This is a genomic window from Magnetofaba australis IT-1, from assembly GCF_002109495.1.
Taxonomy (GTDB): domain Bacteria; phylum Pseudomonadota; class Magnetococcia; order Magnetococcales; family Magnetococcaceae; genus Magnetofaba; species Magnetofaba australis.
In genome coordinates this window covers 57,672-114,394 of the sequence record NZ_LVJN01000021.1, presented here as the reverse complement: position 1 = coordinate 114,394, position 56,723 = coordinate 57,672, and the positions used below count along the sequence as shown (strand labels likewise).

The 56,723-nt window shown below is 61.2% G+C and carries 54 protein-coding genes (2 of these 54 cut by a window edge); 26 read left to right on the top strand and 28 right to left on the bottom strand.

Translation table 11 applies throughout. From position 1 onward, the window contains the following. Window positions 1-685 carry the 3' portion of a deoxyhypusine synthase family protein gene (locus tag MAIT1_RS19340; protein ID WP_085446476.1) on the top strand. The gene continues 380 nt to the left of window position 1, outside the view, so the window shows 685 of its 1,065 coding nt (coding positions 381-1,065); its start codon lies off the left edge, out of view; the stop codon is at window positions 683-685. A 34-nt stretch (window positions 686-719) separates the two neighbouring features. On the opposite strand, the gene MAIT1_RS19335 is transcribed toward MAIT1_RS19340, so the two are convergent. Both MAIT1_RS19335 and MAIT1_RS19330 read right to left on the bottom strand, forming a co-directional pair. Further along, the gene (locus MAIT1_RS19335; protein ID WP_085446474.1) at window positions 720-1,667 is read right to left on the bottom strand and encodes a sulfotransferase domain-containing protein; all 948 of its coding nucleotides are present in this window, start codon (window positions 1,665-1,667) and stop codon (window positions 720-722) included. Then, window positions 1,657-3,330, bottom strand: coding sequence for a hypothetical protein (locus MAIT1_RS19330; protein WP_085446472.1), 1,674 nt, complete (start codon window positions 3,328-3,330; stop codon window positions 1,657-1,659). Before MAIT1_RS19330 ends, MAIT1_RS19335 begins: the two co-directional genes overlap by 11 nt. Window positions 3,331-3,488: 158 nt before the next feature. Between MAIT1_RS19330 and prmC the strand changes: the two genes are divergently transcribed. From prmC to arsS, 4 genes are read left to right on the top strand one after another with little or no spacing between them, the layout of a single operon-like run. Then, window positions 3,489-4,367 (top strand): peptide chain release factor N(5)-glutamine methyltransferase, encoded by an 879-nt coding sequence (gene prmC / locus MAIT1_RS19325; RefSeq protein ID WP_085446470.1) that lies wholly within the window; start codon window positions 3,489-3,491, stop codon window positions 4,365-4,367. 43 nt (window positions 4,368-4,410) lie between these two features. Continuing rightward, window positions 4,411-5,247 (top strand): SDR family oxidoreductase, encoded by an 837-nt coding sequence (locus MAIT1_RS19320; RefSeq protein ID WP_085446468.1) that lies wholly within the window; start codon window positions 4,411-4,413, stop codon window positions 5,245-5,247. A gap of 17 nt (window positions 5,248-5,264) precedes the next feature. Beyond that, window positions 5,265-5,630 carry a nucleotide pyrophosphohydrolase gene (locus tag MAIT1_RS19315; RefSeq protein ID WP_085446466.1) on the top strand — a complete coding sequence of 122 codons (366 nt, stop codon included), beginning with the start codon at window positions 5,265-5,267 and terminating at the stop codon, window positions 5,628-5,630. After that, window positions 5,627-6,562: an arsenosugar biosynthesis radical SAM (seleno)protein ArsS gene (gene arsS / locus MAIT1_RS19310; protein WP_085446464.1), complete on the top strand. Its 936-nt coding sequence runs from the start codon at window positions 5,627-5,629 to the stop codon at window positions 6,560-6,562. The genes MAIT1_RS19315 and arsS overlap by 4 nt, the downstream gene beginning before the upstream one ends. 221 nt (window positions 6,563-6,783) lie before the next feature. Here the strand turns inward: arsS and MAIT1_RS19305 are convergent, their stop codons facing one another. Further along, on the bottom strand, window positions 6,784-7,656 hold the full coding sequence (locus tag MAIT1_RS19305) for a helix-turn-helix domain-containing protein (protein WP_158089630.1): 873 nt from the start codon (window positions 7,654-7,656) through the stop codon (window positions 6,784-6,786). A 239-nt stretch (window positions 7,657-7,895) separates the two neighbouring features. On the opposite strand from MAIT1_RS19305, the gene MAIT1_RS19300 reads away from it, so the two are divergent. The 10 genes from MAIT1_RS19300 to MAIT1_RS19265 all read left to right on the top strand — a co-directional run bounded on the left by MAIT1_RS19300 (window position 7,896) and on the right by MAIT1_RS19265 (window position 18,347). Continuing rightward, complete coding sequence (locus MAIT1_RS19300; RefSeq protein ID WP_085446460.1) at window positions 7,896-9,320, top strand: dihydrolipoyl dehydrogenase family protein; 1,425 nt, start codon at window positions 7,896-7,898, stop codon at window positions 9,318-9,320. Between the two features lie 253 nt (window positions 9,321-9,573). After that, entirely contained in the window at window positions 9,574-11,544 is a 1,971-nt protein-coding gene (gene tkt / locus MAIT1_RS19295; protein ID WP_085446458.1) for a transketolase, read from the top strand. A 370-nt stretch (window positions 11,545-11,914) separates the two neighbouring features. Next, entirely contained in the window at window positions 11,915-13,087 is a 1,173-nt protein-coding gene (locus MAIT1_RS19290; RefSeq protein WP_085446456.1) for an SGNH/GDSL hydrolase family protein, read from the top strand. Next, a complete protein-coding gene (locus MAIT1_RS19285) occupies window positions 13,084-13,485 on the top strand; it encodes a hypothetical protein (RefSeq protein WP_085446454.1) in 402 nt (133 codons plus the stop codon). Before MAIT1_RS19290 ends, MAIT1_RS19285 begins: the two co-directional genes overlap by 4 nt. Window positions 13,486-13,513: 28 nt before the next feature. Then, the gene (locus MAIT1_RS19280) at window positions 13,514-14,554 is read left to right on the top strand and encodes a class I SAM-dependent methyltransferase (RefSeq protein ID WP_085446452.1); all 1,041 of its coding nucleotides are present in this window, start codon (window positions 13,514-13,516) and stop codon (window positions 14,552-14,554) included. Window positions 14,555-14,609: 55 nt separating this feature from the next. Next, entirely contained in the window at window positions 14,610-14,759 is a 150-nt protein-coding gene (locus MAIT1_RS22125) for a DUF5989 family protein (RefSeq protein WP_198947965.1), read from the top strand. Window positions 14,760-14,820: 61 nt separating this feature from the next. Then, a complete protein-coding gene (locus tag MAIT1_RS22120) occupies window positions 14,821-14,970 on the top strand; it encodes a DUF5989 family protein (protein ID WP_198947964.1) in 150 nt (49 codons plus the stop codon). 37 nt (window positions 14,971-15,007) lie between these two features. Further along, complete coding sequence (locus tag MAIT1_RS19275; RefSeq protein ID WP_085446450.1) at window positions 15,008-16,855, top strand: carbamoyltransferase family protein; 1,848 nt, start codon at window positions 15,008-15,010, stop codon at window positions 16,853-16,855. A gap of 116 nt (window positions 16,856-16,971) precedes the next feature. Further along, entirely contained in the window at window positions 16,972-17,835 is an 864-nt protein-coding gene (locus MAIT1_RS19270) for a hypothetical protein (RefSeq protein WP_143814967.1), read from the top strand. 32 nt (window positions 17,836-17,867) lie between these two features. Beyond that, complete coding sequence (locus tag MAIT1_RS19265) at window positions 17,868-18,347, top strand: hypothetical protein (RefSeq protein ID WP_143814966.1); 480 nt, start codon at window positions 17,868-17,870, stop codon at window positions 18,345-18,347. 81 nt (window positions 18,348-18,428) lie between these two features. On the opposite strand, the gene MAIT1_RS19260 is transcribed toward MAIT1_RS19265, so the two are convergent. Beyond that, window positions 18,429-19,652 carry a hypothetical protein gene (locus MAIT1_RS19260; protein WP_085446379.1) on the bottom strand — a complete coding sequence of 408 codons (1,224 nt, stop codon included), beginning with the start codon at window positions 19,650-19,652 and terminating at the stop codon, window positions 18,429-18,431. Between the two features lie 319 nt (window positions 19,653-19,971). On the opposite strand from MAIT1_RS19260, the gene MAIT1_RS19255 reads away from it, so the two are divergent. The 5 genes from MAIT1_RS19255 (at window position 19,972) to MAIT1_RS19235 (ending at window position 23,715) form a co-directional block, all read left to right on the top strand. Further along, complete coding sequence (locus MAIT1_RS19255; protein ID WP_143815002.1) at window positions 19,972-20,580, top strand: ribonuclease D; 609 nt, start codon at window positions 19,972-19,974, stop codon at window positions 20,578-20,580. Between the two features lie 19 nt (window positions 20,581-20,599). After that, window positions 20,600-21,352, top strand: a complete 753-nt coding sequence (locus tag MAIT1_RS19250) for an SDR family oxidoreductase (RefSeq protein ID WP_085446286.1) — start codon at window positions 20,600-20,602, stop codon at window positions 21,350-21,352. Window positions 21,353-21,600: 248 nt separating this feature from the next. Beyond that, complete coding sequence (gene folB / locus MAIT1_RS19245) at window positions 21,601-21,969, top strand: dihydroneopterin aldolase (RefSeq protein ID WP_085446285.1); 369 nt, start codon at window positions 21,601-21,603, stop codon at window positions 21,967-21,969. A 301-nt stretch (window positions 21,970-22,270) separates the two neighbouring features. Next, complete coding sequence (locus tag MAIT1_RS19240) at window positions 22,271-22,561, top strand: c-type cytochrome (protein WP_085446284.1); 291 nt, start codon at window positions 22,271-22,273, stop codon at window positions 22,559-22,561. A gap of 236 nt (window positions 22,562-22,797) precedes the next feature. Beyond that, complete coding sequence (locus MAIT1_RS19235; RefSeq protein ID WP_085446283.1) at window positions 22,798-23,715, top strand: NAD-dependent epimerase/dehydratase family protein; 918 nt, start codon at window positions 22,798-22,800, stop codon at window positions 23,713-23,715. Window positions 23,716-23,972: 257 nt separating this feature from the next. Here the strand turns inward: MAIT1_RS19235 and MAIT1_RS19230 are convergent, their stop codons facing one another. The 11 genes from MAIT1_RS19230 to MAIT1_RS19185 all read right to left on the bottom strand — a co-directional run bounded on the left by MAIT1_RS19230 (window position 23,973) and on the right by MAIT1_RS19185 (window position 33,371). Further along, complete coding sequence (locus tag MAIT1_RS19230; RefSeq protein WP_143814964.1) at window positions 23,973-25,580, bottom strand: hypothetical protein; 1,608 nt, start codon at window positions 25,578-25,580, stop codon at window positions 23,973-23,975. Between the two features lie 233 nt (window positions 25,581-25,813). Then, window positions 25,814-26,512, bottom strand: coding sequence for a class I SAM-dependent methyltransferase (locus MAIT1_RS19225; RefSeq protein WP_085446281.1), 699 nt, complete (start codon window positions 26,510-26,512; stop codon window positions 25,814-25,816). A 246-nt stretch (window positions 26,513-26,758) separates the two neighbouring features. After that, window positions 26,759-27,985 carry an ABC transporter ATP-binding protein gene (locus MAIT1_RS19220; RefSeq protein ID WP_085446280.1) on the bottom strand — a complete coding sequence of 409 codons (1,227 nt, stop codon included), beginning with the start codon at window positions 27,983-27,985 and terminating at the stop codon, window positions 26,759-26,761. Continuing rightward, window positions 27,982-28,782, bottom strand: coding sequence for an ABC transporter permease (locus tag MAIT1_RS19215; RefSeq protein WP_085446279.1), 801 nt, complete (start codon window positions 28,780-28,782; stop codon window positions 27,982-27,984). The genes MAIT1_RS19220 and MAIT1_RS19215 overlap by 4 nt, the downstream gene beginning before the upstream one ends. After that, entirely contained in the window at window positions 28,779-29,969 is a 1,191-nt protein-coding gene (locus tag MAIT1_RS19210) for a glycosyltransferase family 4 protein (RefSeq protein WP_085446278.1), read from the bottom strand. The genes MAIT1_RS19215 and MAIT1_RS19210 overlap by 4 nt, the downstream gene beginning before the upstream one ends. 83 nt (window positions 29,970-30,052) lie before the next feature. Continuing rightward, window positions 30,053-30,313 (bottom strand): hypothetical protein, encoded by a 261-nt coding sequence (locus MAIT1_RS21670; protein ID WP_143814963.1) that lies wholly within the window; start codon window positions 30,311-30,313, stop codon window positions 30,053-30,055. Further along, on the bottom strand, window positions 30,310-30,990 hold the full coding sequence (locus MAIT1_RS19205) for a restriction endonuclease (RefSeq protein ID WP_198947963.1): 681 nt from the start codon (window positions 30,988-30,990) through the stop codon (window positions 30,310-30,312). Before MAIT1_RS19205 ends, MAIT1_RS21670 begins: the two co-directional genes overlap by 4 nt. Before the next feature lie 16 nt (window positions 30,991-31,006). Then, window positions 31,007-31,261 (bottom strand): Txe/YoeB family addiction module toxin, encoded by a 255-nt coding sequence (locus tag MAIT1_RS19200; protein ID WP_085446277.1) that lies wholly within the window; start codon window positions 31,259-31,261, stop codon window positions 31,007-31,009. After that, entirely contained in the window at window positions 31,258-31,509 is a 252-nt protein-coding gene (locus MAIT1_RS19195; RefSeq protein ID WP_085446276.1) for a type II toxin-antitoxin system Phd/YefM family antitoxin, read from the bottom strand. The genes MAIT1_RS19200 and MAIT1_RS19195 overlap by 4 nt, the downstream gene beginning before the upstream one ends. A 72-nt stretch (window positions 31,510-31,581) precedes the next feature. After that, on the bottom strand, window positions 31,582-32,535 hold the full coding sequence (locus tag MAIT1_RS19190) for a lysylphosphatidylglycerol synthase transmembrane domain-containing protein (RefSeq protein WP_158089629.1): 954 nt from the start codon (window positions 32,533-32,535) through the stop codon (window positions 31,582-31,584). A gap of 80 nt (window positions 32,536-32,615) precedes the next feature. Next, a complete protein-coding gene (locus MAIT1_RS19185; protein ID WP_085446274.1) occupies window positions 32,616-33,371 on the bottom strand; it encodes a sugar phosphate nucleotidyltransferase in 756 nt (251 codons plus the stop codon). Between the two features lie 166 nt (window positions 33,372-33,537). Here MAIT1_RS19185 and MAIT1_RS19180 point away from each other — a divergent pair, with 166 nt between their 5' ends. Both MAIT1_RS19180 and MAIT1_RS19175 read left to right on the top strand, forming a co-directional pair. Continuing rightward, window positions 33,538-34,554: a cytochrome-c peroxidase gene (locus MAIT1_RS19180; RefSeq protein ID WP_085446273.1), complete on the top strand. Its 1,017-nt coding sequence runs from the start codon at window positions 33,538-33,540 to the stop codon at window positions 34,552-34,554. After that, window positions 34,551-37,052, top strand: coding sequence for a DAHL domain-containing protein (locus tag MAIT1_RS19175; RefSeq protein ID WP_085446272.1), 2,502 nt, complete (start codon window positions 34,551-34,553; stop codon window positions 37,050-37,052). The genes MAIT1_RS19180 and MAIT1_RS19175 overlap by 4 nt, the downstream gene beginning before the upstream one ends. Window positions 37,053-37,084: 32 nt before the next feature. Here the strand turns inward: MAIT1_RS19175 and MAIT1_RS19170 are convergent, their stop codons facing one another. Further along, window positions 37,085-38,209, bottom strand: a complete 1,125-nt coding sequence (locus MAIT1_RS19170; RefSeq protein ID WP_085446271.1) for an SGNH/GDSL hydrolase family protein — start codon at window positions 38,207-38,209, stop codon at window positions 37,085-37,087. A 9-nt stretch (window positions 38,210-38,218) separates the two neighbouring features. Next, window positions 38,219-38,341, bottom strand: a complete 123-nt coding sequence (locus MAIT1_RS22520) for a hypothetical protein (RefSeq protein ID WP_275531652.1) — start codon at window positions 38,339-38,341, stop codon at window positions 38,219-38,221. A gap of 438 nt (window positions 38,342-38,779) precedes the next feature. On the opposite strand from MAIT1_RS22520, the gene MAIT1_RS19165 reads away from it, so the two are divergent. The 3 genes from MAIT1_RS19165 (at window position 38,780) to MAIT1_RS19155 (ending at window position 44,457) form a co-directional block, all read left to right on the top strand. Next, window positions 38,780-39,823, top strand: coding sequence for an IS110 family RNA-guided transposase (locus tag MAIT1_RS19165; RefSeq protein ID WP_085446270.1), 1,044 nt, complete (start codon window positions 38,780-38,782; stop codon window positions 39,821-39,823). A gap of 491 nt (window positions 39,824-40,314) precedes the next feature. Beyond that, window positions 40,315-41,589 carry a glycosyltransferase gene (locus MAIT1_RS19160; RefSeq protein ID WP_085446269.1) on the top strand — a complete coding sequence of 425 codons (1,275 nt, stop codon included), beginning with the start codon at window positions 40,315-40,317 and terminating at the stop codon, window positions 41,587-41,589. An 834-nt stretch (window positions 41,590-42,423) separates the two neighbouring features. Then, window positions 42,424-44,457 (top strand): methyl-accepting chemotaxis protein, encoded by a 2,034-nt coding sequence (locus MAIT1_RS19155; protein WP_158089628.1) that lies wholly within the window; start codon window positions 42,424-42,426, stop codon window positions 44,455-44,457. A gap of 304 nt (window positions 44,458-44,761) precedes the next feature. Here the strand turns inward: MAIT1_RS19155 and MAIT1_RS19150 are convergent, their stop codons facing one another. The 8 genes from MAIT1_RS19150 to MAIT1_RS19115 form a co-directional block, all read right to left on the bottom strand. Then, window positions 44,762-45,079, bottom strand: a complete 318-nt coding sequence (locus tag MAIT1_RS19150; RefSeq protein WP_085446267.1) for a hypothetical protein — start codon at window positions 45,077-45,079, stop codon at window positions 44,762-44,764. Between the two features lie 306 nt (window positions 45,080-45,385). Continuing rightward, window positions 45,386-46,447 (bottom strand): glycosyltransferase family 2 protein, encoded by a 1,062-nt coding sequence (locus MAIT1_RS19145; protein WP_085446266.1) that lies wholly within the window; start codon window positions 46,445-46,447, stop codon window positions 45,386-45,388. Continuing rightward, window positions 46,444-47,640 (bottom strand): glycosyltransferase family 4 protein, encoded by a 1,197-nt coding sequence (locus MAIT1_RS19140; protein ID WP_085446265.1) that lies wholly within the window; start codon window positions 47,638-47,640, stop codon window positions 46,444-46,446. Before MAIT1_RS19140 ends, MAIT1_RS19145 begins: the two co-directional genes overlap by 4 nt. A gap of 550 nt (window positions 47,641-48,190) precedes the next feature. Further along, window positions 48,191-48,652, bottom strand: coding sequence for an RNA polymerase-binding protein DksA (dksA, locus tag MAIT1_RS19135; RefSeq protein WP_085446264.1), 462 nt, complete (start codon window positions 48,650-48,652; stop codon window positions 48,191-48,193). Between the two features lie 172 nt (window positions 48,653-48,824). After that, window positions 48,825-50,240, bottom strand: coding sequence for an FAD-binding oxidoreductase (locus tag MAIT1_RS19130; RefSeq protein WP_241893520.1), 1,416 nt, complete (start codon window positions 50,238-50,240; stop codon window positions 48,825-48,827). Beyond that, a complete protein-coding gene (locus tag MAIT1_RS19125) occupies window positions 50,237-50,887 on the bottom strand; it encodes a BON domain-containing protein (RefSeq protein ID WP_158089627.1) in 651 nt (216 codons plus the stop codon). Before MAIT1_RS19125 ends, MAIT1_RS19130 begins: the two co-directional genes overlap by 4 nt. Window positions 50,888-50,916: 29 nt before the next feature. Then, a complete protein-coding gene (locus tag MAIT1_RS19120; RefSeq protein WP_085446262.1) occupies window positions 50,917-51,300 on the bottom strand; it encodes a YraN family protein in 384 nt (127 codons plus the stop codon). 385 nt (window positions 51,301-51,685) lie between these two features. Then, window positions 51,686-52,555 carry a hypothetical protein gene (locus MAIT1_RS19115; protein ID WP_143814962.1) on the bottom strand — a complete coding sequence of 290 codons (870 nt, stop codon included), beginning with the start codon at window positions 52,553-52,555 and terminating at the stop codon, window positions 51,686-51,688. Window positions 52,556-52,801: 246 nt separating this feature from the next. Here MAIT1_RS19115 and MAIT1_RS19110 point away from each other — a divergent pair, with 246 nt between their 5' ends. Next, window positions 52,802-54,031: a hypothetical protein gene (locus tag MAIT1_RS19110; RefSeq protein WP_085446260.1), complete on the top strand. Its 1,230-nt coding sequence runs from the start codon at window positions 52,802-52,804 to the stop codon at window positions 54,029-54,031. Window positions 54,032-54,057: 26 nt separating this feature from the next. Here MAIT1_RS19110 and MAIT1_RS19105 read toward each other — a convergent pair whose 3' ends face one another. The 3 genes from MAIT1_RS19105 to MAIT1_RS19095 form a co-directional block, all read right to left on the bottom strand. Next, the gene (locus tag MAIT1_RS19105) at window positions 54,058-54,807 is read right to left on the bottom strand and encodes an ankyrin repeat domain-containing protein (RefSeq protein ID WP_085446259.1); all 750 of its coding nucleotides are present in this window, start codon (window positions 54,805-54,807) and stop codon (window positions 54,058-54,060) included. An 18-nt stretch (window positions 54,808-54,825) separates the two neighbouring features. After that, entirely contained in the window at window positions 54,826-55,542 is a 717-nt protein-coding gene (locus tag MAIT1_RS19100) for an ankyrin repeat domain-containing protein (RefSeq protein ID WP_158089626.1), read from the bottom strand. A 585-nt stretch (window positions 55,543-56,127) separates the two neighbouring features. After that, window positions 56,128-56,723, bottom strand: partial view of a M24 family metallopeptidase gene (locus MAIT1_RS19095; protein ID WP_085446257.1) — the 3' portion only. It continues 538 nt past the right edge of the window; the window shows 596 of its 1,134 coding nt (coding positions 539-1,134); the start codon falls outside the window, past its right edge; the stop codon is at window positions 56,128-56,130.

Genomic DNA, 56,723 nt, shown 5'->3' with positions numbered 1-56,723 from the left:
CGAGCGCGGCTACAACCGGGTGTATGACACCCTGGAGCCGGAGAGCAATCTGGATGAGGCGGAGAAGCTGGTGTCGCGGGTGCTGCGTCGCAACGATCTGCCCGAAGTCCTCAGCAGCCGTAGCCTGACCCAACTGGTGGGGCGTGAATTGGCGGAGAGCCAACCCGGCGCGCGCGGACCGCTGCCCGCCGCCTACGCCCGCGACGTGCCGATTCTCATTCCCGCCTTTACCGACTCTGAGATGGGTCTGGATTTCTCGGTGAATAATCACCGTCGCCAGCGCAATGGCTTGGCGCCGCTGCCGTATGATCCGTTCCTGGATCTGGACTTCTATCTGGAGCAGATCAAACAGACCAAGCGTTTGGGCATCTTCACCATCGGCGGCGGGGTGCCGCGCAACTACGCCCAGCAGGTGGGGCCTTACGCGGAGATCATGGCCCACCGCTTGGGCGAAAAAGAGGTGGAGCCGATCCGCTTCCAATATGGCGTGCGCATCTGCCCGGATCCGTCGCACCTGGGTGGTCTGTCCGGCTGCACCTACTCGGAAGGGGTGAGCTGGGGCAAGTTTGTGCCGGAATCCGACGGCGGCCGTTACGCCGAGGTGCTCACCGACGCCACCATCGCCTGGCCGCTGGTGGTGAAAGCGGTGATGGAGCGCGCGCCGCGTAAAGCCGGAATGAAGTGATCGAGTGGGGCGCGCCGCCGGTGCTGCGGCGCGCTTATGCGTACCCCAGTTGCCGCAATTGCTCACCCGCCACCAGCTCAAACAGCCGGGTATTGCTGGGGGAGAAGTGGTTGCGCCAATCCCCGGCGCGCCCTTTGCGCTTAAAACTGGCAGGCAAGTTGTTGCGCGTCATGGTGGCCGAGGACTGCTCGAAAGCGGTTTGCGCCACAATGGTTTGCCGCTGTTCCGGGTTGAGCGCATAGCCTAAAAAATCCCCCAATTGCTGCAACGCTCCCGCTTTATCCGTAATCACATCCTCATAGCGCAGCGCCAGATAGGGCAATCCTGAGCCAATCCAATTGCGCACCCAATGCCATTGGCGCGAGGGCAGACCGGTCCAGGTCTCGCTGCGTTCTGCAGTCGGCGTGTATCCGGTGATCATCAGATTGAGCGCCTCGCTTTTGGGCAGCGAGGCGAGGAACCGCCCCAGCAAATTGCCCTGATCGCCCCAACAGTTCACATCGATATAGTGGTGATAGAACGACACCAGCGCGTCGCGGGGGTCGCGATAGAGCATCACCACACGAACATTGGCTGCAGTGAGGCGCGCTGTCCACTCCGGGTGCGCGGGGAAGTGGCCGATCAAAAAACTCCCCTCCGGGCGGGTGAAATAGGGATCGTTCTGTAGCGGTTGCAGCGTGGTGTCGTCGGGCCAGTGGAAGGCAAGACCCGTGAGCGCTTGGAGCATGTCTGAGAGCAGATGGCTGCCGCACTTTTCACACGATACCGCGATGAACGGCTGTGGGGTCCGTTGGTTGGCCTGATCGGCCGGATGCGCGCCGCGAAATTGTGCGCTTTGCAGAATTTGCGGCTGGGCGGTCAAGGCCTGCTCCAGGGCCAGATTGGCCTTCTCCGGCATCCAATGACGGCGCAGTTGACGGCTGGTGTTGAGCCACAATTCAGGCGTTGGGTGGGGGGAGGCGCTGGAGTGATCATCGGACATGCTGCACAGTCTCCTGACTGGGGGGTGGGGCAAGGGTGCGAAAAATGAGCGGTGTGGCGGGCTCCTGGGGTGGCGCTGAGGTCAGCGCGTCGCGGCGCAAGCGGATCTGTGCGCCGTTAGGCAAGGTGCGCAACGGGGGATAGTCCCGCATCAACGCTTTGACCTCGGGATCCTGCTCGAGAAATGCGACGAAGCCGCCATGAAAGCTCGCATAGCTTTGTAGATCGCGACCGGCGCCGATAATCAACACGCGTGGACGGAAGCGGCGCAGATCTTCGGCAAAATATGTGCGGATGCGCTTTGCATAATAGTCGCCTTTGACGGCGTCGCCCTGCTCCATGAGTTGCAGCGCGCCCGCCAGCATCCACAGATAGCCGCGTTGGCTCAAACGTGAGCCCGCCGCGTCGGTCTGCGAGGTCCACGGGCGGGGATTGTTGGAGACCAGCATGACGCCCTCTCCCTGCGCCGCCACTTGCAGCAGCCGCACCCCAGGATGTGTGCGCCAATCGCTGGGAGAGAGCGCCAAATACTCCGCCCAGCCGCCGGTGATGGGCTTGGCCCACAGAGCCCCGCCAATGATCAATGCCGAGACCAGAGTTCGCCCGGATTTCACGTTATGTCGTAACGTAGTAAGAGTGGCGATGAGGGCTGCGCCCGTCAGCAGATCCATGCAGATGGTCGCTGCCAAGGTGTGATAGGCCCAGCCTTTTCCTTGCAGCACAAACGCCGCCATGCCCAGGGCGCATGCGCTCCACAAACTCCAGGCGGTCAGGCTGTATTGGGCGCGCCAACCGGTGGCGATGCTCACCCCGAACGCCAGCAGCGCGGCATACCCCACAAAAGAGAGGATGGGCCCGCTGAGCAGGGTGTTGGCGCTGGCGTCCATTCCGCCATACAGATCCAACGCCACGCCAACCATCTGGAAATATTCTGGAAAGAAAACAGTAATCAAGAATCCGTAGGCTGCGCAAACCACTGTCATCACCCCAGGCCAACCCAACCAAAGGGGGCGTAAGGCGCGCTGCTCGGGACGCAGAATGAGGGTAGCGATGAGCGCGGCCAGAGGCATGAGCAGATAGTGGGGTTTAATCAGAATCCCCAGCGCCGCCAGCACGGTCACCGCGGCGCCCGCCATGCGCATAGTGGAGGTCAGGGGCGTGGGGTCATGCAGGCGCCACGGCAACCAGAACAATCCCGGTGTGATGAGAGTGGCGATAAGCTGTTCGCGCTGACCAAAATGGTAACCAGGGTGACCCATCAGCACAGCCGCAATGCCCAGGAGAGCCATCATGGTGAGGGCGCGATTGGGGATCAGCGCGCGTAACGGCGGCCAGCACACGAGCGCGGCCCCCACCGCCAGCAGGTTGATCCACAGCGCCACGGCGGCGTAATCGCTCAGGTGCAGCAGAGTCGCGAGCCATTGAAACGGACTGATCAGCAGAAAGAATAGTGGCGGATTCACCTCCAGCGCTTCGTGCAGATAACGTCCGCCGGAAGTCAGCACCCGCGCAATTTCCAGACACCACACAAGATCATGGTTGATCAATAGGTTGCGGGTCTGAAGCCAAGCGCCAAACGCCGCCGTCAGGCAAGCGAAGAGGGTGAGTGCGACAATGATAATGAGGCGGCGTGCATGCATGATGAGTTGGATCTTGGGCGCCATGGGGGGCGGCTGAATCAAGATTTCAGGGCGATGGGGCCGTGTGGGCGGCTTTTATCTCAGGCGCTTGTGGCGATGTGCGCGCCACAAACCCTGGACGCGCTCTGAGAGCCTTGCCAGGATACGGGGAAACGCCCACATCTCCAACCCATGATTGCCTTATGACCGTTAGCACGCCGGAAATCTGGACATTTCGCACCCTGATTCAGTGGACCACCCAGTGGTTGACCAAGCAGGGGATTGTGGACAATCCGCGTCTGGATGCGGAGCTGCTGCTGGCCCATGCGCTGAAATTGCGCCGATTGGACCTGTTTCTGGACCCGGATAGACCGTTACACGATGACGAGCTTAACCGTTACAAAGTTCTCATCAAAAAACGCGCATCTCGCGAACCTGTGGCCTATATTTTAGGATCGCGTGAGTTTTGGAGTCTGACGTTTCGCGTGGGCCCTGGCGTGCTGATCCCCAGGCCGGAAACTGAGACCCTGGTGGAGCGGATTTTGGAGGGCGTTGCTGATCGCGAAGCGACATTGCGCATCCTGGATGTGGGGGTGGGCTCCGGCGCGATTCTGTGCGCTTTACTTGACGAGCTTCCCAACGCCACCGGGGTGGGCGTGGATCGCGCCGCCGAGGCGTTGGCGTGCGCGCGCAGCAATGTGGACGCACTGGATCTGGTCGCGCGCGCTGAGATCGTTGAGGGAGATTTATTCAGTCCTTTCAATGATCAATCCGAACTGTTTGATGTGATCGTCTCCAATCCGCCCTACATCGCCAGCGCGGTGATCGAGACCCTGGAGCCGGAGGTGCGCGACCACGAACCACGCGGCGCGCTGGATGGCGGCGCCGATGGCCTGGCGTGCTATCGGGCGCTGATTCCGGCGTCCAAACCGCTGCTCAAGTCCGGTGGATTGCTGGCGCTGGAGATCGGTTATGATCAGGGCGAAGCGATCTTCGATCTGTGCCGGGAGGCGGGCTTTGCAGCGGTGTCCATCACCCAGGATCATGCGCGACGGGATCGTGTTATTACCGCAACGGCGTAACAAAATCTTCAGTTATCACATAACGCATGTATAACGGTGTATAATGCGCGACTTTTCCAACCATCCTGTGCTCATTACCGGCTGTTCCAGCGGCATCGGCTATCATGTCGCCCATGGCTTACACAAGCGCGGTTATCGCGTCTTCGCCACTGCGCGTCAGGTTGAGGATGTGGCGCGTCTGCAAGCTGAGGGGCTGGAGGCGCTGCAACTGGATCTGGACCACTCCGCCTCCATTGACACGGCGGTGACGGAGATTCTGTCGCGCACCGGCGGACGACTCTACGGACTGTTCAATAATGGCGCCTACGCCCAGCCCGGTTGCGTGGAGGATCTGAGCCGCGAAGCTTTGAGATTACAGTTTGAAACCAATCTGTTCGGTCAGCATGAGGTGACTACGCGGGTGATTCCCGCCATGCGCGCGGCGGGGCAGGGGCGCATCATTCAGAACAGTTCGGTATTGGGCTTTGTCGGCCTGCGCTATCGCGGGGCTTATGTGGCCAGCAAATTCGCCCTGGAGGGGCTCTCCGATACGCTGCGCCTGGAGTTGGCCGGAACCGGCATCCATGTCAGCCTCATTGAGCCGGGTCCCATTGAGAGTGAAATCGGTCCCAAGGCGCTGCCGCACTTTCATCGTCATATCGATATCGAAGGCAGTGTGTGGCGCGACATCTATAAAAGCGAACTGGAGCGTTTGGGCAACGAACCCCCCAACCGCTGGCGTCTGGGGCCCGAGGCGGTGCTGCAGCGGGTGATCCATGCGTTGGAATCGCCGCGCCCGAAGATCCGCTATCCAGTCACCACGCCGACTTACGGCTTCGCCATTCTCAAACGCCTGCTGCCGGTGCGTTGGCTGGACCGCTTGCAACAGTACGCCTCATAATCCCCAAGAGGAGCGCCATGGAAGATCTCACCCAACTGCGTGACGCCCTGCGCCAATTCGCTACAGAGCGCAATTGGGCGCAATTCCATACACCGAAGAATCTGGCCATGGCGCTGTGCGGTGAGGCCGCGGAGTTGATGGAGCCATTCCAATGGCTGACGGTGGAGCAGAGCCGGGAATTGACCGACAAACAGCGCGAGGCGGTGGCCCAGGAGATTGGCGACGTGCTGATCTATCTGACCATGTTGGCGGACAAACTGGGGTTGGACCCGCTCACATGCGCCCATGAGAAGATGGCGCTCAATGCGCGCAAATACCCGGTCGACGTGGCGTATGGATCGGCGCAGAAGCGCGGTTTGCCAGCAGATGAGGGGGGCGGATGAACTCTTTTTTGCGCAAACTGCCCGAGGGCGCTCTGCATGCGGCGGATCTGAGCATGATTCAGGTCAATGTGGGGCTGACGTGCAATATGGCGTGCGCCCACTGCCATGTGGGGGCGGGGCCCACGCGCCGCGAGAGTATGGATTGGCCGGTGATGGCGCAGGTGTTGGCGCTGGCCGAGCGCGCGGGTTGCCGTTTTGTGGACATCACCGGCGGCGCGCCGGAGATGAATCCGCACATCGCGCGGTTTGTGCGCGAGTTGCGCGCCAGAGATATCGCTGTGCAGGTGCGCAGCAACCTGACCATCTACACCTTGCCCGACTATACGCCCCTGGCGCGCACTTTCCGCGATTTGGGTGTGGGGCTGGTGGGGTCGATGCCCTGTTATCTGCAGGAGAATGTGGATCGCCAACGCGGCGCCGGGGCGTATTCCGACTCCATTAGCGCATTGAAATATCTCAACCAGATGGGCTTTGGCGTGGATGGCGGCGGGGTGCTGAATCTGGTCTATAATCCGGGTGGGCCGACGCTGCCGCCGCCCCAGGCCAAGCTGGAGGCGGACTACAAACGGGAGCTGTATGATCGTTATGACGTAACGTTTAGCAATTTATTGACCATCGCCAATATGCCCATTGGGCGGTTTCGCGCCGAACTACGTCGCAGCGGGCGCGAGGCGGACTACTGGGGCTTGTTGGAGCAGGCGTTCAACCCGGCCACGGTGGCGGGTTTGATGTGCCGACACCAGGTGAGCGTGCGCTGGGATGGGGCGCTGTTCGACTGCGACTTCAATCTGGCGTTGAACCTGCCCGCCACGCCCCGCGCGCTGGATGAGGTTGACCCCGCCCAGCTTCCCGGACGCGCTATCGCCACCGATGCCCACTGTTTGGGCTGTACGGCGGGGAGCGGCTCCTCCTGCGGCGGCGCGCTGGCGTAAAGCCAAGCGAACCCAACAATTGCACAGAACGACCAAGTGTTTGCGTGACGTAGCTTGAGCTTGCGCTGACTATGGGCCGCCGACTGGTCGGCGGCGGGGTCTGGGGGCCGCGCCCCCAGCGGGGCGTGGGGCAGAGCCCCACGGTTTTGACCTTGGGAGCTCGAGGGCGGAGCCCTCGATATCTTTCATCCCCAAAGTCGCAAATGTTCAATGTGATTCTATCAAACGATGGGCACCCAATAGGCCATTTCGTTATCGGGCGAGTCCAGTTGCACTTGCTGGTTGTATACCTCCAACTGCGGCGCTTGCGCCGGTTGCAGGCCGGAGGCGGGCAGGTAGTGGGACCAGACGCTCATAATGAAGGACTGGAACCCGGAGACCGGCCCCTGGTAGCGATAGACCGCATACCGGCTCTGCGGCAGGGTGATGCGCGTCAGGCCCTCGGGGGCGTCGTTGGTGTTGTCGTCGGTGGCCTCTACGGCGGTCATGTACTCAAATGGCTGCGCGCAGTCGCCCTGTTTGCGGATTTGCGCTGGCACCAGCGACACTCCATACAGGGACGACTCTCCCGCGCAGTGCGCGCCCTCGCACAGCGCGCGGAACGCGGCCCATTGCTCCAGCGCCTGTTGAAAATCGGGCTCGGGGTGGCTTTTGTGCAGTCCCAACAGCGTCAATGATGCGTTTTCAATGATTTCCGGTTGCATGATCTCTCCTTTGCACAGCAGAAGCGGGTTCAGGATGGCGGCGGGCGTCTGCATGCGTTTGACGCGGTCGTGGCGTCGGAACTGCGCAGGCGCGGCGCCGTAGGCGCGTTTGAAGGCGCGGGTGAACGCTTCCTGGCTTTCGAACTGGGCGTCCAGAGCGATATCGAGAATGCGTCGATTGCCCGTGAGCAACTGCATCGCGCTCCACTCCAGACGTCGCAGCCGCAGAAATCGCGCAAAGCTTTTGCCCACCAAACGGGAGAAAATCCGATGGAAGTGGTAGGGCGAAAAGGCGGCCACGCGGGCCGTTTCCGTCAGACTCACCGGTCCGGGGATTCTCTCCAGGGCGAAATTCAGCGCGCGATTGATGCGTACGCCATAGTCGTTCATCTGCGTCCTCCGTTGTCTGAACCGCACTCTAGCCTCTTCCTCAGACAAATATTTGACCCGTTTTGCTTTTATCATCGCAAGCATCCAAAAGTGGATACATGGGTCGTGTATGATATCGAGGATAACGCCTTCGATATCTCACTTTTTGAAACCATCTTGCTTCCACTGCATAGATCCTGCGCCATTCTTGCATATCTCCCCAGTTAACAGGCGAAAGCGCTCGATTGAGGAGAGATGGGATGGCGGAACAGTGGAGCTGTGATGTCTGCGTCATTGGCGCGGGCTCGGGCGGACTGTCGGTGGCGGCGGGGGCGAGCCAGATGGGCGCCGATGTGGTGCTGCTGGAGAAGGGGCGCATGGGCGGCGACTGCCTCAATACCGGCTGCGTGCCCTCCAAGGCGCTGCTGGCGGCGGCCCATGCGGCGGAGTCGGTGCGCCGCGCCGGGCGCTTCGGCGTGTTGGGGGCGTCGACCTTTGGCATCGATTCTCAGCGCGTGCAGGATCATGTGCGGGCGACCATAGACGCCATCGCGCCCCATGATTCGGTGGAGCGATTTGAAAGTCTGGGCGTGCGGGTGATTCAACAGGCCGGGCGCTTTGTGGATGAACAGACGGTGCAGGCGGGCCAGATTCGGATTCGCGCACGGCGTTTTGTTATCGCCACCGGCAGTCGACCGGCTATTCCCGCTATTCCCGGGCTGGATGCAACACCCTATTTCACCAATGAAAATCTGTTCGAAAACGCCGCGCCGACGCCGCGTCTGTTGGTGATCGGCGGCGGCCCCATCGGCGTGGAGATGGCGCAGGCGTATCGACGCCTGGGCGCTGAGGTCACTCTGTTGGTTCGCTCCCGGCTACTGCCCAAAGAGGATCCGGAGCTGGTCGATGTGGCGCGTCAGGCGCTGCGCGCCGAAGGCGTGGATATCCGTGAGGGCGTAACGGTAAAGCACGCACGGGAATCCCACGGCGGGGTGGAGCTGGAGATTCTCCAAAACGGCGCGCCATCGACCCTGCAAGGCTCGCATCTGCTGGTGGCGACAGGGCGCGCGCCCAATGTGGAGGGGCTGGGGCTGGAGAAGGCGCGGCTCTCCCACTCCCATCGCGGGGTGCATGTGGATGCGCGCTTGCGCACTTCGGCGCCGCATATCTACGCCATCGGCGATGTGATCAATGGCCCGCTGTTTACCCATGCGGCGGGCTATCATGCGGGCATCGTCATCCGCAATATCCTGTTTCGCCTGCCCGCCAAGGCCGATGCGGCGATTCCCCGCGTCACCTATTGCGACCCGGAACTGGCCCATGTGGGACTCTCGGAGGCCGAAGCCGCCGCCAGAGGTCAGAGCTATCGCGTGTTGCGTAAACCGTTTGCGGAGAATGATCGCGCCCGCGCCGAAGGGCGCACAGCGGGGCTGATCAAAGTGGTGTTGGGCAAGCGCGGACACATCCTCGGCGCGTCCCTGGTCGGGCCCCATGCTGGAGAGCTGATTCAGCCGTGGATTCTGGCCATTACACAGAAAATGAAGATCGGCGCCATGGCGGGATATATCGCCCCGTACCCGACTCTGGGCGAGATTAACAAGGGTGTGGCGGGCGCGGCGTTCACCTCCGCGCTCTACTCGCCAACCATGCGCAAATGGGTGCGTTGGTTGATGAAACTGGGCTGATCAGCGCCCCTCAGCGCAGAGGCGGTCACACAAATCAACTTGTTTTCAGGCCCATCTTGTGCCAAAAAGAGCGCAAAAATCATCGACGCCACGCGCGCGCGTCTTCTCGATACCCATCGCCCGGAGTTGTCTTTACGTCTGTTCCGGGCTCTCCCAATGCCGTCCTGGGCCGTGTGCGCGCAGCCAGCGTCTTTCACCCGACAAAACGCGCCAAATTCCAGATTTTGCGCGGTTATGAAGGACCACGCCCGCCATGAGCCCTGAACAGGATCGCCTCGCCATCACCACCTTGCGCATGCTCGCCATCGACGCCATCGAGCAAGCCAACTCCGGCCATCCGGGTCTGCCCCTGGGCGCGGCCCCCATGGCCTACGTGCTGTGGCGACGCATCATGAAGCACAATCCCACCGATCCCAATTGGATCAACCGCGACCGCTTCATCCTCTCCGCCGGGCATGGTTCGGCGCTGCTGTATGGCCTGCTGCATCTGTCCGGCTATGACGTCTCGTTGCAGGATGTGAAGGATTTCCGCCAGTGGGGCAGCAAAACCCCCGGCCACCCCGAATATGGCCACACCCCCGGCGTGGAAGCCACCACCGGCCCGCTGGGTCAGGGCGTGGCCATGGGCGTCGGCATGGCCATGGCCGAGCGCCGCATCGCCGAGAGCTTCAACCAGTCCGACGTGCCGCCGGTGATGGACCACTTCACCTACGCCATCGTCTCCGACGGCGACCTGATGGAGGGCGTGGCCTCGGAAGCGGCGTCGCTGGCCGGGCATCTGTGCCTGGGCAAACTGATCTACCTGTATGACGACAACGGCATCACCATTGAGGGCTCCACCGATGTGGCCTTCAGCGAGAGCGTGCAGCGCCGTTTCGAAGCTTATGAGTGGCATGTGCAGACGGTGGAGAATGGCGAGGATCTGGACGCCATTGAAGCCGCCGTGCGCGCCGCCCAGGCTGAAGAGGAGCGCCCCTCGCTGATCTGCGTCAAGACCCAGATCGGACACGGCAGCCCCAAAGCCAACACCGCCGGGGTGCACGGCTCGCCCCTCAAAGGCGAAGCTATGGAGGGCACCCGTCAGTTCTATAACTGGCCCGAAGAGCGTTTCCATGTGCCCGCCGAGGCGCTGGAGACCTGGCGCGCCGGGGTGGAGAGCGGCAAGCAGGCTCAGGCCAGTTGGGAAGCGGCGTTGGAGGCCTACGTTGTGCGCCATCCCGAGCAGGGCAAGCAGTTCCGCGCGCAGATGGCCGGTGAACTGCCTGAGGGTTGGAAAGCGGCCATGGCCAGCGTGGAGTTTGGCGGCAAACCCGCCCTGGCCACCCGCTCGGCCTCTGGCGCGACCCTGAACGCCCTGGCCGATCTGCTGCCCAACTTGATCGGCGGTTCGGCGGACCTGGCGCCCTCCAACAACACCGATCTGAAAAAATACCCCGAGCGCACCCTACACTTCGGCATTCGCGAACACGCCATGGGCGCGGCCCTCAACGGCATGGCGCTGCACGGCGGTTTGATTCCGTTCGGCGGCACCTTCCTGGTGTTCGCCGACTACATGCGCGGGGCCATGCGCCTGTCGGCGCTGATGGATACCCATGTGGTCTATGTGCTGACCCATGACAGCATCGGCGTGGGCGAAGATGGTCCCACGCACCAGCCGGTGGAGCACGCCGCCAGCTTGCGCGCCATCCCCAATCTGACGGTGTTCCGGCCCGCCGACGCCGAGGAGACCCGCGCGGCGTGGGTGTGGGCCATTGAGAATCCCAAACCCTCCTGTCTGTTGCTCACGCGCCAGAATCTGCCTATTTTGGAAGGCGGCGCGAGCGTTGACGCAGGCGTGGCCCGCGGCGGCTATGTGAAGGCCGATTGCGACGGCGTTCCGGCGCTGATCCTCATCGCCACCGGCAGTGAAGTGCCGCTGGCGCTGGATGCGGCCAAGCAGCTCAACGCCAGCGGAACCGCTACGCGGGTGGTGTCGCTGCCCAGTTGGGAACTGTTTGAGCAGCAGGACGCGGCCTATCAGCAGAGCGTGCTGCCGTCTCAATGCCGTGCGCGTCTGGGCATCGAGATGGGCGTCTCCATGGGTTGGAGCCGCTGGATCGGCGATGGCGGTTCGATGCTGGCCATCGACCGTTTCGGGGCTTCGGCGCCGGGCGGCAAGATCGCTGAAGAGTACGGCTTCACTGTGGAGAACGTGGTGGCCAAGGCCAAGGCTCTGCTTGGATAATACCGTTATACTGTGACGGTTGGATCCGTTCGGGGATTGCGGGCAGGCGCAAAGCGAAAAGGTGGAAAGTCGCGATATTTATTGGCGCGACGATTTGTTAGATACGAAAATCGCAAGCGATTTTCTGGGTGGGGTCTGGGGCCGTGGTCCCAGTGGCCCAAGGTTGGGCAATTCAAGGCGGCGCCCCACGATTCGGCAGGATTGCCGAATCGGACTCGCGATAGCGAGCCCGAAGGGTGAAGGCCATGGATGGCCTGAATCACGGTGTTGTGGTTGGGAGCTCGAGGGCAACGCCCTCGATATCTTAATTGCTCCACAAGTTCTGAGTCTTAAAGCTTTAAGACTCAGCCATAGCGACAAGGATGGCGCAGTGACCGAACGCGGCAAGAATCTGCTGGCGTTGGCGGTGGGGGTGATCGTCTCATGGATGATCGCCGAAGTGTTCCTGTCGCTGTTTTTCTCCCAGGATATCCGCGTCATGGGCGACAAGATCCGCCTGCGCGCCAACTACGAGATGGAGATCGTCAACCACGGCATGCCCGGGGTGGAGGATGTGATCCATCACGCCAAGAACAGTCTGGGGTTTCGCGGCCCCAATCCGCCCGCCGAAGATTTTGACAAGAAATTCAAGATTCTCACCATCGGCGGCAGCACCACCGAAACCTATTACATCTCCGACGGCGAAACCTGGCCCGACCTGGTGGCCGACGAACTCAACGCCGCTTTCAACAACAGCATCTGGCTGAATAACGCCGGGCTCGACGGCCACTCCACCTTCGGCCATCGCATCCTGCTGGAGGATTATGTCCTGCAACAGATTCAGCCGCAGTTGCAGGGCGAAAAGCCGGATCTGGCGCTGTTCTTCATCGGCGCCAACGATGTGGGCCGCAAAGATCTGCGCGATCGCCTGGTGATCAATCCCACCTTCGAACACGACGATTTCAGCTGGGGCGTGTGGCTCAAGGCGCAGTTGAATAAAATCGCCGACCACAGCGAAGTGGTGAGCGTCACTATGAACCTGCTGCGCAATATGCGCCATCGCGGCGCCGGGCTGGCCCATGACCATGTGGACCTGACCAAACTGCCGCAGGAAGACAAACCGCTGGATGAGAAAATCGTCGCCGAGCAGCTGCAGCGTCACGCGCCGTTCCACCGCGATTACCAAAAGCGCGTGGTGGAGCTGATTGAACTGAGCCGCGCCAACGGCATCGAACCGGTTATGATGACGCAACCGGCGCTGTTCGGCTGCGGCGTCGATCCGGTTACCGGAGTCGATCTGGCCACGCTGAAACAGGGGCCCATCGATGGTTGCCTCAAGTGGCGCATCCTCGATGGCTACAATGACGTGGTGCGCCGCGTGGGCAAGCAACATCATGTGCTGGTGATTGATTTGGCCCAGCAATTGCCTCACAGTTCCGGCGTGTTCTATGATTGGTACCACTTCAACCGGGAGGGATCCCGGCAGGTGGCGCAGATTGTGACGCGCCAACTGCAACCCCTTGTGGGCCGCCTGATGGCCCGGAGGCAGTCGGAAAAACCATGAGCGCGAAAGTCAAAACCTCCTCGGATCGCTCCTTTGGCATGGTGTTCACCGCCGTGTTCGGCCTCATCGGCGCCTGGCCCTGGCTGTTCGGCGGCGGCAAGCCGTTGATCTGGGCCTGGATCGTCTCCGGCCTGTTTTTCGCCGCCGCCATCATCCTGCCCAAGATCCTCGCCCCGCTGAACGCGGTGTGGACCCGGCTGGGGCTGATGATGCACAAAATCATGACGCCGCTGATCATGAGCGTGCTGTTCTTCGTGGTGTTCACCCCCATGGCGTTTCTGCTGCGTCTGTTCAAGGTCAAGCTGATTCCGCTGAAATACGAACCCAATGAGTCCACATACTGGATTGAACGGGATCCCCACGGGCCCGAGCGCGCCAGCATGAAGCACCAGTTCTGAGCCCGCATCGCCCGAGGAAAGGATTCTCATGAGCGATTCCGCTGCGTTTTTGCGCGCCAATGCCGCGCTGTTCCGCTGCCCGTCCTGCCGCGCCGACGGTCAACTGCAGGTCGATGCGGGTGGCGCCACTGTCGCCTGCGCGGCGTGCTCGACCGTCTATCCCATCACCGATGGCCTGCCGCAACTGTTCGCACCCAATGACGACTGGGAGGGCGATAAGAGCGACATCACCGAGTCCATGAAGGCGTTCTATGAAAAGACGCCGTTCCCCAATTACGACGGATTTGATGACGCCGCCGCGTTAGTTCAGAAAGCCAAGCAGGGTTTTTTCGCCCGCCTGCTGGATGAACAGACGCCGTTTGGGGCCAAAATCGTCGAGTGCGGTTGCGGCACCGGCCAGCTCTCCAACTTTTTGGGCGTGGGCAATAATCGTGTGGTGGTGGGGTTGGATCTGTGTTTGAACTCGTTGCGCCTGGCCAATGGGTTTAAACAGCGCAATAAGCTGAACAATACGCGCTTTTTTCAGGCCAATCTGTTCCGCCCGCCGCTGTGTGAGGGGAGCTTTGACTACGTCATCTCCAACGGCGTGCTGCACCACACCAGCGATCCCAAGTTGGCGTTCCACACCATCGCCAAATTGGCCAAACCGGGCGGCTATGTGTTGGTGGGGCTGTATCATCAGTACGGGCGTTTGTGGACCGACCTGCGGCGCTGGATCTTCCGGGTGGGCGGCGACAAGTTCAAGTTCCTCGATCCGCGCACCCTCTCGCAGCGCATCAGCGCCGAAAAGCGCGAGGCGTGGTTTCAGGATCAGTACAAGAACCCCCATGAGTCCAAGCACACCATCGGCGAGGTGATCGATTGGCTGGACGAGGCGGGGCTGGAGTTCGTCAAGAGTGTGCCCAAGGCGATGCCGTTTGAGAGCTTTTCGGCCAACGAGAAGCTGTTTGACGCCGATGCGCGCCCGGAAGGGGCGGCGCGCACGCTAGCTGAGATGTTGATGACCTTCAACAATGCCCGTGAGGGCGGCTTTTTTATTGTGATTGCGCGCAAACCAGCAAACGGGTAGACGCACAATCCACCATGAGTCTGGCGCCAAGCCAGCCGTTTTGGGAGTGTGGAGCATGAGCTTTTTTTCCGAACTGTGGGCCTTCATGCGCGAGCGCAAGAAGTTCTGGTTGATGCCGGCTCTCATCGCCATGGCGCTGCTGGGCGGGTTGGTGGTGTTCCTGGAAGGCTCGGCGCTGGCGCCGTTCATCTACACCCTGTATTGAGTGTTGAGTGATCCTTGCGTCCCGACCGACGGTTGGGGCGCTGTCGCCTGGGGGGCGCATCATGTCTTTGCTAGCGGAATTATGGGCTTTTCTGCGCGCGCGCAAGAAATTTTGGCTGCTGCCGATTCTGGTGGTGATGCTGCTGTTGGGCGGTCTGGTGGTGTTGACCCAAGGCTCCGCCGTGGCGCCGCTGATCTATACCATGTTCTAATGCACAGCGCTCATTTGAGCGTTATGAGGTAACGTTTATGCGTATTCTTGGCATCTCCGCCTACTATCATGACAGCGCCGCCGCTCTGGTGGAGGATGGCGAGATCATCGCCGCCGCCCAGGAGGAGCGCTTTACGCGCAAAAAACATGATGCGGACTTCCCCCTGCACGCTATTCGCTACTGCTTGGAAGAGGCGGGCTGCGATCTGGACGCCATCGACCAGGTGGCCTTCTACGACAAGCCGTTTCTGAAGTTCGAACGCCTGCTGGAGACCTACCTGACCTTCGCTCCGCGCGGCTTCACCTCGTTTCGCAGAGCGATGCCGGTGTGGCTCAAGGAGAAGTTGTTCCAAAAGAAGCTGATCACCGAAGAGTTGCAGGATGAGTTCCACCGCAACTTCGATGGCGAAGTGAAGCTGCTGTTCGCCGAACACCACCAGAGCCACGCCGCCAGCGCCTTCTATCCGTCGCCATTCCAGGACGCGGCGGTGCTGACCATGGACGGGGTGGGCGAGTGGACCACCACCTCGCTGGGCTTTGGCAGCGGCAACAAGCTGGAGATCGCCAAAGAGATCCACTTCCCGCACTCCATTGGCCTGCTCTATTCGGCGTTTACCTACTACACCGGATTCCGGGTCAACTCCGGCGAATACAAGGTGATGGGTCTGGCTCCCTACGGCGAGCCCAAGTACGCGCAGACCATCCTGGATCATCTGATGGATCTGAAGCCGGACGGCTCGTTCCGGCTCAATATGGACTACTTCGACTACTGCACTGGTCTGACCATGACCAATGACAAGTTCGCCGATCTGTTCGGCGGACCGGCGCGGGTCTCCGAGGAGCGCTTGACCCAGCGCGAGATGGATCTGGCCGCCTCGGTGCAGGCGGTGGTGGAGGAGACAGTGCTGCGTCTGGCCCGTTCAACCGCCGCCGAGAGCGGACAGAAGAATCTCTGTCTGGCGGGCGGCGTGGCCCTCAACTGCGTGGCCAACGGTAAAATTCTGCGCGATGGCGCGTTTGAGAACATCTGGATTCAACCCGCAGCGGGCGATGCGGGCGGCGCCTTGGGCGCGGCGCTGGCGGCCTACTACTGGCACGGCGATAAGCCGCGCACGGTGGCGGGCGATGGCCGCGACGCCATGAAGGGCTCCTATCTGGGCCCCGAGTTCAAGCAGGACGACATCGAAAAGAGCCTGGAGGGCGAAGGCGCGGTGTTCCACGCCCTGGAGGACGCCGAACTGTTCGACAAAGTCGCCGACGATCTGGCCGGTGAGCGCGCTGTGGGGTGGTTCTCCGGGCGTATGGAGTTCGGGCCGCGCGCGTTGGGCGGGCGCTCCATTCTGGGCGATCCGCGTTCGCCGAAAATGCAGTCCACGTTGAATCTCAAGGTCAAATTCCGCGAATCGTTCCGTCCGTTTGCGCCGTCGGTGTTGCGCGAGCATGTGGGCGATTGGTTCGAGTTGGACGCCGACAGCCCCTATATGCTGCTGGTGGATGGCGTCAAAGAGGACAAGCGCCGCGCCATGACCGACGCCGAGGAGAGCCTGTTCGGCATCGAGAAGCTCAATGTGCCGCGCTCGGAGATCCCCGCCGTCACCCATGTGGACTACAGCGCGCGCATTCAGACCGTGCACGCCGACACCAATCCGCGCTATCACAACCTGATCAGCGCTTTCCACGCCAAGACCGGCTGCCCGGTGGTGGTCAACACCAGCTTCAATGTGCGCGGCGAACCCATCGTTTGCACGCCGCAGGACGCCTATCGCCGTTTTATGCGCACCAATATCGAGACCCTGGTGGTGGGCAACTGCTACATGCGCAAGGAGGAGCAGCCCGGCGGCCAGCAGGATGTGTCAGCGGATCTGCAGGAGTTTGAACTGGATTGAGTCTCTCTTCGGCCCGCTGCTCAGCGGGCCGAAGTGTGTCTGGATATATGATTTAAGGTATGGAGATTCTGCTGCTGGATTGGATTTTGCGCGGTGGGTGCGGTCTGAGGAGTGTTATGAAATCGTTTGTGTTGATGTTGCAAAGTGTGGCGTTGCTGGTGTTGGCGCTTGGATTGAGCGGTTGCAGCTCCTTTTCCGCTCAGTTTGATCGCTCGACATTGGCGGGGGCGCCCGCCGTAGCGTCGCCGGAAAAACTGCCTGGACGCGTGTTGATTCGCATGAGCGATGCGGCGCGCAACTATGTCTTTTCAGGCAACCCGTTCTCCCACATGGCGAGGGGATCGGAATTGACTGCGCCGTTGGGCGAGATGACCGAGCAGATGAGCCTATTGGTGTTCAATGAGATGTTCGACGGCGGCGCCGTGACCGATGGTCTGGCCGATGACAGCGCGTTTCGCCTCATTGTGGAGCCGACGGTGAATGCGTTTGAGTACGCCTATTACACCCCGAGCATGAGCCTCATCCAGATCGCCGGGCATATGCAGGGGCATATCCGCATCACCACCCCCGCCGGGCGCGTGTTGGTGGATCGCCCGCTGGATACCGGTCTGGTGCATGGCGAACCGTACGCCATTCTGACCACCCCCAACCATAGCCAGGTGCTGAACAACATTCTCTACGACGAGATGCGGCTCATCGCCGAGGAGGCCGCCGAGGCGCTGACCGGCGCTGGGAATTATTCACGACGTAGCGGGCGGCGTCTGTCGCATCGGGGCGAGGCGGCGACTGTCGGCGCCAGGATGGAGAGCTTTGCGGCGCAGACCAGCGCCGGGAGCGATGGCGCAGTGGATGGCGGCGATAGCGCCTTGATGCGGCTGCGCCAGGAGTTGATAAACGGTAAGATCGACAAAGCGACCTACGATGCGCGCAAGCGCGCGTTGAGCGGCGACGCCAAGGGCGGCGCTGGGGGCGATCTGTGATGCGATGGCTCAGAATGTCTGGCGCAATTTGGTTGGCTCTGTTGTCAGGCTGCGCCACCACCATTGCCGTGAGCCCGGTGGATCTTGCCAGCGCGCCAAAGGTGACGCTGGATGTGAAACTGCCCGGCCATGCCATCGTGCAGATGAGTCAGAGCGCGCAAAGTCTGATTTTCGATGGCCCTCCCGTCACATTCGAAGGCAGCGCCACCACGTTGCAAGCGCCCATTGGCGAGATTACCCGTCGCGCCACGCTGCAGGTTTTTCAATCGCTGTTTGAGGGCGGCGCATCCATGGGGGAGTCCGCTGTGTCAGCCGCCCCAGGCGAACTGGTGGTGACGCCGGAGATCATCACCATGGAGTGGGGCTATCAACCGCTTGGGGTGCGCATTCGGCCCCTGTTGAGAGTGCTGGTGGGCGGAGCCCTCGATATCTTCTCGCTTCAAATGTCTAATTCTCTTCTGCGGCGACTATATGATGCGCGCAAGCAGGAGATCCTCAACCAGCGGAAGTGAGGATCTCGGAGCTTTTGAGCGCACCAAAAAAGGCGGCCCGCCGAGTGACGGGCCGCCTTTTTTGGTGCATGGGAAGCGCGCTTAGTCGCCGCTGCCCAGGGCCTCTTCCAGCACATTGGTGAGAATCTCATTGAGCTTCTCCTGCCCCTCTTTGCTGGCGGCGGCGGCTTCGCCGGTCTTCTTGCTCAGATCCCAGCCCGCTTTGCCCAGGTGCTTGAGGGTGCCGAACATGCCGGCTTTTTTGCCGAACGCCACCGCCACCATGGCCTTGGCGCCGGGGTTGGCGATGCGCTTGTAAGCTTTCTCCCACATCTCCTGGTCGCCATATTTGACGATGCCCCAAGCGAGCATCTTGCCCGCCACGCAGTCGTTGCGCATGTACTTGGCGGCTTTGAGAAGCTCCGGTTTGCGGCTGGGCTGCTGCGACACCTTGGCCACCAGCTGCGCAACGATGATCTCGCCAGCGGTGCTTTTGTCGGTGACGTACTTCTCCAGCAGCGACACCAGCGCCGGCACCTCCACCGTCTTCACCAGCTTCACCGCCACCACGGTGGCAGCTTGGGGGTTGTCCTTCACTGCGGTCAAGGTGCGCACCAGCGGCTCAATGGGCACATCCTTCTGATTGATCACGCCGGTGGCCAGCACCACCGCGCCGGGGGACTGAGCGTTGATCAACTGCACGCAGTCGAGCATCTGCTCTAAGGTGCCTTTGCCGATCACCTCCATGGTCCAGGTGATCTCCGCTTCGTCCTGGCCCGGAGGCGCGGCCGCGATGGCGCGCATGATGTGATTGACGGTGCCTTGCTCGGCGATTCCCTTGGCCAATTGCAGCATGGCGCGGGGGCTTTTGTCGCTGTATTTGAGCGCCTCGATCAAGGGGTTGATGCCCTTGGTCTGGACGATCTTCTCCACCAGCAGTTCCAGTAGCTCAGTGTGCTTATAGACCTTGCTCAGGGTCTCCACCATGTGGCGGGCCTTGCAGTCCGGATGACCCAGCACCGCATCCACCAGACGGCGCAACTCATCGGGGCGGTCGGCGCCTTTGAGGGCGGCGCAGGCGCCGATGATCTTGTCGATATTGCCGCTGGTGATGATCTCGTCCAGGTCGATTTTGGAGCCCGGTTTGAAGCCATGTTTGCTGTCATCCACCACATCGGGGTCGGCCTCCACCACCAACTCCTCTTCGCGAGCGGTGAAGCGACTATCAAGCTTTTCAAGCGCCTGACCGGATGAATCGCCCAGGCTCTTGGAGAGGGTTTTGCGGATTTTATCCAATTGGTCCTGGGTATAACGATCGCTGGCCATGTCTGGTCCTTGTTTGGGGTGAGCACGGTTCGGGGCGCCGCAGCGACGCAGTCGATTACACAGGCGCGCGTGCGGGAGAAATCCCTACGCCCCGGGCGAGCGGTGTGCTAACTTGCCAGGGTTCGTCGCCAAGGGCCGTTTTACGCAGTCGCCCGCACTGGGAAGCCTGCATAAGCCCATCACCGATATAATACCAGCGGCGACGCAATTGAAAAGTTCTTAAACGTTCCAAAATCCTATCGTCCGGTCACAATACGCCGCGACGCGATGAATGGGAGACAGGATCATGGGCGAAACAACGCCTGACGTCATCATCTGCATGGATGATCTGAGCGAGGCGCTGGAAACGCGCTATCTGGCCAGCAAGACGCTGGCGGTGGATTGTGAAACGTTGGGCCTGGTGGTGCCGCGCGACCGCCTGTGTCTGGTGCAGATGTGCAATGAGGATGGGGTCGCCTGTTTGGTGCAGATCCGCAACTACCGCGCGCCGCGCCTCAAGCGCGTGCTCGAAGCGCAGAGTGTGGAGAAGCTGTTCCACTTCGCCCGCTATGATCTGGCCACCCTGCGTCACTGGTTGGGCATCTACGTAGCGCCGGTGTTCTGCACCAAAATCGCCTCCAAGCTGGTGCGCACCTACACCGACGGTCATGGCCTTAAGGACGTGGTGCGGGAGTTGGTGGGGGTGGAGCTGGACAAGCAGCAGCAGTCCTCGGACTGGGCCGCCGAAACCCTCACGCCAGAGCAGGTGGACTACGCGCTTTCCGACGTCCTCTATCTGGTGGAGGTGAAGACCAAGCTGGAGGCGATGCTGCAGCGGGAGAACCGTCTGGAGCTGGCCAAGCAGACCATGGCCTTCCTGCCCACCCGGGTGGCGTTGGATCTGGCCGGTTGGGAGGAGCACGACATCTTCTCCCACCGCAGCCGCTAAGGTTTAGGCTGATCCCGCCATGAATCCGCAGGGCCATGTGGCGCTGGTTACCGGCGCAGGCAAACGATTGGGGTTGGCCATTGCGCGGGCTCTGGCGCAGGCGGGCGCCTCGATTGCGATCCACTACGGAACCTCCGAAGCGGGCGCGCGCGGCCTGTATGATGAGATCACCGCTCAGGGCGGGCGCGCGGCGCTGCTGCAGGCGGATCTGGGCGATCCCAAGCAGGCGGAAGGGTTGATCGAGCGGGCGCGCGCCGCGTTGGGACCGGTGCGCATATTGGTCAATAGCGCCGCGATCATCGAGACCGGGACTCTCACCGAAGCCGACGACGACCAATGGCGGCGGCATATGGCGATCAATCTGGAGTCGCCATTTCGCCTGATGCGGGCGTTTGCGCGGCAGTGGTCGTCCCAGCACGGCGGCGATTTGCCGTCTGATCAGCCCGGACGCATCGTCAACATTCTGGATATGCGCGTGGTGCGGCCCCATGCGGGTCACTCGGCCTATAATGTGGCCAAGGGCGGGTTGTGGAACCTGACCCAGACCGCCGCGCTGGAACTGGCCCCGCAGATCACCGTCAATGCGGTGGGCCCCGGGCCGATCCTGCAAGCGCCGGGGGAGAGCGCCGAGGCGTTCGCTCAGGTGGTCGCCGCCACCCCGCGCGGGCGCGCGGGCACGCCCGAAGAGATCGCTCAGGCGGCGCTCTATCTCATTGGTCAGGACTACATCACCGGCGAGATCATCTGCGTGGATGGCGGCGAGCGGCTGTAAGACTTTTGCGTAATGCTAAAGAGGGATGTTGAAAGATATCGAGGGCTGCGCCCTCAAACTCCCCAAAAGACAAACCGTGGGGCGCTGCCCCACGCCCCGCTGGGGCCGCAGGCCCCAGACCCCGCCGCCGACCAGTCGGCGGCCAATAGTCAGCGCTAGCTCAACCAGCGTCACGCAAACATTGGCTGTTCTGTGCTATCGGCAGACTCAATTCCCCCGCTCTCCCATTATGGTCATAGGAACCCATCATGCGCGACCAGCCGTTGGATGAGATTCAGATTCGCGATCTGTTGCTGCGCTGCGTCATCGGCATCAATGACTGGGAGCGCGACATCAAGCAGGACGTGCTGATCAACGTCACCCTCTATGCCGACCTGAGCGCGGCCTGCGCCAGCGATCACATCACCGACACCATCGACTACTTCACCCTCTGCGAGCGCATCAGCGCCCATGTGGAGGGCTCCGAACACCTGCTGGTGGAGGCCATGGCCGAGCATCTGGCGGGGCTCTGTCTGGAAGATCCCCGCGTGGTCCGCTGCCGGGTGTCGGTGGAGAAGCCCGGCGCGTTGCGCTTCGCCCAGAGCGTCGGCGTTGCCATCCATCGCAGCCGCGATTGACCTTTCCCCCAGTCTGAAAAATCTCCCACGCATTCGTCAGATTCTCTGCTGAGCGCCATGTAATCGTTACGGCGTAACGGTTGCAGAAGCCGCTTCTCCACCCTGTGATTTGGTCAATCAGGCCAAGTAATGACAGGGAGGAATTTTTTGCGGCGCGACTTTTCCCCCTGTGGCGTAACCTAGCTATTAGATGAAAACAGTTTATCATTCAAATTCTTAATCAAAGGATGGTCAGATGCGGATGCGTAAAGTACTCTTTTCATTGGCTGCGATTTCCCTACTCAGCGCGGCTGGCGCGTCCGTGGCGCAAGCTGGCGACGTGCCCAAGGCGTTGCGGCCCTGCAAGGCGTGTCACTTCATGGACAAGGGGCCGGGGGTGAAGAAATCCAATCTGGGGCCGGGTTTGAAGGGGATTTTTGGCCGCAAAATGTCCATTGATGGCGTTCGGGGCTTGGGCGATACCTGGACTGAGGAGGCCCTGGATAAGTGGCTGACCAATCCCAAGGCGGTCAAACCGGGCACCAAAATGACCTTCAAGCAAAGGAAATCCAAAAAACGCGCCGCAATCATTCAGGCCTTGAAGGGTTTGTAAACGCTCACATTCTCTTCTGACGCCGCAGAGAGAGATTGTCTGAAAAACCCCCGCCAAGCTTTGGCGGGGGTTTTTCATTGGCCGAGACAGGCGTTTCAAGAGGAGCGGTCTGGTTGAAGTGGGGCGTGCGTGCGCTTTTCTCTTCTCGTGGATAGCGTCTTAACCGTACAATTCTGTGTAGGAAAGTGTTGAGGGCTGGGCTTTGATGCACAGTATTGCGTGGTTGGGAGGGGAAGATGCAGGTAGAGCGCGATTGGGCGGAGGCCCTGATAGACAAACGCATTGCGCTGACCGGCGCCTCGGGGTTGATCGGGCGCAGCGTGCGCGCGCTGTGGGCGGCCCTGGAGCTGCCTGCGCCCATTATCCTCAGTGGCGACGCCCGCGCCCCGGCGGTATATGACGCCCAGTTCGATTGCCTGATCCATCTGGCGGGGGTGGGACCGAGCCGGTTTGCGCGCGACTTCTCCGAGGCCATGGCCATCAATGTGCAGGGGGTGCAGCAGGCGCTCACCGCCTGTGCGCGGCAGGACGCCACGCTCATCTTCATCTCCACCAGCGGCGTCTATGCGCCGTTGGATGTGCATGCGCTGCGCGAAGATGACCCCATCGAGCCGCCGCGCGCCTATGGCGAGAGCAAGTATATTGGCGAACGTCTGTGCCGCGCGTGGTGGACCGAACAGAGCGTGCCGGTGAAGATTCTGCGTTTGTTCAATGTGTATGGCGCGTATCAGAGCGCCGATCTGCTGCCCGGCTATGTGCTGCAACAGGCGGTGAGCGGCGAACCCATCGCGTTGAAGACGCCTCAGGCGCAGCGTGACTTTCTGCATGCCGACGACGCCGCGCGGGCGATTCTGTCGGCGTGCGCGCAGTCGTGGGAGGGGTTCGACCTGTTTAATGTGGGCGAGGGGGTATCGCGCAGTGTGGCGGAGTTCGTGGAGACGCTGGAGCGGGTGATGGGACGTGCGTTGCCGCAGGAGCGGCAGCCTGCCGACGACGCCAATGAGCAGGATGAGGTGAGTCAGTTTCGCGCGGATATTACGCGGATTCACAATGCGTTGGGATGGTCGCCGAGTTTGGACCTGGAGGCGGGGTTGCGACGCACGCTCCAGCAGATGGGTGTGGAGACGGTAGAGGAGTCTGAAGAGGCGGACTAAGTCGGGGCCGAAGGGGCGCCCAAAACCAAAACGGCACAGAGCGCTGAATGTTTGCGTGATGCTGATCGATCTTGCGCTGACTATTGGCCGCCGACTGGTCGGCGGCGGGGTCTGGGGGCCGCGCCCCCAGCGGGTCCAGGGCGGCGCCCTGGTGGGGTTTGGGGCAAAGCCCCAAGGTGTGGTTGTTGATCTTTGGGAGCTCGAGGGCGGCGCCCTCGATATCTTCCATTATTCCGAAGTGGTTTCCAGCACGGCCTTTAACGGTCATCCCAGCGATACACAAACCCCTGCACATAGCCACAACGGAATTGCGCGCTCTGAGGCGCGGCGCGCCCAGCCACGATGAGGCGTTTCCGCTGCTGGATCTTTTCCAGATAGTGCAGATTGCGTTCGGCGCGATCCCCCACCAGCAGCAGAAAATGGCGTGTTGAACCGTCGTCATCGGGCAGGCGCGCGGCCAGATCCGGCCCCAGATGGCGCACTTGGGAGAAGTAGTGCGCGGTGATGGGGGCGCTCTGTCCCTGTTGCGCCAGGAGCTCCTCCACCTGGGTCCAATAGATGGGTCGCGTGGGCTGTTGGCCATCCATCAAATCGTCGGTTTTGCCCCATTGGATGATCTTGTCGCGGCTGAGATTGAGGCCGTAGTCGCTATTGTCATAGACTCGCAATGGGCCATCCAGACCGCGCAGATTCTGCGCCACGCACCGGGCAATGGCGTCGGACTGGCGCAGATTGGCGACATTCTCCAGTTTGTCCTGGAACAGGTAGACGATGGGCCCGTGGTTGGTGATCACATTGGCGCCGATGACGCCGATCAACAGCCAACTCCCAACCTGAGTGAGTTTCTCCGTCTGCATCACCAGCAGCGGCGGAATCAGCAGAATGGGGATCAGGTACCAGTGGTAGTAGCGAAACAGCCCCATCATCAGCGCCCAACCCAGCAACGCCGCGCCAATAGCGGGTAGCGCCCAGCGTCGCGCCGCCGGTTCGCGCCACAGGAACAGCCCCATCAGCAGCAGGGAGATCGGTCCCAACCCCGCCTGCAGAATGCCGCCGTTCCACACGAAGTCCCAGTTGAAGGGCGGGTCCACATAGAGGATCTGTTTGAAGCGCGTCCAGGCGTCGTAGTCGGGCGAACGGGTGGCGTTACTCTGCAGATTTTGTACAAAGCGCAGTGGATCGCAGACCATAAAGGGGTTGGCGAAGACGAATCCCACGGCGGCGGCGCTGGCGATTTTGCCCAGGCGCAGCAGGGTGACCACGCCCCAGCCCAATGCGGGCAGCAGACACAACCCCACATAGGCCGCCAGCGGCAGCACCGAGAGTTTCACCCCCAGCGCCATGCCCAGCAGCAGCCAGCTCAGCGCGCGGATGCGGCTGGGGTCGCGTAGCGCCAGCGCCGCGCCCGCCGCCGCCAGGGCCATGCTCAGGGTTTCGGCGCTGATCAGCTTACCGTCCCACCACGCCAGCGGAATGCAGACATACAGCGCCAGCGCCAGCAGCGTCTGATGTGGTTTGCCGTCGCGCCAGCCCCACACAACCAGCGCCGCAGGAACCGCCAGTTGACACAGGAGTGAGTAGACCCGCACCGCTTCGCCTGCGCCCACGCCGCTCTCAAACCCCCACGACCCCACCGCGCCGCTGAGAATCCAGTGCAGCGCGCCATAGGCGAGGAAGTTGTCGATCTCACACAGGGCGCGCCAGCCCAGGGTATTCCACAGTTGGTCATACACCCCGGCGGCGGGCAGGAACCACGCCTCATCGCCGGTATAGGCGGGCAGCAGAAAGTAATACCCCCGCGCAATGGCGTAGGCGAGCAGCAGCGCCAGTGTGAGGCGGGTGGCGAGGGTGGGGGAGATGGTCATGGTGTGAAGGGTGATTTTTGGGAAAGATGGATCATGAAAGATATTGAGGGCTGCGCCCTCAAACTCCCCTAAGATCAAAAGCCACACCGTGGGCGCCGCCCAGTATTGTTAGATACGGCTTCGCCTATGGCCGCTGGGAGCGCGGCCCCCAGACCCCGGAAAAGTCGGCCATAAATGTCCGACTTTTCCACCTGTCTCGTTCTGAGTTTTCATCACGCTTCTGTACGTAATATTCACTTCTTCTCTAGTACCGCCCACAGCGTGCCATTGAGCAAATTCTGCGGCGGAATGTCCGGGCGCAGCGTCATGCGTCTTGCCCACGCGCGCAGTCGTCCTTGGATCCCATAGCCATCCCACGCGCGATAGTCCGCATGTGGGCTGTAGCTGTCGATCTGCGCCACCTGCAGGCCGTTCTTCTCTCCGCGCACGCGCACAAACCGCTCCGCCTCATCCCACGAGAAGAACCATTTGTGGCGATCCTCCGGCGGTTCCGGCGGCAGGCCGTAGAATTTGAACGGACCATCGGCCTGATAGGGCTTGTCCCGCAGCACAGTGAGGAAATCGGCCCAGGCGTTGGGCAGGGAGAGGATCAGATAGCGATCGGTGACCCGACACAGGGCGTCGAACACGTCATAGATATTGTCCAGATGCTCCAACACGTCCAGACACAGCACCGTATCGAACGAACGCTCGGCGTAGGGCAGGGGCTCGCGCTCCAGATTGATCTGCAGGTCCAAAGCGTCGCTGCCCAGGCCAATGCCGGTGTATTGGGCCGATTCCGGCAGGAAGGGCTTGAGGCGGCAGTGATCGGCGCCCACGTCGAGTATGCGTCCGGTGAGGATCGACTGGTACTTGCGCCACACATATTCGGCCTTGCCGCTGCGGTTGGCGAAGCGGAAGTCGGTGGAAAAACGTTGGGCGGAATCTGTCATGGCGTGGGTTCTATATCTGCGTGAGTTGGGATGGATCTAAAAGGTCTATTGCACGGAATTCAAGTTTGCGCCCAAAGCCAACTAACGAGGGTCCAGGGAAATCATTTCCCTGGTGGGTGCAGGGCAAAGCCCTGCCGGGTCACGGGCAGAGCCCGTGCGGGTCCAGGGCGGCGCCCTGGTCGGGGTCTGGGGCGAAGCCCCAGCGTCTTTCATCACCCTTTAAAAATCTTGCTCAATACCATCACCTCATAACGCTTCCGGCAGATCGGAAACGTCGTGTTCAATGGTCACCTGCGGCTTGAGTATGCCGCGTAGGAGAGCGTCCCCGGCCATGGTCAGACGGGCGCAGTCGCTGGCGCGGAAGCCCTTCATATCCATGGATCCAGCGACAATGCCCACGCGAGTGACGTAGACCCCCGCCTTCAGACGCAGATCGCGCCAGGTGACGCGCAGATGGTGTACGCCCGGTTTCAGATCGGGCGGACTGTGGGTCTCCCACAACACCGCCACCGTCTCCATATTCTCCAACACAATATTGAAGGTGGGCTTGGCCAGCGGACGCGCCACGCTGAGGGTCAGATCCAGGGTGACGTCCTCGCCCTGTTGGCAAGGCTCGGCGGGGGAGCCGTCGGCGCGCAGATAGACGGCGCGCTCCAGGGTGACGCCAAAGTAGTCAAAATTACGGTGGGCGCCTTCGGAGCCGGTGTCGCGGCAGTTGCGGATGATCTCCTCATACCGCTCCAGCCCCTCCTCGGTATCGCCCAGGAACAGCGGCACGCCCTTGTCGATGAGCAGCACGCGGTCGCACATGCGCCGCACCCGGTGCATATTGTGGCTCACGAAGAGGGTGCATTTGCCCTCTTCGCGCAACGCTTCCAGGTAGGCTACGCACTTGTTATAGAAGCTCAAATCACCCACCGCCATGACCTCATCCATGAGCAGGATGTCGGCGTCGATGTGGGCGCCCACGGCGAAGCCCAAGCGCACCAGCATGCCGCTGGAGTACATGCGCACGGGGCGGTCGAGCCACTCGCCCAGCTCACAGAAGGCTTCGATTTTTGGCATGGTCTCGCGCAGCCGCTGCGACGAGATGCCCAGCACCGCCGCCAGCAAGCGGATGTTCTCACGTCCGGTCAGCTCCATATGGATGCCGGCGTTGAGTTCGATCATGGGGAAGATGGAGCCGATGATCTCGACAGTGCCGCGCGTCGGAGGCGTGACCCCCGCCAAGACTTTGAGCAGGGTGGATTTGCCCGAGCCGTTGCGGCCGATGATGCCCAGGGTCTCGCCGGAGCGCACCTCAAAGGCGATCTCCTGCAACGCCCACGGCAGCTCTTTGTGGGCGGGGGCGACGCCGACCATCTGTCGGGCGCGGTCCAGGGCCTGATGCACCACCGGGCCCAGCGGCAGGCCGTAGCGCTTCCACAAGCCCTCGACGCGGATGGCCGCCGGTTTGTCGTTGGCGCCGCTCATAACACGTCCGCAAAGTAGTTGGAGACCGAGCGAAACAGCGGCCAGGCCAGCGCCCACACCAGCGCCGTGAGCGCCACCGAGGCCCCCAGAGAGGTCAGGTCCGGCGCTTCGGCGCGGATCAAGACAGCGCGAAAGGCGTCGATGAGGCCCACCATGGGGTTCAGATCATAAAAGGCGCGCCAGCGTTCGGGCACCTGACTGGCCGGGTACATTACCGGCGTGGCCAACAGCCAGAACTGCATGGCGAAGGGGATGGCGAACATCACGTCGCGTTTGAAGGTGCCGATGGCCGCCGCCGCCAGACCAAAACCCAGCGCCAGCAGGCCGGTGAGGGTAATCAAAACCGGTAGCCACAGCATGTGGATGGAGAGCGGAACCGCATACCAGATCATCATGCCGGTGAGGATCACCGAAGCGATGGCCAGATCCAGCAGTGAAGTGAACACCGCCGCCACCGGGAACACCTCGCGGGCGATGGAGATCTTTTTCAGAATCGCGCCATTGGCGTAGATGCTCGGCGCACAGCGGGTGATGGCGTTGGAGAAGAAGGTCCACGGAACCAGGGCGCAGAAGGTGAACAGTGCATAGGGCGCGCCTTCGCTGGAGATGTCCAGCACCCCGCGCAGGAAGATGAAGATCACCATATAGGCCAGCGGCTGAATGAACGCCCACGCCGGACCCAGCAGACTGCGGCGGTATTGGCCCTTGAATTCGCGCACCACCAGCGCCCCCACCAGGGTGCGGAAGTGGATCGCCGCGCGTCCTTCGGCGGCGGTGTGGCGATAGACGCCGCTCATGCCGCCTCCTGCGCCGACTCGCCCGCCGCCAGGCGGTCAAACAGCGCCAGATAGCGTTTGGCGATGGCGATGCGGGAGAATTGATGGATCATGCGCGCGCGGCCCTCTTGCGCCGCTACGTAAGCGGCGGCGTCCAGATCCCCATTCAGCACCGCGCGCAGGGTGGTTTCAATCCCCTCGGCGCTGAGTTCAGGGAAGTAGAGGGCGGCGTCGCCCATCACTTCGCGATTGCCGGGGATGTCGCTGGCCAGCACCGTCATGCCCGCCAATTGCGCCTCCATCAAACTCACCGGAAAGTTCTCCCGTTCGCTGGGGAAGATCAGATAGCGGCACGACTCATACAGCGCGCGCCACGGCTCGGAGCGGTTGGCCAGCCAGCCGTGAAAGGTGATCTCATGTTGCGGCATGCTGGCGGCCATCTGCTTGAGCCTCTCCAACATAGGGCCTTCGCCCACCACATGCACGGTTTGCGGCGCATCAATGCGCGATAATGCGTCAAAAAAGAGCTGAAAATTCTTGCGCTCCACCAAGCGCGAGGCGATCAGGAAGGCGTCGTTGCGCTCGCCGGGCGGGCTGAACATTTGCGGGTCGATGCCGTAGGGGATCACCATCACTTCGGCGTTGGGCATGCGCTGATGGATCAAGCCGCGCAGATAGCACGACGGCGTGACCACCGACGCATAGCGGCGCATGGCGGCCATCCAGACTGGCTTAAGCAGCTGATGGGCGCGCAGAAAGTAGGTGGGGTTGTAGCCGGGCACGTCGGAGCCGTGGGCGGTGACGATCACCGGCGCGTTGTGCATGCGTCCGGCCAGCAGCGCCAGCAAACCATCGGGAATGATGGCGTGGGCGTGAATGGCGGCGTAGGGGGGCTTCCCGGAAGCAGCGCGTTGAGCGGCCAGTTTTTTCAGCGTGGCCGGGCCGTTCAAGACAAAGCGCAGCATCTCGCGCATGTAGCTGCTATCGGCCTGACGGCGCGCGCAATCGACCCGGTGAACCGTTACGCCGTCACGCTGTTCTGTGGCGGGTAGATCGCCATAGCCCATGGTGAGGATGTCCACCCCCCGGCCCAGTTCGGCGTAGCCTTTGGCCAGATCCCACGCCACATTGCCCGCGCCGCCGCCGATGGGCGGAATCTCGCGGGTGACGATGAGGATATCGCCTTCGGTGTCGGAGGATTGGGGCATGCGTGCGATCTGGGTTGAGTGAATGCTAGAGGCAAGAATACAGGGAGATGCTGGTTAATCGCAATGTGTTCACTCCATTCTGGTTATCCAAGTCCACCTAATGCTTTAGGGAGGGAAAATAGATCTTCCATACGTTTGATTTCACGATCAGATAAATTTCTTGCAACATAAGGGAATAGATTTAGTAGTAAATCTATTGATGCATTAAATGCATCATTTGAGTAAACAGAATTAGAGTGAAGTCCATTAATGATTCCGATGGTCCATTTTAAATATAAGTGCGGGATTGTTAAGTCAGAGATGTCTTCCCAGGCATTAATACACCCAACATCAAGTAAATTCACATTTTGTAATTCCAGTGTTCTGTCACAGAACCCTTTACAACACCAATATACTTTTTCGTTTTCCTTTTACTGTTTTCCTCTTTATACCATACAACTACATTGCCTGAATAGTTCTTGTCTAGAAGTTCTTTTCCACAATGGTAACACTTTAAGCTTGTGTCTTCATTGAATATTTTTGCAGGGGTTACATTGGTCTTTGCTTTTCTGAATGATGAAGGGAAGAATCTTTCAAATATTACTGAGCAGTTTTTATTTCCAAGAATCTCCCGTTCAATTTTCTCATTATCAAGGACTTGAACATCAAAATTTGATTTTAGTTCTTGCAAGAAATGGTTTAGCCCAGAACTCGGAAGCATCGAGTAGAAACCAAGAAAACCGTTGCATTTATTATGTTCAATTCTATCTCGAATGTTTTGCTCGTCAGTTTGTCTGACAGATTTGCCACTATGTGCTTTGTGTTTACAGCTAACAAGCCAGCGGACGCGTGTTTCCCCACCAACGCCTGTTCGCTTTTCCTCTACTATAAGGTCTCTTCCACCATCCGCTCCACGGTCCGGTTCTTCAATAATGTCATAGCCTACGGCATGCAGGAATTCTCGGGCAAACAGTTCAAAAGCGTCTTGTTTACCGCTTGCTATATGCGCTTCAGGAATTTCTTTAAAATCAAGAATGGGCATTGAGACCTCATAGCATTCAATAGTGATACCGCACGGCAATGATGGTCAGGGTTTTTCCATCCACGGCGTAGACCAACCGATGCTCCTGGGTGATGCGGCGGGACCAGAAACCGCTCAGATCTCCCTTGAGGCGTTCCGGCTTGGCGAGCCCTTCAAACGGGTGGCGCAAGGTATCGTCAATGATGCGGTTGATGCGTTTGAGGGTGGCGCGGTCCTGGCTTTGCCACCACAGATAGTCCGCCCAGGCGCTGGGCGTCCAGGCGAGGATCATTCCGCCAAATTGCGTGGTTGCGCCGCGCCTTGCCGATACTCCTCAATGGATTGCGTCAGGTGTGTGCGATTGGCCTGGGATCCCAGCAGGTGCAGCGTTTCCATCAGGCCATCGAAATCACTTTTGGCCATCACCACCACATCTTCCCCATTGCGCCGGGTGACGATTGCGGCGTCGGCGTCATCTACAACGCGATCAAACAGGGATTTTAGATTCTTGCGGGCATCCGTGTAACTGATAACTTGCATGGCGTCCTCACTTGATTTGTACAGAAATTCTGTACATGTTTGGCGCGGGAAGTCAAGCGCAAAGCCGTTGCGTCAGGCAGACATGGACTTGCCGGGAGTCCACCCCAGCCCACCAAGCGCAGACTGGCTCAACTGAATGGCGTAGACCCCCAGGCAGGTGAGCAGAATCGCCTCGGGGGCGGCGGCGGGACCGCTCCAGAGGGTCAGCGCGGTGAGTTCGGCGAAACCGCGCCCATGCACGGTGATGGGCAGCACGATGGCGATCATGATGGCGGGGACGCCCAGCAGGCAGTCGCTCCAGGTGAGGGGAACGCCGAAGCCGCGCCCCGCAGCCCAGTAGACGCCGCAGGCGATGACCACGAACAGCAGCGCCACCAGGCCCGATTGCAGCAAGACACGCCGATTGCGCCCCACATCGCGCAGGGCGTCGCCGAAGCGCGCGCCGTGCTCGGCGATGCGTCCGCGCCACCCCTCCGGTTCACTCCAGCGCTCGGCCATGCGCAGCATGCGCAGCAGAAACCACACCCCGCCGCTGAGTCCCGCCACCGCCAGCAGCCACAGCGCCCAGGCCCCCCACGAGCCCAGCGCCGACGCCAGCTTTTGACTCTGCGTCAGCAGCAGCGCCGCCATCAATGTGAGCAGAATCGCCGCAAGTCCTTGCAGGCGCATGGCCACCAGCGAGGCGGCCACGTGATGACGCTTCTCCGGCGCCGCCGCCGCCAGTCGCACGGCGTCGCTGCCCATGCGGCCCGGGGTGAAGATATCGAAGAAGGTGGCTTTGACGTGCAGGCGCAGAATGCGTCCCCAGGGCCAATTGCCGCCGTCGGAAGCCAGCAACATGCGCCAGCGCACCCCCTGCAGCAGAATGGTCACGGCATTGATCAGGAAAGCGACGCCCAGCCACGCGGGGTCGGCCTGACGCGCGATGGAGTACATGCGGCCCCAATCCACCCACAGCGCCAGGGCGCCGAGGATCAGCACGGGAATCACGCCGCGCCACCGTTTGATCTGTCCGCTTAGACTCACGCCTGACCCGTCTGTCTGGGGAATATGCGAATGGAGACGACATCATGGCACGCACACGACGCCGCTGCCAGTGACGCCCGTTACGGCGCGTCGAGATAACCCAGTCGTTGCGCCAGTGTCGCCGGGTCTTCAATCAGCGGGCGCTGGGGCGGCAGTGTCTGCGCATAGCGCACAGCGTTCGCGCAACCGGAGTCGCTGGCGGCGTCAAACCACATGCACTGGTGTGGTAGGGTCTGCACATGCAGCCGATCGCGGCGCAGATAGGCGCGTTGAATATCGATCAGGGTCGCGCCCTCGGCGTTGTGGCGGGCCAGATGCTTGGCGATGTCGATCACCTCATTATCATAGAAGCCGATGCCGGTGATCACACGCTCATGGGCGGTGGGCGCACGCTGTTCCAGGCCCCTGGCGACGCCGTCGGCGTCGTAGCGGACGACGGTTTGCGGCGAGGCGTCCACAGTGGGGTGGGCGAACAGGCGTGCGCCCGCGCGCAGTTTGGCGGCTGTGCGCAATGCGTTGTCGAGGCTTGGGCCGTGGAGAATATCTCCGCCGCCGATCAGGCACACCGAATCGGCGCAGCCGAGAAAGCGTTCGGCGGTGAGAAACGCCCGCCCAGTGCTCTGTGTGGGCCCCTGTTCCGCATAGGTGAGTGTGACGCCCCACTGGGCGCCGTCGCCCAAGCGTTCTGCATACACCATCTGCTCTGCGGATGAGGCGATGAGCAGAATGTGGCGGATCCCCGCCTGCATCAGCGTCCCCAGCGGCGCGTGGATCAGCGGCGCGCCGAACGCAGTGGCAAGCGCATCGCAGCGCGACGCTATTATGATTCCCTTCATTCCTCCTCCTCCTCAGCCGAAAATCATCGCAGAGCAGTCGCATCTTTTCGGGATATTCCATTTACTCTTTGGTCAAGTGTGAGCAGACGGTGTCCGGCGTTTGACAGCTGTTGTATGAAGGTCGCATACTGGACGTCGCATAGGGGCATCGCAAGCGGAGGACGTCATGGTGTGGCGGGGGCATCGATTAGGCTTGGCGCTGAGCGTCGCGCTGTACTGCGTCGTGTTTGCCCCGTTTGGCGTCTTGGCGCAACCTCTTGGCGCGCAGGCGCCCAGCGGATGGGACCCCTACCTGAACCCTCTGCAACCCCTTCCCAGCGTCAAAAGTCTGCAGATTAATCGTGAAAAAGCGGAACTGGGCGGCTTTCTGTTCCATGATCTGCGCCTATCGCGCGACGACACCATCTCCTGCGCTACCTGTCATCCGTTGAATCAAGGCGGCGTGGATCAGGAGGCGGTCTCCACCGGCGTGGGGGGGCGCCAGGGCGGCGTCAATGCCCCCACCGTCCTCAATAGCGGGCTCAATTTCCGGCAGTTCTGGGACGGGCGCGCGCGCGATCTGTTCGAACAAGCCGCCGGGCCAGTGCACAATCCGGTGGAGATGGACACCAATTGGCGTGAGGTCGCCGCCAAGTTGCAGCGCGACGCCGAGGTCAAACAGCGGTTCGACAAACTCTACGCCGACGGCGTGACCGGCGCCAACATCCAGGACGCTATCGCCGCGTTTGAAAAAACCCTGCTTACCCCCAGCCCGTTTGACCGCTTTATGCGCGGCGATCCCAATGCGCTGAACGCCGATCAGAAGCACGGCTATGCGCTGTTTATCTCTTTGGGCTGCGCCTCCTGCCATCAGGGGCGCAATATCGGCGGCAACGCCTTCCAGAAGTTCGGCGTGTTTGGCGACTATCTCAAAGAGCGCGGCGGGCCCATTACCCAAGCGGATTTGGGCCGCTACAACGTCACCGGTCGCGAACGCGATCGTGGGCGCTTCAAAATCCCCTCTTTGCGCAATGTGGCGTTGACCCCGCCCTATTTCCACGACGGCTCTGTGGCCACACTGAATGAGGCGGTGCGCATCATGGCGCAATACCAATTGGGACGGCGCATCTCGGACCAGGAAATTACGTTTATCGTCGCCTTTCTCAGCGCCTTGAGCGGCGAACTGCCGGAGCCGCGCCGATGATGCGGCGCTATCGCGCATACCTCACGCCAGCACTGTTGGTGCTGTCAGCCATCGCTATGGGGATGTTGGCGTTCCATACCGGCTATGACCGCCACCTGCATGAAGAGAATCTGGAGATGATGCGCTCCATTGAGCGCTTTGACGTGCAGCTCAATCGTGATTTGGCGCTCTCCCGACAAGGCACGCTGGCCAATTTTGATCCCCTCAATCACGCTTTGGCGGGAATGCAACAGCAGGTTGGGCTGCTGCAGGGCCGGTTCTCCTCTTTGCAGAACCGCGCGGGAGCCCGCGCGGTGCTGGAGCGCATGCGCGTGAAGTTGGCGCGCAAGGAGTCGTTGGTGTTCGACTTCAATGCGGACCTGGCGATTCTGCGCAACTCCCTGACTTACTTTCCCCGTGCGTTGGAGGGCCTGCATACGGCGCTGCACGATGATGTCGCGATGCTCAAACAGCGTCATCTGGATGTCGCCATGACCGATCTGCTGCATGCGGTGATGGTGGCCGCGCAGCCAGGCGTATTGGAAATTGAGGGGCCGCTGGATATCCAGGAGCTGGTGGGGCGCCTGCGTCGCTTAGGCAAGGATCTCCAGCAGCAAGAGCGCGTTGATCTGGAGCATATCCTACGTCACGCCGAGGTGATCAGCCGCTACAAACCGCTGGTGGAGGGCGCGCTGACCGAAGCGCTCTCCATTGGCCTGGATACGGACACCGATCAACTGCGCAGCTTTGAAGTGAAGCATTACAACGAACTGGTGATGCAGACCGATGCGTTGCGCCGGTTTCTGTTCCTGGTGGGGCTGGCGGTGTTGGGGTTTGGTCTGTTCACCTGGCTGCGGCTGCAACGCAGCGCCCAGGAGTTGACGCGCAGCCATCAGGATTTGGCCGAGAGCCACGAACAGTTGGAGGAGGAGGCCAAGCGGCGCTGGAGCTTGTATGAAGAGATGCGCAAGTTGGCCTTTGCCGTGGAACAGAGCCCGGTCTCGGTGGTGATCACCGATCCCCATGGGGTCATTGAGTATGTCAACTCCCGCTGCTGCCGCTCCACCGGCTACGCTCGGCATGAGATGATTGGTCAGACCCCGGCCATGCTCAAATCGGGCGATACCGACAACAATGCGTACAAACGGTTGTGGGCGGAGATCTCCGCCGGGCGCGAGTGGAAGGGCGAATTTCATAACAAACGCAAAGATGGCGCGCTCTATTGGGAGTCGGCCTCCATTGCGCCGGTGATCAACGATCAGGGCGCCATCACCCACTTTGTGGCGGTGAAGGAGGATGTGACCGAGCGCAAACGGCTGGAGGCGGAGCGCGAGCAGGATCGGCTGGCGCTGCAGCGGGCCAAGGAGGAGGCGGAGGCGGCGGTGCGCGCCAAGAGCGACTTCCTGGCCATGATGAGCCATGAGATCCGCACCCCCATGAACGCCATTTTGGGCATGATCGAACTGCTCAAGGAGGCGCGTTCTGCAGAAGAGAGCGAAGCCTATCTGGAGGTGCAACAGCGCGCTGGCGAGGCGCTGCTGACCATCATCGACGATATTTTGGAGCTTTCGCGCCTGGAGGCGGGCGTCGATGAGGTGACCCTCAGCCCGTTCGACTTGATGGATCTGTGTCGCTCGGTGGTAAGTCTGGTGGAGCGTTCGGCGCAGGCCAAAGGGCTCACCTTGGCGGTGGCGCTGGATCCGACCATGGGGCCCTGGTGGGTGGGCGATGCGCGGCGCATTCGTCAGGTGTTGATCAACCTGATGGGCAATGCGGTCAAATTCACCGCCAGCGGCAATGTCTGCTTGAGCGCCGCACCCAGGGCTGAAGGCGGTGTGACGTTGAGCGTGGAGGATACCGGCATCGGCATCCCACAGGCGCATCTGGCGCGGATTTTCGACAGCTTCCACCAAGTGGATTCGAGTTCTGCGCGTAAGCATGGCGGCAGCGGTCTGGGGCTGGCCATCTCCCGGCGGCAGATGGAGTTGATGGGCGGCGAGATCACGGTGCAGAGCGAAAGCGGCAAGGGCACGCGGTTTGATCTCTTCCTGCCATTGAGCGAAGCGCCGCGCGAGGCGATGCTCGACGCCGCGTCCGAAGCGCCCTCTGCGGCGCCGGAGGAGGTCAAACCTCTGCGGATTCTGTTGGTGGAGGATTCGCCGGACAACGCGCTGCTGATTCAATCCTACCTGAAGAACACCGAGCACCAACTGAGCCTGGCGGAGAATGGCGCCGAGGCGGTGGAGGCGACTCAGGGCGCCGGACCGTTTGACCTGATTCTCATGGATATGCAGATGCCGGTGATGGATGGCTACGAGGCCACGCGCCGCATTCGCGCCCATGAGGCGCAGAGCAGCGCGCCGCGCACGCGCATCGTGGCGCTCACCGCTCACGCTCTGCAGGATGATCGCGACAAATGTCTGAGCATGGGCTGTGATGATTATCTGACCAAGCCGATCCGCAAGCAGACGCTGCTGGAGGCGGTAAAGGGCGGCATCGAACTCTCCGCCCAGGCGTGATTGGCCGCCGCGCTGGCGAAGGGCCTGTGGCGCTATAACAGGGGGGTGAGCGCGCTCTCCAGCGTCTGGGCGACGAGGGCGTTGCCGGCATCGCCCATGTGGGCGGGGTCGACGAAAAGTTGGCGCGCCACCGCAGAGAAATCCACCGAGCAGTCCACAGCGGCGTACTTCTCCTGCGCAACCCCCGCCGGGGTCGGCGCATTCAACTCTGTCCAGGCGGCGTCAAACACCCCATTCATGAAGGGGAAGAAACCTGCGCGCGAGGCGCGGTACTCGCGCAGAATCAACGCCTCCATCGGCGCAGGCGGTTTTTCGCCGCGTCCCAACATCGGTTGCAACGCAGCCACATAGGGGATGCCCAGTCCCGCCAGCATGGCGCGCAGACGGTGGCTCAGACGGCCCATGTGCGCGCCGCCGCGTTGGGCGCGTTGACGTTCGGCGTCGGCCAGATGGTCCGGGTCGATGGGTGCGCTGGGGGCGGGGCTCTCCTGGCCCGCTTCACGCCAGGCGCGATTGACCGCTTGCAGGCGCTTGATGACGGCGTCAAAGCTCCGGTAACGCGCCTGTAGCGCTTGGATCAGCACCAATTTGATAAAGGCTTGGTGCGAGCCGGTCTGCATGGCGCGCAGCATGGCGCCAAACTCATTTTGCAGCGGTTCACCCGGGGCGTGACCTTTGTAGAGGCTGTGGGCGTCGTTGTAACCCGCCAGGCAGATCACCGCATGGGGTTGATAATGCTCCAAGGCGATGTGGTGCAGCATGATGGCGTGTTGCGCCATGACATGGCCGCCGACGCCCAGGTTGTACACCTCGACCGGACGCTGCGCGCCGAGGGATTGCCGCAGTCGCTTCTCCAGCAGAGCGGAGATGGTGGTTCCGTTGCTGGGCGCGTAGCTGCCAAAGGCGACGCTGCCGCCCAGCAGGGCGATGCGCAACGCCTCAGGGTTGGGATTCTCGCGGGCGCGCAGTCCGAGGCTGTTGATGGTGAGCAGCGCGTTGTCATCATACGCCCCGCCGGCAGCGTCCAACATGTTGGCCAGATAGGGGTGTTGGCGCCAGAGGCGGCGACCGCCAAATGCGTAAGTTCCGGAGAGAATGTCGTCGTGATACTGGTCAAAAGCGTCGCGCACGCGCGCTTGCAGAGAGGGAGCGGTCATGGAGTTCCCTCACCACATGGGGTAGATATCTTCTGGAGCTTTACCGTCGCCATCCTTTTTCCCTTTTGATTTGGCGGGAGATTTGCCGAACAGGGCCATCAGGGCGGCGATCAATTTTTTCAGAAAACGCATCGATGCTCTTTCCAGAAAAGGGCGAGGGCGGAATCCCTGATTATCCTGCCGGGGAGGAAAAGGTGTCAACCCATGGGGCGCTGATTTCCCCTTTGCGGCGTGATAACATGCGCGCCTGCCGCACTCGACTCTATATAGCCGCTTGGAACCAGAATGACACAAATCCAAAGCGCTCAATGTTTGCATGACACTGGTTGGTCTTGCGCTGACTATGGGGCACATTTCCAATGGAAATTTGGCGGGATTGATTCGGGCCATCCATGGCCCTCACCCTGCGGGCTCGCTGCGCGAGTCCGATTTGGCAATCCTGCCAAATCGTCATAGGGTCTGTGACCCTTAAGCGGGTGTAATGGAATGGTCCGCTCCGCTACCCAAACGGCCTCGCAATGGGCCAAGATGGTGGTGTGTTTTTCCATCTAAACGGAGTCGGAGCGGACCATGAGCAATCATATCGAAAACGGACAGGTACGGGTACTGGGGATTGATCTGGGCAAGAGCGTGTTTCAGTTGCATGGCGTCGATGCGAGCGGCAAAAGCGTTCTCAAGAAGCGACTGAAACGAGACGAGCTCCTGGAGTACATGGCGCAACTGCCGCCGTGCCTGGTGGGGATGGAAGCCAGTAGCGGCGCCCACCATTGGGCGCGGAAATTTCAGGGATATGGGCATGAAGTGCGTTTGATGGCGCCGCAATATGTGAAGCCCTACGTGAAGCGGCACAAGAACGACAGCGTGGACGCTGAGGCGATATGTGAAGCGGTACAGCGTCCGAATATGCGTTTTGTGGGGATCAAAAGCGTTGCCCAGCAAGAAATTCTAGCGTTGCATCGGGTGCGCAGTCTGGCGGTGAAGAACCGCACGGCGTTGGTGAACCAGATTCGCGGACTGCTTGCCGAGTATGAGATTGTCTTTCCCAAGAGCATCAAACAGGCGCGGCGGGCGATTGTGCTGATTTTGAGTGATGAGAGCTCGGAAATGAGCGCCAATTTTCGCGTAATTCTGGAGGATGAGCGCGATGAGCTGGCGCATTTGGATGAGCGCATCGGCAAATATGAGCGTGAGATTGAGGCGCTGGCCAAGGCGGAGCCGCAGTGTCGATTGCTGATGACGATCCCGGGAGTGGGACCGATCACGGCGACGGCGCTGTTGGCGTCGGTGGGGGATGTGCGGGCGTTTAAGAATGGCCGGGAGCTGTCGGCATGGATAGGGTTGGTTCCCAATCAGCACTCCACAGGGGGCAAGGCGTGGCTGACGGGGATCAGCAAGCGGGGAAACGGTTATCTTCGCACCCTGTTGATTCATGGGGCGCGGGCGGCGTTGCGCGTGTGTGAAAACAAGCCGGATCGCCGCAGCCAGTGGGCAGTGTCGGTGTCGGAACGTCGCGGCGCAAATAGAGCGGTGGTGGCGCTGGCCAACCGCATGGCGCGCAGCGCGTGGGCGATGCTGGTGAAGCAGGAGGCCTATGGGGCCAGCGCCGCTGTGTAGAGAGAGCGCAATACAACTCTAAAAGAAAAACAGGCCGATAAGGAAAGAGAAAGAGATCCCACCAGCCAGGTTGCGAGAGAGAGTCGAGATTGATGGCGTGAAACGGCATAGCCCTGCGTGGTCAAGAACCTGTTTCGCCCAAGGGCCCATAGAGGCCGAGGGTGTGTTGAGGAGGGCCACGCGCAAATTCCATCAGGGCCAGAGGGCGACAAGCCCCTCATCAACAGGCCGGATACATGGGCGCGACTAAGCCTCACACATCAGTGGACATTTTCTCTTGCCGTGGCGGAGCGGACCATACATGGGCGGAGCCCACGATTTGGCAGGAGCGCCAAATCGGACTCGCGCAGCGAGCCCGAAGGGTGAGGGCCATGGATGGCCCGAATCACGGTTTGGATTTTGATGTTGGGAGCTCGAGGGCGGAGCCCTCGATATCTTTCAGCGCCCATATGTGCACTTTTGAATGCTAGCGACTATATGGAACAGAACTTATGAACGCTGCCCCGACCCGCGTGCTGTTTGTCAGCAGTGACGCCGCTCTTCAGGATCTGGAGTTCATCCTGCCGGTGATTTATGAGTACGCGCGCGCTGGGAGCCAAGTGGAGTTGCTGATTCTGCATGCGCCGCGCATGCAGCACCAACAGTTCTTTGTGCAGTTGGCCGAGCGCATCGCCGATCGCGTGTTGTATGGCTGGCGGGCGTTCGATCCGATGCCCGAGTTCCTGCTTAACCGCCTGTATGATGATCAATTCCTGACGGCGCCGCGTAATCTGTTGGGCCGTGTGTATGAGAATCTGGCGCACCCGTTGGCGCTGCGCAGCGGGTTGAGCGGCTGGCGCCGCAGAGGTCTGCAAGCGGCGCTCAAGCGGTGGATGCAGGGCGCGCATGCGGTGTTTCAGAGTCACAAGCCTGAGCCCAAAACGCCCTATAACCCGGTGATGCTGATCGACGCCGCCGCGCGCGAGGCGGGCGCGCCTTTAGTGGGGTATCCGGTGGCGGTGTCGGCGTTTCACGGCGCCATCGCCGAGCGCATCGCCGACTATGATCTGACTGTGCTGATTGCGCCAGAGCAGGCGGAAGCGTTCGCCGCGCAGCGGGGGTTGGGGGTGCTGGCGGGCGGCGCGCCCAAGTTTGAAGCCGCCTGGCGCGCCCGCGTCAATGCCGAATGGGACGCCTTTGTGGGGGAGGATAAACCGCACATTCCGCCCGGCAAGCGCGTCATCCTCATCGCCATGAAAAACGACACCTCCTTCCTATTCAACCACATGGACTTTCAGCAGGTGAACCGGGAGATGGTGGAGTCGCTGCGCGGCCCGGATGTATTCCTGGTGCTCAAACCGCATCCGCGACAGAGCATGGAGCAGGTGCGCGCGGTGATGGCGGGGATTCCCGCCGAGGAGTACCTGATCGACTTTGCCCCGCTCACCTACTGGTGCGCCCGCGCCGATGAGGTGGTGACGCTGTTTTCCGGCGCGGCGGTGGATGGGTTGGCCGAAGGGCGGCCGCCGACCCTCTATTGGCCCATGTGCGACGCCTATCGCGACGCCATGGCCGATGGCCGCATCCCGGGGTTCTACACCAGCGCCGACTCTGATGGCCGTATTCAGTGTCAGTTTGACGCCTATGCGCGGGTGGTGACCGAAGCTCCGCTCATGCTGGAGCCGGTGGATCCGGCGCCCTATGTGGCCGCCTTTACCCACACCTTCAACCCGGAGGGCTCCGCCGCGCGCATTCGTTTGGCGGTGGAGGCTCTGCCTCGCCCCTGAGTTTGTCTCTCTATAGTCGCTTGAATTCAGAATGACACAAATCCAAACACGCAATGTTTGCGTGACGTAGGCCCGGCTTGCGCTGACTATTGGCCGTCGACTGGTCGGCGGCGGGGTCTGGGGGCTGCGCCCCCAGCGGGTGTGGGCGGAGCCCACGGTGTGGCTGTTGATCTTGGGAGCTCGAGGGCATAGCCCTCGATATCTTCCAGCGCCCATATGTTCACTTTTGGATGCTAGCGACTATATATATTGCGTCGACCAATGACGTTGCGTCCGCGGCGTCCCGCGTTTTCTTCCGCTCTGTTGACCCCTGCGAATCTCCGCGCCATCGCGCCCGTCTCTTGATGCGGCGTCCCTTCTCTGTGAACCGATCCCGTCAGTTTGAGATGCGCCCTGAGACCGCACGGGAGGGTGTTGCAAAATGCAACGGCAGCTTGTTACGTTTTGATAAAATTGGCGGTATTGGTGCTGGTGTTTATGCCATATTTACATCCTGTAATAGTTAGGCATGCCCCATAATTGTCTTTTCATGTGTTTATAAATCACTGATTAATGTATTTAATATTTCCTGTTATGGCGACGGTTGACAGGGGAATAAACTGTATTTGTACAAGCAAGACACAAACGATTACGATTATTGTCGATTTATTCTATGTGATATGCTTTCCTGAAGTGCATGACATTTACGTGCTAAAAATTAATTTTGCTTCCAATAGGCTGGATGAATCTCCTTGATGGCGGTCCACCGTCGATTCGTCCGATGAACATGGCCCTCATGGCAGGCGTCAGCACACCCTGTGCGCTGACGCTATGGAAGTAATGAAGGAGCACGCAATGCAACTGGCGCTGAATCAACTCTCCCTGCGCGCCCGCTTGGGCGTCATCATCATCCTGGCGGCGCTGTTCATGGCGTTGACAGGAGTGCTGTTGGTCTACTCCAAACAGACGCGCATGTATGAAGATCGGCACGATTTCGTCAAGAAAGAGGTGCAGGTCGCTTATAGTCTTCTGGAGCACTTCCACGCCCGGGAGCAGGCCGGGGAGATGAGCGCGCAAGAGGCGCAGGCGCAAGCCAAGGCCATGGTCAAGGCGCTGCGCTATGACGGCGGCAACTACTTCTGGATCAACGATACCGGTCCGGTGATGATCATGCATCCGCTCAAGCCGCAACTGGATGGGCGCGATCTGTCCCAGGTCAAGGATCCGGCTGGCAAGCAGTTGTTTAACGCCATGGTTGAGGTGGTCAAGAACCAGGACGGCGCCGGCTTTGTGGACTATCAATGGACCAAACCCAATGAGGATGTCCCCTCGCCGAAGATCTCCCACGTCAAACTCTTCAAACCCTGGGGCTGGATTGTCGGCTCGGGCATCTATCTGGATGACGTGGGCGCCATCATTCGCGCTGACGCGGTTAAGGCGGCGGTGACCATTGTGGTGTTGATTGTCATGACGCTGCTGCTGGCGTTGATGGTCAGTCGTTCGATTTTGCGCTCCATGGGGTGCGAGTTGGAGACCCTCTCCACCATCGCCGCATATGTGGCCAAAGGCGACCTCACTCTGGGCGCCGACAGCGGCGCGTTATCAACCAAAGGCGCGCCCGGATGTATCAAGAATGTGATGTTGGAGATGGTCGCCTCCTTGCGCAATCTCGCCCAGGAGATGAATGGCCAGGGGCGGGAGATGAATGGGTTGTCCAGCAATCTGCTCAATGTTTCCGATGAGTTCGCCCGCGGCGCCAGCAATATGCGGGAGATGGCCGAGGCGGCTTGCGCCGCATCCAAAGACGTCAATGCGCGCATGCGCGAAGCCAATGAAGCGGTGGAGAGCGGCAACCAGAATCTTCAGCATATCAGTGAAGCGATCTCCGCCATGAATCAGGACATCAGCGCCATTTCGGCGGCTATCGAACAGGTGGATACGGGGTTGGCGCAGGTGGCGCAGGCGGTCAGCCAGGTGGATCAGGCGCTGGAGAGCAATCACGAGGGGACCACGCAGAACTTGCGTGCGGTGGGTACGGTGCGCGAGGCGGTGCAGGAGATGGAGACGGCGGTGCGCGAGATGCGCAAACGCTGCGCCAGCGCCAGCCAAGACACCGAACAGGCGGCGGCGCGCGCCAAATCCACCAATGATCTGGCAGGCACGCTGGAGCGCTCGGCGCAGGCCATCAATCAGGTGGTGGGGCTGATCAACGACATCGCCGATCAGACCAACATGCTGGCGCTCAACGCCTCCATCGAGGCCGCTGGGGCCGGTGAGTCCGGCAAGGGCTTCGCGGTGGTGGCCAATGAGGTCAAAGGGCTGGCGCAACAGACCGCCGAAGCCACCGCCACCATCGCCGACCAAGTCAACGCCATCCAGAGCGGCTCCACTCAGACCGCCCAAGCGAGCCGCGACATGGGTTCTCAGATCGACCGCATCCATGAGGAGAACGCAGGTATTCTGGAGCTGGCCGATGATCAGGAGGGGGTGCTCAAGAATGTCTCCGACGCCATGGAGCAGACCTCTGCGATCACTCAACGGGTGCAGGGCGCCATGGGCGATCTATCGCAGCAGATGAGCGAAGCGACGCGCTCCATCGGCGAGATCTCCCAGGGCATGAGCGAAGTGGCCGGGCGGGTCTCCGAGAGCAGCGAAGGGGTGCGCAACGTTACCGGGCAGGTGTCGGAGGCGGCCAAGCACCAGAGTGAAGTCTCCGAGCGGGTGGACATGGCTTCGGAGATTACCACTCGCATGGCCAAATCCATGAGCGATATCGGCGAGGCCACCAAGGGGTTTGAAAATCTTTCCCAGCAGGTGCGCCGCCACGCCCAGGAGCTGGCCGACAACAGCGGCAAGCTTACGCAGATGTTGCAGCGCTTTACCGTCTAGGGCGCGGCTGGCGTTATACTCAAGCGAATTCAAAATTGGCCATTGGCGGTATTGGCGAGGGAAGATATCGAGGGCTCTGCCCTCGAGCTCCCAAGATCAACTACCACACCGTGGGGCGCTGCCCCACGCCCCGCTGGGGGCGCAGCCCCCAGACCCCGCCGCCGACCAGTCGGCGGCCAATAGTCAGCGCAAGCTCAGTCTGTGTCACGCAAACATTGGCTATTCTGCGCAGTTTTGGATAACGAGAAGAAAAAAAGCCGGGACTCCGTCCCGGCTTTTCTATAGCGCCTGTGCGGCGAGAGGGTTATTTGTCGGTGGTGGTGGTTGCAGCCGGTGTAGTCGGCCAGGCATAGGGATAGCCGCCGTAGTAGGGGTAGCCGCCCCAGGCCGGATAGCCGTAACCGTAGCCCGGATAGCCGCCGTAGCCCCAGCCGGGGTAGCCGCCCCAGCCCGGATAACCGCCCCAACCGCCCGGATAACCCCAGCCCGGGCCGCCCCAACCTGGGCCGCCCCAGTCCCAGGGATCAAACGGTCCCCAGAAGGCGTCGGAGTCTTGCGCCGTGATCAGCGCGCCCGCGCCCAGCAGCGCGGCGATGGCCAGAATTTTCAGGCTCTTTTTCATCTTCTTTCTCCTTCACGATGGTCCAGCAAAGTGAAATGAAAACGATCCAGAGGAAGCGGCGCGCCGTTATTCTCTCGGCTTAGCCTCTTCCAACACAGCGGCGCGTCGTTCCGGGCGCGAAACCAGCTTGTCCGCTGTGTTGCATCCCCCGATTCTCCCGACGGGGAAAATCTAACAAAATTGCAACAAAAAGTTACGTTTACAGGGTGATACAGTGTTTACTGATATTCTGCCAACAGTGCGCCAAAGGGTCAAGCATCGGTTGTGGCGCAGGACTATTTTTTCAGAAAATAGGGGGGATCGCAATCAATTCGAATGGGTCGGTGGAGTGGGGCGATCGCGGCGCAGGCGACGCTGCAGATCGGCGCGCGCGGCGCCGCCATGCAGACGGATGGCGCGGGGCAGCAGGCCATTGAACAGCGCCCGACCCAGCGCCGGGCCGGGGATGGCGCGCAGCAGTTTGGCCGCCACAAAACGGCGCGCCGCCGCGCAGCTCTCATATGGATCGCGTGCGCGCTGCTGGGCCACAAACGCCGCCAGCAGATCCAACAACATCAGGGCGTCGGCTTGAGCATCGGCGCTATCCAGCGGCGGCGGGCAGTTCATCAATTCGCGCAGACGCTTGAGTTGCGCCGAATCCAACCTGCGCTGCGGGGCCAAGCGTTGCAGATTCGTCGTGCTGATGGCCTCGGCGGTCTGCTGCTGCTCCTGTTTGCGCGCGGCGCTCACGCGCTGATTGTGCACCCGGTGTTCACACACAACCTTCGCCAGATTGGCCAAGCGTGCGTGGCGTTGCAGCTGGCTCCACAGGGCGTAGTCCTGCGCGGTGTGAAACGCCGGGTCATAGCGGATCGGCGCATCGTCGAGACGCGCGCGAAAGGTCATGGCGCTATGGAAGAAGGGGTTATGGAACAGCATCAGCCAGGCGATCTCATCATCACTGCGGGGCAGGGCGCGGCGCTCCATAGGGCGTCCCGCCTCATCAATGAGCTGGCAATCGCCGCCCACCGCCACCGCGTCAGGGTGGGCGTCCAAATAGGCCACCTGCTGCGCTAGACGCGTGGGCAGCATGCGGTCATCGGCGTCCAGGCGCGCAATGTAGGCCCCTTGGGCGGCGTCCAGACCCACATTCAGGGCGTGGGTGAGGCCGCCATTTTGCGGCAGGGTGAGGATGCGCGCGCGCGGTTCGCGCTGGGCGAATGCGTGCAGAATCTCTGCGGTGCCGTCGGTGGAGCCGTCGTCCACCACCACGCACTCCCACTGCGCAAAATCGCGTTGCTGCGCCACGCTCTGCAACGCTTCAGTCAGGTGCGCCTGGGCGTTGTAGGCGGCCATGAGCACCGTGACGCGGGGGCGCGCATTGCTCATCCGCTTGCGCGCTTGCGCGGGGTTGCGGCGGGGTCGGAGAGGGCGTGGCCCGCCGGATTGTGGAAGTGGCGTCGCGCCAGCTCCTTGAGCAGGGTCAACTCCTGCTCGGTCACCCGTTTGAGGGTGACGTTCTCCATCACGTAGCGGCGCGCAGACAACGCCAATTTATCGCGCAGGGCGCTGCTCTCCAGCAGGCTGCGCGTCGCTTCGGCGATCTGGCTGGGCTCGTGGCCGCACAGCAGACCATTCTCGCCGGAGGTGATGACGCCGCGAATGCCCGGGGCGTTGCCGCCAATCACCGGGCGGCCGCAGGACATCGCCTCCAGCAGCGCTTTGGGGTGGCCCTCATAGTGGGAGGGCATGATGAACAGGGTGGCGCGCAGGATGTGATGCGGCAGTTCTGCGTGATTGACGCGGCCCAGGAAGCGGGCGTTGATCCCCTCCTGTTGCGCCAACGCCTCCAGCTCCGCGCGCAGCGGGCCATCGCCGATCAGGTGCAACTCGGCGTTGAGGTTTTTGAACGCCAGCAGCAGATTGCGCACGTTCTTCTGTTCGTCGAGACGTCCCACAAACAGCGCGCGCGGGGTTCCCGGCGCCGGGCTGTCGCCGTCTGGAGCGAAGCGTTCGCACTCCACATAGTTGGGGATGACGCGAATTTTCTCGGGCTCGACCCCATACAGGGTGGTCAGGTCGTCGGCCATGTCGCGGGTGGTGACCACGCAGCGGTCGGCGCCGTTGAACACCCGGTGCTCCAGGATGGCGGCGCGGGCGGCGGGCAGGGTGTGGAAGCCCTGTTTGCGTTTGGCGAAGTCGGCGTAGGCGTAACCGGCGCGGGCGATGAAGGGTTTGCGCGCGCTTTTGGCCAGGGTCAGGGCGATGTCGGCGCCGTTGGTTTGATTGCTCTTGAAGATGGTTTTGCCGCGTCGCCAGGGGCGCCACAAGCCGTTGAGAAACTGCGCATAGCGCCAGGTGGGCAGGCGCCAGCGGTTGTAGACGATGTCGAACTCCGGCAGCAGCCGTTTGAAGCGGGCGTCCTCGCCATGGCCATGGGTGATCAGGGTGATGCGGCCCAGGTTCGGGCGCAGGGCGCGATAGAGCGCCAGCTCCCGCTCCAGCATGCCGCCCTCTTCCCACTGGGTGAGGGAGACGCCGCGGGTGAACAGCAGCGTCAAGTGGACCGAAGAGAGCTCCATGGGCGTATGGCGTTCCTCTATGCTGAATACAGTTTGCGCGGGCGGAAGATGAGACGCTGCCCCGTTATTTTACTCAGACGGTTGAATCCCCGCCAATCATATCGCCATGCGAAATCAGAACTGCACAGAACAGCCACTGTTTGCGTGACGCTGGCCTGGCTTGCGCTGACTATTGGCCGCCGACTGGTCGGCGGCGGGGGCTGGGGGCCGCGCCCCCAGCGGGTGTGGGCGGAGCCCACGATTTGGCAGGAACGCCAAATCGGACTCGCGCAGCGAGCCCGCAGGGTGAGGGCCATGGATGGCCCGAATCACGGTTTGGTTGTTGATCTTGGGAGCTCGAGGGCATCGCCCTCGATATCTTTCAGCGCCCATCTGTTCACTTTTGAATGCTAGCGACTATATAGCGTGACGACATAACGCTGAGCCGCAAAAAATTATAGCGCAGCAGGGAGCAAAAAACACGGCTGCGCGCCAACGCAAAACGCCCCGGCAGCGAACTGCCGGGGCGTCTGGTTACCACAGAGCCGCCGCGCCGAACGCGGCCGGGGGATCAATCCTCGTCGTCGTCGTCCTCATTGCGACGGGTCTTCTCCATCTGCTCTTCTTTGGTCTTACAATCGATGCACAGATCGGTGACCGGGCGCGCCTCCAGACGACGCAGGCCGATCTCCACGCCACAGGCGTCGCAGAAGCCGTATTCGTCAGCCTTGATCACCTCGATGGTGCGGTCGATCTTGTTCACCAGTTTGCGTTCGCGATCCCGGGTGCGCAGCTCGAAGTTGCGATCGGTCTCCAGCGTGGCGCGGTCGGTGGGGTCGGCGAACACCGCCTTCTCTTCGCCCATCACATGCACGGTCTTGTCCGCGTCCTGCAGGAGCTGCTGTTTCCACTCCAGCAACAGCATGCGGAAATAGGCGCGCTGCGTGGGGTTCATGTACTCCTCGTCGTCAGACGGCTTGTACCCTTCCGGCAGTTGGATCTCTTCAATCTTCACGGCGGTCGCGTCACTCATGGTGATGTGTCCCTCTCAATCGCTCCGAACGCACGCTCAGTCTGGCTTGTTAGCAGCACAGACAACGTCCGGAACGCGCAAAATTCGACATGACGTATCGCACACAATCCGGCGATATTACGTCAATTGCGGCCTGGAATACAGGATCAATATGGCCCGATATGTTGAAAGATTATACCACGCTATGGGGCCGGGGTCTGGGATCTTCGGAAAAAATCTTGCCGGGGTTGAGAATTCCGTTGGGATCGAACAGCTGCTTGATCCGACGCTGCCAATCCCATGCCGGAACTCCGGTCTGCCAGGTCAGGTAGTCGCGCTTCATGGCGCCCACGCCGTGCTCGCCGGTGAGCGACCCCTCCAGGCGCGTGACCAGGGCGAATAGCTGATCCAGCGCCGGGGCGATCTTCTCGGTCTGCGCCGGGTCGGCGGGATCCACCAGGAAGTTGACGTGGATATTGCCATCGCCCGCATGGCCGAAGTTGGCGCAGGGCAGCTCCCAGCGCGCGGCGATCTGCGCTACGCCGTCAAACAGGGCGGGCAGTTGCGACACCGGCACGACGATATCTTCATTGACCCGTTTGGGAGAGAGCTTTTTCAGCGCCGGCGAGAGTTTATAACGCGCCTCCCAGGCGCGTTTGGCTTCCTGCTCATCGGCAGCGACGAACAGCTCCAGCGGATTGTGCGCCAGCAGTTGATCGCGCAGCGCGTCGGCTTGCAGGGCGCAGCTCTGGGCGTCGCCCGCCGCCTGCGCCAGCAGCAGCGCGCGGGCGCCCTCGGGAATCGCCATGCCCGCCTCGCGCAGCAGATCCAGGCAGGCGGCGTCCATGATCTCCAATGCGCCGGGGGCTTCGCCGCTGGCCATGATGGCCGACACCGCTTGCGCAGCGGCGTCCACCGAGGCGAACGCGGCGCGCATCAGACGCTCATGGGTGGGTTTAGGCGCCAGCTTGAGGGTGGCGCGGGTGATGATCCCCAGCGTGCCTTCGGAACCCACCAGCAGACTGGTGAGATCGAAACCGGCCACATCCTTGGCCGCGCGCGAGCCGGTGTGAATCAGCGAGCCGTCGGCCAGCGCCGCCTCCAGGCTCAGGGTCCAGTTGCGCGCGCCGCCATAGCGCAGGGAGTTGGGGCCCGCCGCGCCCATGGCCAGATTGCCGCCAATGGAGCAGGCCCGCGCCGAGGAGGGGGCGGGGGGCCAGAACAGACCATGTTCGCCCGCCGCCTGTTGCAATGTGGCGTTGATCACGCCGGGCTCCACCACCGCCACGCGGTCGGCGGGGTCCACGTCCACTATGCGGGTCATGCGTTGGGTGGAGAGGATTACGCCGCCGTGCAGCGCCAGGGCGCCGCCGACGTTGCCGGTGCCCGCGCCGCGCGGGGTCACCGGTACGTTATGTTGCGCGCAGCAGGCCAGCGCCGCCGCCACGCCTGCGGCATCCACCGCCAGCGCCGCCGCTTGCGGGCGCATGCGCACGCCGGTGTTGTCCCAGGCGTAGGCCTCCAGCGCGGCGGCGTCGGTCAGCAACTCGCCCGCGCCCAGAGCGGCGCGCAGTTGATTCAGAAATTCAGGGCTCAGAGGGGTTGTCACAAGACGTCGCTGCTCACCGTATCGGGTTCGGGATTCTGCTCCGGCATGGTCGGCGACACCGGATAGTCGCTGGGCACCACTTCAATGTACGACACCACCTCTTTGACGCCGGGGGTGATGCTGGCCAGTCGCTCGGCGCGTTGGCGCTCGGCCTGGGAGTCGGCCAGACCGGTCAGATAGACCACCTGGTTGACCGTATCCACATGGATGTCCAGTCCGCGCACGTGCTCGTCGCCGAAGATGCGCGCCTTCACCTGGGCGCTGATCCAGGCGTCGTGGGCGATATCCTTGGCGCTGACGTATTGGACTTTCAGCTCATTATAGACGTGTTTGACGCCGGTGACCGATTGCGCCAGGCGCACCGCTTCGCTCACTTCCGCCTCGGTCTCGGCGGTGCCCATGAGCAGCACTTTGCCGCGATAGACGCGGAAACTCACATTGCCCCACTTCACCGACTCGCTGCGCACAAACAGGGTGTTGAGTTTGGCGTCGATCCAGGCGTCATCCACCACGCTCATGGCGCCGCGCCGCTCCGCCGCCGCGCCGGTCACCGCCGCGCCGCCGCCCAGCAACAGCGGCGCGCAGCCGCTCAAACCCAGCGCCAGCGCAATGCCCATTCCCATGCTCCACGGGCGTGTGCGTTTCATGCTGCTCTCCCTCATTGGGGGTTCATCTTTTACCATCCCGGGCGGAAAGCGTCTTCGATGATCTCCACCCGCCAGTGGATGCCGTCGCGCGCCACCAGGGCGGCGTCAAAGCGGCAATCCAGCGTCATCAACTGGGGATGTTGCAAGCGCCATGCCTCCGCCAATTGCGCCAGACGCGCCTGTTTGCGCGCATCGATGGCGTCGGCGGGGGCGCCCGCGCTGTGGCTGCGTCGGGTTTTGACTTCGCAGAATATCAGAACGTCGCCGTCACGCGCCACCAAGTCCAATTCGCCATAGCGGGTGCGGGCGTTGCGGGCGATGATCTCACAGCCGCGTCGGCGATAGGCGCGGGCGGCTATCTGTTCGCCCAAGGCGCCCAGAGCGCGACGGCCTAAACTCGGTTTCTGTGTCATGCCGCCTCAATAGAGTGAGTCAAAACCAGAACTGCACAGAACGGCCAATGTTTGCGTGACGCAGGTGAAGCTTGCGCTGTCTGACTGGCCGCCGACTGGTCGGCGGCGGGGTCTGGGGTCCGCGACCCCAGCGGCCAAAGGTGTGCAATCCAGGGCGGCGCCCCACGATTCGGCAGGATTGCCGAATCGGACTCGCGCAGCGAGCCCGAAGGGTGAAGGCCATGGATGGCCTGAATCACGGTTTGGTTTTTGATCTTAGGGGAGTTTGAGGGCGCAGCCCTCAACATCTTCTTGCTTCACATGTCTCATTCTGTTCTGCGGCTTCTATACAAAGAGGGCCGATGCAGAGGCATCGGCCCTCGATGGTCACATCGGTGCGCTGGACTTACTTGGCCATGGCGCGCAGCGAATCCAGAATCGCGTCGGGCGCCGAGGAGATCTCCATAAAGGTGCCCATGCCCAATTCGGGGAAGCTCTGGGCGATGCGGAATTTGCCGTGCAGCGCCAGCACTTTGCCGCCATTGACCAGCACCTCCATGGGCAGGTGCGCGGTGTGCGCGGGCGAGCCCTTGTCGATGATGTTCATGATCTTCTCGTCGCCGCCGTCGCCGCTGGACAGACCGACGCCGAACAGGGTCTGATCCGGGGTCACGTCCACACGGAACACTTTGCTGGTTCCGCCCGCGCCGCTGGCCAGACCCTTCTCCACCGCCGCCACCGCCGCGGCGTGGTCGCCATGGTCGGCCAGAGTCTCCTGGTCGGTGAAGTTGGGCATGAACATCATGTACTGATAGCGGCGCACGCGATCCACATCCAGACCGTCATAAGAGCCGAAGCCCTTTTGCGCGCCGATGGCCGCAGCCAGTTTGTCGGCCAACGCTTTGCCGCCCGGCTCCATGCGGTAGATGTTCTCCACCCACACCGGGTTGTTGTAAGCCACTTCCACGCCGCCGTCGATCTCGGTCACGCTGACGCGGATCACCGCACCATAGCCGCCGTTCTCCGACTTGGCCGCCCACTGCTTCTGCGCGTCGCTGGTGATGGCCATCACATGGGCCCCGGCATAGGGGGTGTAGGCCCCGGCGATCTCAAATCCCGCCCCTTCCAACGCTTTGCGCGTCTTCTCAGTGGCGGAGGCCAGATCACTCCCGGCGGAAGCGCCGAGGATGTATGGCATGATCAACACTTCGGCTGCCTGCGCCGCCGTGGCGCCCAGCAGCATCGCCGCAAACGCCATCACTCGTAAAATCCCCATCGCATCCTCTCCAAGAGCAAGCGGCGTTATAAAATACGCCAAAGTTATGTGAATTGGCGACTAGGATTGCCGCCTTAATCACGCAGTTTAACAAAGTGTGACCGCTTTGGAAAAAACAAAATGTTTTTGGGGAATATCAGAGCGTTTTGGGGAGAGAATAAAATCAAATAGGTATTGCTGCAACATGATATTATATGGATTTCACTGTGGCCGCAGCCACGCAACCCTCTATTTGGAGAATGAACGATGTGGAAACACCCCCCAGGATTGAGTTGGAGCGATATTCAGGAGGACCCGGAGCGACGCGCCGAAGCCGAACAGATCTACGTGGATGTGCGGGGCCCGGTCCTGGCGGAGAAGATCACCCACCCCGGCGCGCAGCGCATGACGCGCGGCAATCTCAACGCCCGCTATGAGTTCCAGTCGGAGAACATGGTGGATCCAGACGCTTGGAATCAGGTCGCCGCGCAGTTGACGCAGCGGGCGTCCGCTGACGGTACGGTATCCATGGGCTTTGAGGGACAGGAGGCGAGCCCCAGAGGATGGGCGCAGCGCGATGATGACGGCATCTCCTTGCGCCACACTGATGAGCCCATGGCGCCGGTGGCGCCGTGGGACGCCACCCCCGTCGGCGGATTTGAAAAGCCGCCAGTCAACGTAGCGCGTCCGGCCTCGCCCCCGGTGTTGCCGCCCTCGGTTTCGACCGATGCTCCGGGACCGATGGGGGGCGCGCCGACGCCGCAACCCCCTGGCGTGACCTCTGCGCCCATCAAACCGCCGCCGCTGCCGTTTCAGCACTCCCCGGCAACGCCCCCTGCCGCGCCGGGGCCCCTGGCGCAACCGGGGATCAATCCTGGCGCGCCATCTCCCGCAGGGGGGCATCCCCATTCGCCGCAGGGGGGCAATGCATTCGGCGCACAGCCCTTATCCCCTCCACAACAGCAGTCCGAAGAAAATCCCTATGCGGGCGTGGGGCCGATCTTTCGCGGCGCTGGGCCGCTCTCAGGAGGTCCTGACCCGGTGATTGAAGACCCCTTCCGGCCAATTAAAGAGGTTCCGTTTGTCAATCCCCCTGCGCCCATTGGTCCGCCTACGGCGCAGGGGAGCGCGCAAGTCATCAAGCCGCCAGTGAATCCCGATCCGCCGCCAGTGCAACAACGCAATACGTGGAGCGACACGGCGCCCATGAAGGCGGCGCAGGCTGTGAACAAAGAGTTCAGCAGTCGCGCCACCGGTAGCGTCTCCGTTCCTGGAGAGCGTTGGAAAGGCGGCGTGCCCGGGTATGCGCTCTCATCCAGCGCCCCACGTTGGATGAATATCGACGTGCAGAAGGAGTTACAGCAGGGTAGGCATCCGCAAAAAGATCGCGACCGTGACGGCCGCAAGCAGCAGGGAAACGGCGGGGGAGGAATGGAGGAGTGTAATCCCACTTGGGATTACCAATGCCAGAATCATGGAAGGAGATTTAAACAATAATGATGTCTGGAGGCGGGTTGATCTGCTCAATGAAGAACAACCTGCCTCCACTCTGGCCCAAATATTTGTTTGAGCAGGTTGGCCATGGCGGGTGATTCATCAAAGTTAATAAATTTGAGATTTCCAGTGATACGCAGAGGTTTGTTCTGAATTTGGCTAAATCGCCATAATGTTTCGACAGCTTGGATATTGCCAGCATCAATTGCGACAATGATTGGAGTCTCTAAAAATTTGAGTCTTGGTTGGTTAATATCCGCCCCCGCTTCGATGAGGGCTTCAAGCGCTTGGGCGCTCTGCGCGTGATGTTTTGATATTGCCGCCATATGAATGGGATAGAATCCATCAACACCCTCATCCCAATCCTCCATAATAGGCATGGCCATGTCGATTTTTGCGCCATGATTTAGGAGTAACCGAATCATGTCCGCATTGGCGCTGTATGCTGCGACTAGGAGCGGTGTCGCCCCTTTACGTGTGCGGTGATTTGAATCAGCACCGAATTTGAGCAGGGACTTGACGATATCAAGTTTTCCTTCAGAAACAGCGATATCCATTAAGGAGAGATTTGCGTTATTGACACCATTGATATTGATAGGGTTGCTGTTGAGATAGTGTTTGAGCGCTTTCAGATCACCGGATTTGATCATGTTATACGGTTCTTCGGAGAGGAACCCTTGGGCAGCGCAAGGAATGGAAACAAAAATCGGCAAACAACCAAAAAGGATTGTCTTTGTGAGCTCTTTGCGCTTCAATACTTCCCATCTCATCGGCAACATAACGTATCACTTTTTAGACTAATTTGGGCGTTGGTCGGATTTGGCAGCCAACCACATCTCAATGATCTGCATGCGTTTGGGATCACTGGACTCTATCGCTGCCTGCCGAATTCTGTTCATGTTGACTTCAAGTGCGTGTTGGCGGCTTTGGCTCACCAAAGCGATGAGGCGTTGAATGGCTTCGACAGGGCCATAACGGATGGCGATTTCCAAAGGGGATTGGCCATATCCGAGCCGCTTTTGATTGAGATCTGCGCCGAGTTCAGTGAGTAATCGCAACACGTCATGACCATACTCGGAAATACAGGCCAAATGAATGGGATAGAATCCATCCAGGCTTTCTGTTTTTTCTTCGACTAAGGGCATGGCGATATCAAGGCGCGCCCCATGATTCACCAAGATCTTGATGATTTGTGGTTTGGAAAAATAGGCGGCGACATGAAGTGGCGTTTGCCCTTTCCAGGTGCGTCGGTTTGGGTCAGCCCCTTTACTCAATAAAAGCTCTACAATCTCTGTTTGCCCTTGTTCAATGGCAATATCCATGAGTGAGTGATTATAAATATCGACGTCAGTGAGCAGAGCTGGCTGGCGTTGGAGAGAGGCGGTGAGGTCTGCAGTATTGCCGACGCGAGCAAACGCTATCGGCGCCTCGGGCAGAAAGGCGTGCGCCTGACCGCACGATAGCCCCAGAGTCGCCGTGCAGATCCTGATTAACCACCGTTTAAAAACATGCATAGATCTCATCCAAACAGGGGAAGCTTTTGGCGTATATCGACGGAAGCGCTGTGCTATTAAAATTCCAAATCATCTCAGATAATCTTCTATGAGGGCGTATTAGCAAGGCTTCAAACTTTGTCGCTTGTTTTTTCCACAAGGGCTCCGTGAGCAGTCACAGAACTGCGCATTTTCCCGTTTTCTGGCAGAATTTATAGTCGCTTGAATTCAGAATGACACCTATCCAAACACGCAATGTTTGCGTGACGTAGGCCCGGCTTGCGCTGACTATTGGCCGCCGACTGGTCGGCGGCGGGGTCTGGGGGCCGCGCCCCCAGCAGGTGTGGGCGGAGCCCACGGTGTGGCTGTTGGTCTTGGGAGCTCGAGGGCGGAGCCCTCGATATCTTCCAGCGCCCATATGTTCACTTTTGGATGCTAGCGACTATATAAGGCTTACTGACGAATACCAAAAGTTTGCAAAATCTTACATGGAGATCTTCTCAAGAGCCGACGGCAAACGGCAAGGGGGCGTCTGTAAAAACAGACGCCCCCTTTAGGTAACTCCCGTACTGCGATGCCCGCTGAACTTCTTATTGTTATTATTATTTATACCTGAAAAAACTTCGGCATGGCGGTGAGGTTACGACACCCATCGGGCTCAATCACCACCACGTCTTCCAACCGTACGCCCCCCATGTCGGGGTAGTACAATCCCGGCTCCACGGTGACCACGTGACCGGTCTCCATGCGGGAATCCCTGCTGCTCACCCGGGGCGGCTCGTGAATCTCCACCCCCAAACCATGGCCGGTGCCATGGAAAAATCCGCCCTGTCTGCCATCCGCCGTGGGCCCGGTGGGGAACCCGGCGTCGGTGAGAACCTGGGTCACCGCATCATGCACGGCCTTGCCGCTGACGCCTGCGCCCAGGAGTTCAAACGCCTTCTCCTGCCCGGCCAACACCGCATCCCAGGCCCGTTGCAGCTGCTCGGAGGGCTCGCCGCGACACACGGTGCGGGTCATGTCGCCCCAATAGCCGCTCTTCTCCACCCGGGGGAAGACGTCCATGATAATGGCGCGGTGGGCCGCCAACGGCCCGGAGCCCTCTTCATGGGGATCCGCCGCCTGCGCGCCGCCCGCCACGATGGTGTGGTGGGGGCTGGCGCCCAGGCGCGTCAACGTCGCGTTGATCTCTGCCCGCACCA

Coding starts and splice junctions, on each gene's coding strand:
- MAIT1_RS19215 (WP_085446279.1), bottom strand. CDS start 28,782: ATGAGCGGCGTCTATCGCCACACCGCCGCCGAAGGACGCGCGGCGATC.
- dksA (WP_085446264.1), bottom strand. CDS start 48,652: ATGAGTGACGCGACCGCCGTGAAGATTGAAGAGATCCAACTGCCGGAA.
- MAIT1_RS19120 (WP_085446262.1), bottom strand. CDS start 51,300: ATGACACAGAAACCGAGTTTAGGCCGTCGCGCTCTGGGCGCCTTGGGC.
- MAIT1_RS19315 (WP_085446466.1), top strand. CDS start 5,265: ATGGAAGATCTCACCCAACTGCGTGACGCCCTGCGCCAATTCGCTACA.
- prmC (WP_085446470.1), top strand. CDS start 3,489: ATGACCGTTAGCACGCCGGAAATCTGGACATTTCGCACCCTGATTCAG.
- MAIT1_RS19205 (WP_198947963.1), bottom strand. CDS start 30,990: ATGCCCATTCTTGATTTTAAAGAAATTCCTGAAGCGCATATAGCAAGC.
- MAIT1_RS19270 (WP_143814967.1), top strand. CDS start 16,972: ATGAAATCGTTTGTGTTGATGTTGCAAAGTGTGGCGTTGCTGGTGTTG.
- MAIT1_RS19280 (WP_085446452.1), top strand. CDS start 13,514: ATGAGCGATTCCGCTGCGTTTTTGCGCGCCAATGCCGCGCTGTTCCGC.
- MAIT1_RS19300 (WP_085446460.1), top strand. CDS start 7,896: ATGGCGGAACAGTGGAGCTGTGATGTCTGCGTCATTGGCGCGGGCTCG.
- MAIT1_RS19305 (WP_158089630.1), bottom strand. CDS start 7,656: ATGAACGACTATGGCGTACGCATCAATCGCGCGCTGAATTTCGCCCTG.
- tkt (WP_085446458.1), top strand. CDS start 9,574: ATGAGCCCTGAACAGGATCGCCTCGCCATCACCACCTTGCGCATGCTC.
- MAIT1_RS19225 (WP_085446281.1), bottom strand. CDS start 26,512: ATGACAGATTCCGCCCAACGTTTTTCCACCGACTTCCGCTTCGCCAAC.
- MAIT1_RS19125 (WP_158089627.1), bottom strand. CDS start 50,887: ATGAAACGCACACGCCCGTGGAGCATGGGAATGGGCATTGCGCTGGCG.
- MAIT1_RS19145 (WP_085446266.1), bottom strand. CDS start 46,447: ATGAGCAATGCGCGCCCCCGCGTCACGGTGCTCATGGCCGCCTACAAC.
- MAIT1_RS19150 (WP_085446267.1), bottom strand. CDS start 45,079: ATGAAAAAGAGCCTGAAAATTCTGGCCATCGCCGCGCTGCTGGGCGCG.
- MAIT1_RS19320 (WP_085446468.1), top strand. CDS start 4,411: ATGCGCGACTTTTCCAACCATCCTGTGCTCATTACCGGCTGTTCCAGC.
- MAIT1_RS19155 (WP_158089628.1), top strand. CDS start 42,424: ATGCAACTGGCGCTGAATCAACTCTCCCTGCGCGCCCGCTTGGGCGTC.
- MAIT1_RS19250 (WP_085446286.1), top strand. CDS start 20,600: ATGAATCCGCAGGGCCATGTGGCGCTGGTTACCGGCGCAGGCAAACGA.
- MAIT1_RS19165 (WP_085446270.1), top strand. CDS start 38,780: ATGAGCAATCATATCGAAAACGGACAGGTACGGGTACTGGGGATTGAT.
- MAIT1_RS19285 (WP_085446454.1), top strand. CDS start 13,084: ATGAGCGCGAAAGTCAAAACCTCCTCGGATCGCTCCTTTGGCATGGTG.
- MAIT1_RS19115 (WP_143814962.1), bottom strand. CDS start 52,555: ATGGGGATTTTACGAGTGATGGCGTTTGCGGCGATGCTGCTGGGCGCC.
- MAIT1_RS22120 (WP_198947964.1), top strand. CDS start 14,821: ATGTCTTTGCTAGCGGAATTATGGGCTTTTCTGCGCGCGCGCAAGAAA.
- MAIT1_RS19330 (WP_085446472.1), bottom strand. CDS start 3,330: ATGGCGCCCAAGATCCAACTCATCATGCATGCACGCCGCCTCATTATC.
- MAIT1_RS19140 (WP_085446265.1), bottom strand. CDS start 47,640: ATGGAGCTCTCTTCGGTCCACTTGACGCTGCTGTTCACCCGCGGCGTC.
- MAIT1_RS22125 (WP_198947965.1), top strand. CDS start 14,610: ATGAGCTTTTTTTCCGAACTGTGGGCCTTCATGCGCGAGCGCAAGAAG.
- MAIT1_RS19200 (WP_085446277.1), bottom strand. CDS start 31,261: ATGATCCTCGCCTGGACGCCCAGCGCCTGGGCGGACTATCTGTGGTGG.
- folB (WP_085446285.1), top strand. CDS start 21,601: ATGCGCGACCAGCCGTTGGATGAGATTCAGATTCGCGATCTGTTGCTG.
- MAIT1_RS19160 (WP_085446269.1), top strand. CDS start 40,315: ATGAACGCTGCCCCGACCCGCGTGCTGTTTGTCAGCAGTGACGCCGCT.
- MAIT1_RS19195 (WP_085446276.1), bottom strand. CDS start 31,509: ATGCAAGTTATCAGTTACACGGATGCCCGCAAGAATCTAAAATCCCTG.
- MAIT1_RS19180 (WP_085446273.1), top strand. CDS start 33,538: ATGGTGTGGCGGGGGCATCGATTAGGCTTGGCGCTGAGCGTCGCGCTG.
- MAIT1_RS22520 (WP_275531652.1), bottom strand. CDS start 38,341: ATGCGTTTTCTGAAAAAATTGATCGCCGCCCTGATGGCCCTGTTCGGC.
- MAIT1_RS19100 (WP_158089626.1), bottom strand. CDS start 55,542: ATGCATGTTTTTAAACGGTGGTTAATCAGGATCTGCACGGCGACTCTG.
- arsS (WP_085446464.1), top strand. CDS start 5,627: ATGAACTCTTTTTTGCGCAAACTGCCCGAGGGCGCTCTGCATGCGGCG.
- MAIT1_RS19335 (WP_085446474.1), bottom strand. CDS start 1,667: ATGTCCGATGATCACTCCAGCGCCTCCCCCCACCCAACGCCTGAATTG.
- MAIT1_RS19260 (WP_085446379.1), bottom strand. CDS start 19,652: ATGGCCAGCGATCGTTATACCCAGGACCAATTGGATAAAATCCGCAAA.
- MAIT1_RS19255 (WP_143815002.1), top strand. CDS start 19,972: ATGGATGATCTGAGCGAGGCGCTGGAAACGCGCTATCTGGCCAGCAAG.
- MAIT1_RS19230 (WP_143814964.1), bottom strand. CDS start 25,580: ATGACCATCTCCCCCACCCTCGCCACCCGCCTCACACTGGCGCTGCTG.
- MAIT1_RS19220 (WP_085446280.1), bottom strand. CDS start 27,985: ATGAGCGGCGCCAACGACAAACCGGCGGCCATCCGCGTCGAGGGCTTG.
- MAIT1_RS19275 (WP_085446450.1), top strand. CDS start 15,008: ATGCGTATTCTTGGCATCTCCGCCTACTATCATGACAGCGCCGCCGCT.
- MAIT1_RS19210 (WP_085446278.1), bottom strand. CDS start 29,969: ATGCCCCAATCCTCCGACACCGAAGGCGATATCCTCATCGTCACCCGC.
- MAIT1_RS19235 (WP_085446283.1), top strand. CDS start 22,798: ATGCAGGTAGAGCGCGATTGGGCGGAGGCCCTGATAGACAAACGCATT.
- MAIT1_RS19105 (WP_085446259.1), bottom strand. CDS start 54,807: ATGTTGCCGATGAGATGGGAAGTATTGAAGCGCAAAGAGCTCACAAAG.
- MAIT1_RS19170 (WP_085446271.1), bottom strand. CDS start 38,209: ATGACCGCTCCCTCTCTGCAAGCGCGCGTGCGCGACGCTTTTGACCAG.
- MAIT1_RS19185 (WP_085446274.1), bottom strand. CDS start 33,371: ATGAAGGGAATCATAATAGCGTCGCGCTGCGATGCGCTTGCCACTGCG.
- MAIT1_RS19110 (WP_085446260.1), top strand. CDS start 52,802: ATGTGGAAACACCCCCCAGGATTGAGTTGGAGCGATATTCAGGAGGAC.
- MAIT1_RS19175 (WP_085446272.1), top strand. CDS start 34,551: ATGATGCGGCGCTATCGCGCATACCTCACGCCAGCACTGTTGGTGCTG.